Raw genomic sequence first — 44,266 nt, forward strand, 5'->3', positions numbered from 1 at the left:
TTTTTATATTCGTCCATATCGACGCTGATGATGATTTCCAGGTACCGGATTGGCACGTAGGCCAGTGCCAATCCGGTCGGTGGTCAGGGGGTAATAAAATTAATTACTCAGCATGTAATTGGTACAAATCATCCGTAGCAATGAATCACTTTATCGGCGGTAAGAGTGGTGGTTCGATCTATTACAAGCCGATTCAATGTCCGACTGGATACATTATGACTGGAACACGCATGTACGGTATTGGTGATGGTGTTGATGAGGAACATGTCGATGCCTACTGTTGCCCCTTTAATTAAGCTCCAGCACCAGGAAGATTGAGGCATGTGACTGATATGGTCCCACCAGACTCATAATTTCCCCAAGCATAATTACTCACATACCAAACGTTGTTTTGGTCGGAATATACCTGTTGAAAACCACCAAAGGGTGAGCCATTCAGGTAAGTCCATGAGCAATATGCATGGACCCCGAGCCTTAAATTACGAGTGTTTTTAGCTATGTTGTAGGTCTGCGTTGTGAATTGAATTTTAGGAGCGCCCCAGGTACCGGATTGGCACGTAGGCCAGCAGCGCCAGCAATTTAATCTCAGTTCTGACACGCGACGACATAACTACATTTTCCGGTTAAATCAGCTCTAAATGTCCCTTTATGGAAATTGTATTCATCATAAAAACCACATTTAACAATTCGATTTGCATCATAAGTTGCAACTGATCCCGCAAAGTAATTCGGCTTCCAGCCTTGAGGGTTTTCTGCATTGCTCACACTCCATGAGCACTGACTGGCAGAAAATCCTGTTGGCAGCGGTATTTGCTGACCATTTGCTATACGACCAGTTATCACCGTACTACCAGAATTGCTTTTACGCCAAGTACCGGATTGGCACGCTTGCAGAGAATGATTGTTGGCATTATTTTTTGCCTCTTTTGAGGTTAGCATGCCGTCTCCACGCATCCGTAAAATGTCCCTGTCACGCGCACTGGATAAGTACCTGAAAACAGTTTCTGTTCACAAGAAAGGGCATCAACAGGAGTTTTACCGGAGCAATGTTATCAAGCGATATCCCATTGCCCTTCGGAATATGGACGAAATAACAACCGTTGATATTGCTACATACAGAGACGTTCGTTTAGCAGAAATCAACCCCCGAACGGGTAAAGCTATTACAGGTAATACTGTACGTCTTGAACTCGCCCTTCTGTCATCTCTGTTCAATATTGCTCGTGTTGAATGGGGAACCTGTCGTACTAACCCGGTTGAACTGGTTCGCAAGCCGAAAGTATCCTCCGGACGAGATCGCCGGCTAACGTCTTCAGAAGAACGTCGCCTTTCTCGCTATTTCCGCGAAAAAAATCTGATGTTGTATGTCATTTTCCATCTTGCCCTTGAAACAGCCATGCGGCAGGGCGAAATACTGGCCTTACGTTGGGAGCACATTGATTTGCGCCATGGTGTGGCTCATTTACCTGAAACCAAAAACGGTCACTCACGGGATGTTCCTCTGTCCAGACGTGCCCGTAACTTTCTTCAGATGATGCCCGTTAATCTCCACGGCAATGTTTTTGATTACACCGCATCCGGCTTTAAAAATGCCTGGAGAATAGCCACACAACGACTTCGCATCGAGGACCTGCATTTTCACGATCTACGGCATGAAGCAATAAGCCGCTTCTTCGAACTGGGTAGCCTGAATGTAATGGAGATTGCTGCAATATCAGGACATCGTTCCATGAATATGCTGAAACGGTATACTCATCTTCGTGCATGGCAACTGGTCAGTAAGCTTGATGCCCGCCGGCGGCAGACACAAAAAGTGGCAGCATGGTTTGTGCCGTATCCTGCCCATATCACGACCATCGATGAAGAAAATGGGCAGAAAGCGCATCGTATTGAGATCGGTGATTTTGATAACCTTCACGTCACTGCCACAACGAAAGAGGAAGCAGTTCACCGCGCCAGTGAGGTTTTGTTGCGTACACTGGCCATTGCAGCACAGAAAGGCGAACGTGTCCCATCTCCCGGAGCGTTACCTGTTAACGACCCTGACTACATTATGATTTGCCCTCTGAACCCGGGCAGCACCCCGCTGTAAACATCATTCAAAACACATACAGAAAGGCGAGTTGCAACAACTCGCCAAACACATTCGATCTGCATGATCGAAATTATTCGTTTCACCAGAAAAAACACCGAAGATACAATAACCACATGAGCTGAAAAGACTTTTTCAGTCGGAGGAACAATGAGACTGAATACGACCGGTATTGCGGCCCGAATGATGCTCTCGCTGGACAAAAAAGCAATCGGCGAAAAACTCATCAACGGTCGTCAGATAAACCCGACACCTCTGCAGGTCCGTTACCCACAAGGGGTAAGAGAAGTTCTGGGGATAATGAGCGAACAATTAGCCATATCCACCGCTGATTTAACCCGAATCCTGCTTGAGGATGCTCTTCATAATATGTTTATGCCTGCGGATAACACCACAGGAAACATAATAAGCAGAATTGAATACATCATGCTGTCGCATGATATAAATGCGCCATTACTGGCAACATTGCTGTCGCCATGGAATATCCGCTCCACGGTTATACAGGACCCGGCCAGACTTGCAGACTATCTTTCAGCTGACGCTCTCGAACATCTTGCTGAATGTTTTAATCTCAATCCGGACTGGCTGAATGGCCATGAAAACTATCCGATAGCGTTGTCCGGTGAATGGCCAGATACTGCTGATAATTTCAGAATGCTTATTAATGATAGCAGCAACACTGAAGTTATTTTCTGGCATAGTTTCCCCTTCGCAGGAAACACGAAAAGAGAATATTGCGGGGTAATATTGAGACAGGAAAAAGAAATCAATGGCTCTGTAATATATCCGGCCCTATCATTATCACCAACACTTCTGAACGATGAAAAAAGAAAATGGTTAACTGAATATACAACCAGGCGGAATACAACAATGTCTTTGCGACGCGTCACGTTGAGACCTGGCCTTGCCGAGAACCTTATTACAGGGCAAATACTACCTGTTAGCTTATTTAATACGTCTTTATTACCCTGGTAAATACCAGATAGTACCAAAGTAAAAAATTACGGCACATCCGTGTCATAGCGTTGTTTTGTCTAAATTCTGATAAACAGGAAATTAAATGATGAAGAAAAATCATATTACCCGCACCATCATTGCATCTGCTGTATTATTTTCCTTTAACGCTGCAGCAGCGACGTCATATTTTGAAGCGCGTAACGATGCAATGGGTGGCACCGGGGTAGCATCTTCCCATTATGGTGTGGCACCTCTGGCAAACCCGGCTTTACTGACAAAGCACAACAGCAATGATGATTTCAGCCTTCTTCTGCCGTCTGTTGGGGCACAAGTTGCTGATCCTGATGATGTATCAAATAAAGCTGATGATGTTAAAGATGACTGGGATTTGTTTGACAGTGCTGTAGATAACCAGCATGGCGTACAACAGGCAGCGGCAAATCTTAAACATCGTCTGCAGGAATTCCGCAATATCAATGCAGATGCTCAGGTAGGTGTATCAGCTGTAGCAGCCATGGCAAATGACACTCTGCCGTTTGCCCTTATGGTCAAGTCTTACGGAACTGTCAGCGTAAACGGAAAAGTAAACGATGCAGACCTGGATTATCTGGACAAAGTTGCCAATGGAACAATTACCGACGTCGATAAGAATGCCCTGACCTCACGCGCATTCGGGCGTGCAGCTGTAATTACCGACGTCGGAATTTCATTTGCCAAAGAACTGGAAACGGCCGGACAAAAATGGTCTCTTGGCGTCACACCAAAATATCAGCGTGTGGACCTGTTTAACTACAACGTAACGGTTCGTGATTACGACAAAGACGATTTTGACGGTGACAAGTATCACAACACGAAAAACGGATTCAACGCCGATATTGGTGCTTATACAGACCTGAATGACAACTGGACTGTCGGTCTTGTTGCCCAGAACATCATTCCACGCAGTATTGATACTAAAGTCGTCAATGGCTTTAAAGAAACCTTCAAAGTTCGTCCACAGGCAACCGCCGGTGTATCCTGGCATAATGACCTGTTTACCACTGCTCTTGACGTTGATCTGACTCCTGCCAGTGGCTTCACTTCTGACAGCAAACGTCAGTTTGCAAGTGTTGGTGCTGAATTTAACGCATGGAAATGGGCGCAATTGCGTGCCGGTTATCGTCAGAACATGGCATCAAACTCCGGAAGCGCCTTCACCGCTGGCGTTGGTATCTCTCCATTTGACGTCGTACATATCGATGTTTCCGGCCTGGTAGGAACTGACCACGATTACGGTGCAATGGCACAACTTCAGTTCACTTTCTGATTACTGTCCCCGCCCCCGGCACTAAACCCGGGGGTATTTTTATATTCATTTTAAATAACATGATGAAACCACGTTCTTCTTATTCAAAGACAGCATTCATTCTTTTATTTTCTGTTTTCCTGGTAGCTGCAGTGACAAAAGCAAAAAGCTCGCTTCCCGATATCACCCTGGAACAGGCAAAAGAAATGAATGCTGATAACACCGTTATTTTCCTTTTCCGCCATGGAGAACGTTGCGACCGTTCAGATATGCCCTGTTATTCGGATAAGAGCGGAATCACTATTACCGGTACAGAGAAAGCACAGCAGGAAGGTATTAAGTTCGCAACAATCTTCAGTGAATATGATATTTACTCCAGCAATGCGGTAAGAACCATACAAACTGCAAAATTCTTCTCCGGTAAAGAACCCGTCGTTATGGACAGTTTATCAGACTGCAATAATGATCTTTATAAGACGCTTGAATCAATCGCAAGAGAATCTCATAAAAGGAACATAGTAATAATGACACATAATCATTGTTTATCATTTCTGGCCAGAGATAGGCTCGGCAAGAAATTCAAACCGGCGTACCTTGATGCCCTGATCATGCATTACGATGGTACCCGGCTCATACTTGACGGAAAATACAACAAAGAGGCATAGAGGATATTTGAATTTACATAAATTCTGATATACTCAGTAAGATACAAGAGTGTACGGGCACATGTGCCTGTCTGAATTGCAGGTTATCCGGACGAGGGCCGGGAACTGTTTCAGGGACAAGCGCCGGTACGTTCGATTCATAAATCGTCGAGTCATCCATCATGGATCGATTCGGCGCGGAGCGTTAAAGATTACGCTCATATTCGTTTTATGTCTGACGACACATCAACCAGCCAGTATCAGGAATAATCACCTTCAGTAAACTATGAGGCTATTTACCTGGCCACACTGGCATTTATTTCCGGTAACGCAAGTATAGCCGGAAACAAACATCATCCTGTCTGTACCGGAGCACCGGTATATCCCATTCTGATTTAACTGCTCAGGAATTATTATGAACCGTATTATACCTGCGGGGTGTCTTGCCGCCCTTTTTCTGGCTGGCTGCAACTCCCCTTCTCAGCATACTCCTGTTCCGCGTAACTACGGTGCTGCCTCTGATGTGGCGGTTACCCGACACACTCAGTACACATTATGGGACAAAGGTGTGTTTTCCGGCCAACTTCCGGTTTCAACGGGGTCTCATCTTCTGACAGCTAACAGCGATCGCCTTTCCTTTGACTGGGAAGGTGATGCGATTGAATTACTGAACGAACTGGCCAGAGTCAGGGGGATGCAGTTTAACTACAATGGTGTCCGCCTGCCGTTACCAGTCAACCTTCACGTCCGGGATATGACGTTTTCCAATACGTTGAGACTTATTGAAGCCCAGACAGCCTGGAGAGCAACAATCCATCAATATCCGGGCCTGTTACAGGTCAGCTTCATGCAGCCGGAGAACCGGAAAAAATGAAAGTACTCACCTCTCTCATTTTGCCAGTAATACTGCTTACTGGTTGTTCTTCTTCCCCCACCATCTCGCCAGGTGGTGTCAATACGCCACCACCTGACATTAATGCATGGCTTAAACCACGAAGTGAAAAGCCGGATAGTCTGTCAGAAACCCGCTGGAAAATGCTGACCGACGCAGGTAAAACGCTTGGATTTCGTGGTGGCAAGGCTCAGCGTTCATGGGAGCTGATTCAGGCACTCAACGCCCGGGAAAGCACACTTAATGCCTTATACGATTTCCGGCCACTGATTAGCCCGGAAGGCTGGCTACCACCGGTTATTGATGAAGCACAGGACGTTGCTCATATCACGCCAGATCAAATCCGGACCTCTTCCCGGGTCTGGACCATCATTCGCCCTGAACGCTTTGTCAGCAATCCACCGGGCTGGCGTGACTGGCTTCTCCGGGGGCTTTCAACGACAGCCACTCCGGGTACAGAAGGCAGCGTCGTTCCAGAAGACAGCGTGCAACGAAAAGTGTGGGAAACCGCATTACGGCAGGGATGGCAGGAAGGAAGACAAAACGCCGACCTGACGCTTGAAGCCAACCAGAAAACCCTCACCCGTGATTACCGGGGCATGATGCTGTACTCACTTCTCTGGCGTCAGGGCATGATCACCCGTCCGGATGTTTCTGATCAAATGCAAACCGTTACAGGTGACGGGAAAAAACTGGTCACTGGAGATCGTGTTCGTCGCCTTAAAAATCATGCGGAATTCAATCTTCAGAAATCTCACTGGCGTCCGCTTATAGGCACTGAAGGAGGCTCCCGATGAATATTCCTGATGAGTTTGGTCTTTTTCCGTTTCAGCGTTTCACTGCAGATGAACTACGGCATTTCTTTGTCTGGTGTGCCGCACATAAAGTCAGTGATGTGGATCTGACCGGTGGGTCACCTGTATCTGTCAGTCGCTTTGGCCGACGGGTGCGTTGTTCCAGTGCAACGTTACCAACCACACTCATGTCCTCCCTGATTGATGAATTGTTCGGTCGGGAAGTCATTCCCCGCGTTCTGGCAGGCAATCCGGTTGACAGGACGATACAGATTAACGGGGATGCATCCGGTCGCTATGGTCTTAAACGCGGAGAACGCATCCGGTTACGCTCTCACCTCATTCAGGGCACATCTGGTGCGGAGGAGAAAGCAGTCTCAATAACAATGCGTGTCATCCCGACAGAAATACCGGACATTCTCTCCATGAACATTGAACCAGATCTGCTTGAAGCAATGGTCTGCAAAAGCGGTCTGGGATTTGTATGTGGTGAAACCGGGTCAGGGAAATCAACGCTGTGTTCAGCACTGTACCGTTACATTATGGACAATTTCCCCGACGCCAAAATCGTGACATATGAAGACCCGGTGGAATATATCCTGGGAAATGAAAACGATCTGCTCCCACCGCATCAGGCAGAAATCGGGCGTGATGTGGTCAGTTTTGCTGCCGGACTGCGTTCTGCTGTACGACGTAATCCCGAAATTATCGGTGTTGGTGAGATCAGGGATAACGAAACCGCCGACGCAGCGGTACAGGCAGGCAACACCGGGCATTACTGCCTGAGCACCATGCATACGAAATCTCCTGGTGAAACGCTGGCACGTCTTCTTGGGCTGTTTCCCCCTGTCATCAGGGATTCGATGGCCTGGGCTGTCCTGTCACTGTTGCAGTTCATTCTGGTTCAGGTTCTGGTCAGAACAAATGACGGTGGTCGTAAAGCCGTCCGGGAATATATCGTCATTAACGATGAGCTTCGCGACAATCTTTCCGGAATGCCGCATGCAGAGTGGGGGCATCACATTGATGCCATAATCCGGCAGGAGAAGCGCCGTATCCGGGACCAGATTCTGGAAATGTATATCCGGAATGAAGTTGACCGAAGAGAAGCGATTCTTTTTATCCCGCCAGGGGAGTTACGGTCATGAAAAGAGAAGGTTTCTGGCGATATGCAACACCGCCAGTCAACATCCAGGGCGTACCTCTGCCGTTCACCATGATTTATCTGTTTATGTGCCCCTTTCCCTCCAAAACAACCTTCTGGATTTGCACCGGCATCATTTTATTTTTCGTTATTCTCGACCGTTCAGGCTGGACTGTCAGGACGATCTGTACTCGCATTTACAGCATTCTGAGAGGGGCCATCGCCTCCGGTCGTCCATGGTGGTATCGCCACCATACGGAATCACCACGAGACTGGACTGGCCTCGATTAAATTCTGGAGTCTTTATGTCAGGTAAAAAAACTATCGTTACTCTGCTCCGGGTATCGCTACTGGCATGCCCGTTACTGTTCACGACACCATCGTTTGCAATGATCGACACGCCATCCGTGAAGGTCGGCTTTTCTCCTGAAGGAAGCGCATCCGCTCTGGTGCTTGACACAATCAACAGTGCGGAAAGCTCCATCAGGATGATGGCATATTCCTTCACCGACCCGGATGTAATGCATGCGCTGGCAAAAGCGAAAAAACGCGGAGTGGACGTCCGTATTGTTGTTGATGACAAGGGGAATACGAACCGGGCAAGTCAGGAAGCGATGAAATATATCAACCTGCTGGACATTCCTCTCCGGACTGTAGATGCCTTCCCCATCCATCACGACAAAGTCATCATTGTTGACGGAAACACGGTTGAAACTGGCTCCTATAACTTCTCTCGTGCTGCTGCACGCAAGAATTCAGAGAATGTCGTTGTGCTCAAGAATATGCCGGATGTAGCCGCACAATATCTTGAACACTGGCAGGATCGCTGGAATAAGGGTACAGACTGGAGACCCTGACAAACATTTCTCCCCCGATTTTCTATCCCCCCAGCCACCCCCGGCTTCCGGCGGTGGTTTTTTTCCGTCTTTTTTCAGGAGAAGCACTCATGCCGTCTGTATCCCGCTACCGCACCTGGCTTGCCGTGCCTGCAGATGAAATAGAAGATCTCAAAAAAGCACATCCCCCGATGAACGGGCACACGCCCGTCATCTGGGACAAGGAGCACAAACTCTGGTTCGCCCGCCCGGGGGCGGACCTGTCCAGGCTGGACCGCTGGCTGCCCCGGCCACAGGACGTCTCCATGAACGGCAGTGATCCGGTCACCGAGTTTGCCCAGGTTCTGGAGAATGCCGGACTGGTTCTGAAAGAACTGCCGGTCATGGACGGGAAAATCCACCGTGTCCCGACCGCCGATGACAAAAAAGGACAAAAAAGTGGCGCATATCGCGGATTCCTGGACGGCAGACCTGCCGGTTGGTACAGGGATTATCGCAGCGCGGATAATTCGCCGATCACCTGGACCTTCTCCGGCGGAGAACAGACAGATCCCCGCGCAAGACTCCACCTGAAAGCGCATTCAATGCAACGCAGGGAGGACGCGGAGCGGGAACTGAAAGCACAGTACAACCGACAGGCCGCGTATGCCCGCCGCTATATCAACAAATGGCCGCAGGCCACAGCACATGAATACCTGACCCGGAAAGGCATTCAGGCTGCACCGGGGGTGCGGGTAAACAACAAAAATGAACTGGTTATTCCCTTCAGTAACCGTAACGGCGCGATACGCTCTTACCAGCGTATTCCGGTCACCGGGGGGAAAGATGCCCGCATCCTGATAGATTCGGAGAAAACCGGTAACTGGTTTGCGCTGGGCACACCGCGCAACGGTCAGCCGGTACTGTTTGCCGAGGGCTATGCCACTGCGGCCTCCCTGCACGAAGCCACGGGCCTTCCGGTACTGATGACGGTGGATGGAGGCAACATGATTGCCGTTGCCGAAAATGCCCGGCAAAAGTGGACGCAAAGCCCCTTTATCTTCTGTGCCGACAACGATCATGCAATCCGGGTTAACAAAGGTATCGTCAGTGCAACAAAAGCCGCAGAACTGACAGGAGGATCGGTCATCTTTCCTGCGTTCACCGATGCCGAAAAAGCGCAGGGGCTGACCGATTTCAATGACCTGGACGCAAGCCGGGGACGGGCCGCTTTTCAGCATGTCATCAACGCCCAGTTAGAACACATCGGGGTTTCCACCCCCAACAGTAACACCCCGGAAATGCGCGAGGCACTGGTGATAGGCAACCTCGTTTTTACACCGGTCCACACTGAGGAAAAAACCATGACTCCGACAGAATATCCTGAAACATCACCCGATACAGGGCACAGCCATGACCAGGGACCTTCTCTGCCGTCCGCCACGCAGCAGGAACAACCAGCTGCTTCCAGCAGTAACATTGCTGATGAAACACAGTCATTTACCAGTCACGCCACTGAAAATAACGGCAAAGATGAGCGGCACGCTGATAACGTTCAGGCGCAAACGGAAAGCTCTGTAGTTCAGGACTCCCCTGCAGAATCACCGGCGTCCCCGGAAAGTACAACGGCGTCTGCCCCTGATGAACCCGCTCATCCGGCGGAACCTCCGGAAAAAGTTGTCTCGGTGGCCACAGATAAAGACTGGCGTGAATTTGAAGCCGAACTGTCACAACCGGAAAAAAACGAGTCACAACAGGAATCCGGCACTTCACCTGAAATACCGGCCCCTGCTGCCACCCCCGCATCCCCTGAAGACAGTCCCTCATCTGAAACCATGAATGAATCAGCCGAGCCATCACCTTCCCCTGATGCAGTCAAAGAGGAAATGACCGTGATGACGGAGCCTGATGACAAACAAAGCACCGGAATATCCCCGGATACTCCCCGGGAAGAGGCGGTCAACCATGTAACTGAAGACATTCCCCTTCAGCCAGAGCCGTTCCTTCCTGAGTCAGATGGCCCCGAAGAATACGAAAACTACAGCGCATATCAGGAGCTGATGAACAATGAAAATCCTGAGCATCTGCAGGAAAACAGTGATATGCCGTCGCAACCGGACACAGGCCACGTTCAGGCTGATGAGTCAGAACTTCAGGCCACAACAGATACAGTAGAACCGGCTGTCCGGGATGACCCCACTCCACAGCAACCTGTTCAGAGCACATCATCTTCTGATAATACTTCATCGTTTCTCGACAAAGCGCGTGGCTTTTTTACGCGTAAAAAAACGGATTCACAGGCGCATGAGAACAGTGATCCCACACCCTCACCGGAAACCACGACGACCACACCGGCACCTGACAGTATTGTCTACGCCCCGGAACGCCCTGATGCACCGATATCGCTCAATCTGGACGAAATCATTAAATCGCTGGAAGGTGAAGAACGAGCAGACAGAACCGTCCTGTACAAACTGGATGGCAAACCTGCCTTCATTGACCGGGTAAACCGGCTGGAAATGGTCAACGGTGCCAGCAATGACGATCGCAGTGTTCTGGCTGCACTTGCTGTGGCCACTGATTTCTATGGTGGTGTCATTGAGCTGACGGGCAGTGATGCCTTTAAGCAAAAAGCGATGCAGTTGATCATCGAGCACAACATCAAAGTGCGCATGAAATTCCCGGATCAGCGAGCGGCGCTCGAAAAATTACGCAAGGAAATGGCTGTCGGTAAGGATACTGTTGTCACCCATAAGCCAACACCGGAACTTAACCGGAATACCCCTGAACAACCAGCAGTCCCAGACCCTGTTCAGGAAAAAGAAGCCACACAATCCCCGGCGTCCCCAGTAGCCCCTGAAGCATCAACCGTCAGCACCGTCCCTGCATCATCACCGGCTGAACCTGGCAAAACGGCAGATGCGGCACAAGGTGAAGAACCACCAGGAAAACTTCGCCCGGGAGAGAGCGTGACTGCCGTACTGCACAATTTTGGTCGTGCTGAATATGCACCCGGCAAAGGAGAGAGTTTCTTTGTTGAGCTTAAAAACCGCAGTGGCAGCAAACTCTACTGGGGGGAACAACTGGAAAGTCTGGTCAAAAACCATCAGAAAGGTGACGTGGTGACACTGACACTTCAGAACCGCGAACAATTCATCCTCCCGGGAGAGCAAAAAGCACGTTTCCGGAATAAGTGGTCCATGGAGTCAGTTACCAACGGGATCTCGGTATCACATGATAATCCGGATAAAGGTCAGCGTATTCAGGCGATTCCGGTCGAAACCTTTATGAAAGTGGCTGCGCAAATCAGCCAGGGGTGGCCCGAAGAGATGAAAGCGTTACGTATGCCAGAAAACGTCGGCTCACATCTGTTTATCGGTGAAGACCGACATCCGGTCTCCGCACCACAGAACGCAAATCAGGTAACAGAAATAACCAGCGCAGCCCCTGACAAGCTGACACCTGTTCTGGGATCAGTGGATAAGGATACGCGTGAACTCAACCTGCTACTTGTCCAGAGTGCCGATGAACATCTGCAGGGTGTGGTCCGGCTGAACGGCACATTGTATCCGGCACTGGCCACCCCATCAGCCGACAACAGTCAGCTGGTTATCAATGCGCTGACCGACAAAGGTTTACGCTTTGCAGGTTATGGTGAAGCGGTAAACCACGATGCTGACAGCACGAATCGCCCTGCACCGGAGCTTATGCAGTTTCATCTGAAAACCCGGGAAGAACCGCTTTTTGCTGCTGTCTACACGCCGGAAAAACAACCTGATGCGTTGTACCGGAACCTGGGCTTCGAGCAGTCATGGCAGCAGTGGTCCAACAGCCAAAAGCCGGAGGACAGGCAGGAAAAAACTCTGCATCAGGATCTCTCCCACAGCCCCGGCCGATGAGCCGGTAAGGAAGCCATATGAACATGCATAAGTCTCTGGTTGCCGTGCTCGGCCTTATCCTGATTTCATCCACGGCAAGTGCTGCAACCTGTCGTGCGGGTAGCGCGGCACAGGCCGGTAGTAATACAGGATATGAGCGAGCACGTGCAGCTGCGGATGCATGGTCACAACGTGAAAACGATGTTTCCTCATCCCTGCAGTCCTGTCTGTCACGAATCAAAAAAATCAGCATAAACCTCCCCCAGTTCCCCAGCCTTGACGACATTCTGTCGCAGCTGGAAAACCAGGTCTGCGACGCGGTCGTGGACAAGGTGAATGAAAAGCTGCCGGGGAATATTGATCCCTGGAAGGACTACAACCTATGACCGAAAATACCGAGCCATCCTCGCCATCACATCCGGCACCTGACCCGGAAATACTGAAGAGCACAATCAGGGCTATGAAGCAGTCAGAACAGCGGGCAAATAATGTCCCTGCGCTGATAAAAGCGCTTTTATGTACGGGCACATGTCTTCTTATCAGTATTACTGGTAACGCCATTCAGTACTGGCACTCAACGAATGTGGAGCGCGAATATTTCGCTACAGACAATGGTCGTCTGGTCAGGCTGGCACCAACAAGTCAGCCAGCATGGAGTCAGAATGATGCAATGGCCTTTGGCAGCCAGGCACTGGCGACCGCATTCAACCTGGATTTTGTGCACTATCGTTCACAGATCTCCTCCCTGTCTCCGCGTTTTTCTGACGAAGGTTTTGTCGGATATGTGAATGCATTACAGGCATCTAACATTCTGGAGACGATCAAGAAAGAGAAGATGAATCTGACCGCCACGACAGGTGCTGGCGTTCTGGTACGACAGGGACAAATGTCCGACGGCGTATGGTTCTGGACATTCCAGTATCCTGTCCGTATGCGTCTGGTCGGCCAGACAACCAGCAAGCCAGAACAGTCTTTTGTTTTCGAAATCACCATCCAGCGTGTTGACCCCAGACTGAAACCATCCGGTATGGAAATCCGGCAGATGATCTCCCGTAACGCCGGACCGAACTCCTGAGATAAGTAATATGCAATCACGTTATTTACTGAGCACACTGCTCCTGGTGTGCAGCGCCGCCACGTCTGCAGATAACGCAGGATGGCAGAACGCACGCACACCACAAACGACAAATTCTGCCAGCGATCACGTTCAGAACGCCTCCCAAAACACCGGAGGTGTTCCGGCAACACTGGTAAAAGGTGAGCTGCCTGCCCCCGGGCAGGCCAGCCCGCTGGTACAGGATGCGGCAAGGCTTGATTCTGAGCTCTCCGCCGATGAGATTCGCTCACTACGCAGTCTCATGGCGGATAACGAGCGGGCCATCAATGCGCCCATCACCAGTGTTGTACCCCGTATCAGCTCTCTGACAGTTAATCTGTCCCCCGGTGCCAGCCTTCCTCTTGTTCGCACAGCCATGAACAACCTGAGCGTGGTGACATTTATCGATATCAACGGTTCACCATGGCCACAATCCGATCCTCCTTATAACGCGGCACCAAAACTCTTTGATGTGCAGTACAACGAGAACATGGTGACAATCACACCATTGCGGCCATGGGCATCCGGAAATATTTCTGTCTACCTGAAAGGTCTGTCGGTACCGGTCATCCTGAACGTAACCAGTGGCGAAACAGATACGCCGTCATCCAGTCAGGAAATGGACAGTCGTCTGGATCTGCGAATACCACGGCAGGGACCAACCAGCCCGGTTGTCTCCATCCCGACGGATAAGATCGCCCTGCATGATGCAACATTACAGGCATTTCTGGATGGTATTCCTCCCCGGGACCCTTCAGTTAAGAGGCTGAAATTCACAGGTAATGTCCCGGATACAACGATCTGGCAACACGGCGATGACCTTCTGGTTCGTTCCCGGGCGATGTTGCGCGATGAATTTGAACAGACCTTGTCCTCTGCCGACGGAACTCATCTCTGGAAACTTCCCGTCACCCCACTACTGACTTTCTCTGTGAATGGCCAGTCCGTTCACGTGACACCAGAACTGGAGTAATCATGAGTGCTGAACAGGATGCCGGTAAATCCGGAAAGAAACTGGCTGCCCTGCTTGGACTGGGCAGCATCATCTTATTTGGCGGCGGCTATATCGCGTTTTCCAAACTATCAGGGAGTAACAGCGATATGCAGTCAGCCGTGAACATTAACAGTGCAGCAAGCGGCGGAACGCGCAGCGTTACCGAAACGCCTCACTATCGTGAACTGTTAAGAGCGGATAATGAACGAGGGGCCGCAGCTGCAGCCCGCAATAATCAGACGTTCATTGCCAGTCTTCCACAGGGGCTTGATATTCCGGACACTCCGGAAAAGCAACAACAGCCTGCAGCAAAACCGGAAAACTATGCTCATCGCCAGGCTTCCGGCACACCACAGGAGGATCGAGCAGCCAGTGAAAAACGTATGGAGCGGCTGCAAAAGCTGATTGTAAGAATAAAAGATCAGCATCCTGCCGGTAGTACACCAACCATAGCAACGACTATGTGGAATAAATCTCCGGCAGAAACAACAGGGCAGAATGGTACGCAGCAATTCGCATTACAGAATGCCAGCCTGTCCACGCCTGTAGCAGAAAAAGGGATACAACTGATACCTGCTCTGACCCGTATACCGGCATATATTGATACTGCAGTGGATTCTGATAACCCATCATCCAAGGTTATCGCAACCATTCCCGCTGGCCCCTGGGCAGGGGCAACGCTGTTCAGTCCGGGAGTCAAACTGGTGGGTAACGGCGTGGAGATCCATTTCGACCGGATGAGCTGGAACGGCATGGACCTTAAGGTCAATGCATATGCTCAACGGGAAGACAACCTGATGTCATCCGTGGCCAGCAATGTGAATACACGCTGGTTTAAACATATCATTCTGCCGTCAGTGTTAGGAGGTGTGGGCAGTATTGGCACACTTTATAAAGATGCCAACACGCAGGTTATTCAGGGTAACTATGGCACGGTTACCGGACGCGTGGGAATGCCCAGTGGTGAAGCTGTTGCGGGCGTTATTGCCGGTGGTATGGCGGAAAGAGGAGGTCAGATATTAACCCGCCAGGCAGAAAGTGAGCCCTATAAACAGGTAGAAGTGTATCAGCATGAAGTCGTATCAATTCTGTTTGTTGACCCGGTAATGACAAACGACGCCAGGTCATCTTCCCTTTCCAGTGGCATTTCCCCTTCAGTTAATCGTACATCACAGGCGGAACAACGCTCGCAGGCACGAATGCAGACAGCCATGGAGCAAAGAAAAGCTGTGATGCAACGTCGGTATGATGAACAACCGGAGACACCATAATGAAACCTGAAACAGAAATAGATGAAACCGGCAGCTTCGGTGAACCCGAAGAGAAACCCGCCCCCTTCTGGAAACGTTCCGTCTGGGGGATATCTGTAGCAACATGGGGGCTATGTGCAGTCGTGTTGCTCGCAGCCATATGGTATCTGTTCCTGAGAGCGCCATCGGAAACAGGCATGCCTCCGTTTAATGATGCGGATGCTGGCGTACAGACCTGGCAAACCACACAAGAATCATCACCTTCCGTTCAGTCCACTGAGACTATGACTGTCCGGACAGGAGAAGATATGAGCCAGCTTGCCCGGGATGTAAAAACAGAGCTGGATAACCGCGATGAAAAAATTCAGGCAACACTGAATATGCTTCACGACAGCATTAACAAGCTGGGCGAAGCTATAAAAAAGGATGAAGAATACGCACAGGAAACACGCCGTCAGCTGGATGATATCCGGAGCCGCCTGAACGGAATAATGACACAGAAAAGCGTCACTGAATCCTCTTCCACACCGCATCCAGCAAAGAAAAAAACGTCGTCTGTACTTAACGGAATGAAAATCATGTCGATGGAAACTGGTATGGCCTGGATTCGCTGGCAGGGTAGTACCTGGGCTGTCAGAGAAGGTCAGACGCTGGGCAATGTGGTGATCCAGCGGATTGATCCGACTACCCGGACCATCATCACCAGTGCAGGGACGTTACGCTGATGAACATGGATGCCCTGACCGCCATTGAGAACTTTGCCAGCAGTATTTTCAGTGCCGGAATGGATTTCCTGTTTACCTGGGGAGAATTCATCGGGGTGATCAGCATGATTACCCTGTTTGCCCGCGCCCGTTCAGCCGGTCCGGTAAAAATGTCTCCCGGAAAATTTATTGCGGGGATGTTAACCAGCTGCATGCTCGTATCACTCCCGGCAATGATTAACGCCGGAGGCGTACAAATGGGATTCAGGGCTGACTCATTTGGCCCGATTGCATATGTACAACCTCAGACGTTTGGCGCTGCTGCTGGCGCAGCAAATGCAGTTCTGTCGCTGGCCAAGCTGGCCGGTGTTGGATTTGTAATGAACGGGATATCCATCTGGCGCAAGGCCGGACTCGATGGACATACCGCACTGAGTGCCAGTGAATCCGTCAGTAAGGGAAACGTCAAATTTATTGCCGGCGTCCTGCTGGTCTTTATCGATCGTGTCCTCAATGCCCTGCTGACAAGCATTGGAATCGTCTTCTGATTTTTTTCACCTTCATATAAACCACTGATATATCCATTTAAGGAGAAACTATGTCACGTATTCGTGTCGTAGCGGCCCGTCTGTACGCCGCATTTATCCACGCACAACTGTTTGTAATGTCATGCCGGAGCAAACTGACTAAGTTCCTGCTGCTCATTCCCATGATGTTGCTGCCCAAAGCCGTTCTTGCCGATGGAGATCTTGCCGATATGGTTCGCAATGTCGAACAAGGTGCCAAAACAGCACAGTCATCATCACTGACTATTGCGCAGTTCATCGGCGTAATTCTGTTTCTCGGGGGCCTGATTGGCCTGAAAAAAGTTGGGAAACAAGGGGGGATGGGACTGGCTAGTTGCATTGTATCTATCGTCATTGGGGCGGTACTTGTCGCCGGACCTGAAATGATGAGTCGCAGCCAGAAACAGTTGGGGATTTCCTCAATTTCCATTGGCTAATCTTGTCCAGGGCACTGGCATTTATCCGGTGCCCTTCCTGTTCGGCAATACAAGGAGGCACATATGTCTGCCTGGAGCCCGGAGCACATAACGTTACGACGAACAGAAAACGGCAATGTGATTGCCCACGACAGTCGGGACGATCAGGAATTCATTTTTGCAGAATGCTGTTCCGATGAAATCGCAAACATCATTCTGGAAGCCGTGAAACGTTACACCAGTACGGAGCCTGCTCATGCAACACAGCATTAAAGACTTGTGGTTGTATCCCTTTCCAGAAATTGATGTGGTTCATACACAGGAGCCACTGTTACCGGAACCGGAATTAACAACGCCCGGTCGATGTATCTGCTGCCGGCAAAACGTCAGGCACCGTTTCAGACTGGATGACTCATGGCCACTCAGACAGCTTACCGACACAATCAGTGACACACGAGTTCGTCTTAATAAGGCCACAGAACATCTGGATAAGTTAAAAAAGCGTGGTGAACCAGTCGCAACCGGCGAAAAGGAAAAGTACAACACGGCAGTAAAAGCCGCTGAACGGGCGCTTGAGCAGGCCCGTCTGTCTGCCAGACGTCTTTCACTCCGCCATGTACAGAAAGCTGAAATCACCAGTACAGAGTCGTTGTCAGAGAAAGAGCAGGAACTGTTTCATGAAGACGGCCCGCCTTACAGCTTATGTGCTTTCTGCCACGCCTGGCATTCACTGAATGGTTATGCCGCAGCACAGGGCGTTATGGTGTGGCTACCCGACCTTCATCCTTCCACGGTCGTGGCCCTTAACCGTCGTTCATTACAGGAAGTTTTCAGTAATGATAAGTTCCGGGTCCGGCGGGGACGGGAAGCGCTCTCTGCACTGATGCAAAACAGACTGGCGGTTGAGGATAAATTCCGCAGTTTCCGCCCGGCCGATTTCGCTGACGTTTTTCGTCGCTATCCACCTTCCGGTCGTTCGCCCCTGCGTGAAAAAATGAACGGGATTGCCCTGATTCTGACACCAGATTCATTCATCAAAAAAGAATACGTTGATTGATTTTTCTTCATGCCACTCCAGCGCGGGGTGGCATTAAAAAAATCAAACTGCACAAACCTCCCTCCTGTAAGTCCGGAGTTCCCTCACCTATGAACATAAACCGTTTAATCTTCACTATCGAAGACTGTCTGAACACGCTATCCCGTTTCTCTGTCGCAAGCAGTTTTGTTGAGTATTGCGATTTACGTACTGTAATTGGTCTGGACAGACAGGATCGTGAACGTCGCCCATGGCTGAATTCGCCCTATATTGCAGCCACAAAGCGTGGAGAATATCTCTCTGTCTTTGAAGTCAGCGGTGCTTTCAGGGAAATGGATGAAGCATCCGACCAGACTGGCCCAGGTTCACTGGAATCGCTGATCACCAGCATGAGTGACAGCCTGAATACGGCATATAAAAACAGCGGTCATAAAATCAGCTGCGTTTTCGAGCGTGACCCTGAAATGGGGAAAGAAGAAATCGAAGACATGGTCGCCCCACAAAAGCGCTCACTGGCTAATACAGGTATCCAGTTACAGGATGTGGTCGATGAGAAAGTCACAACACTGTCCCCATGGCTGGTCCGGGAGCGTTGCTGGCTGGCGATCTGGAGTGGACCCGACCTTATCAGCAACAGCGATCGCACCGCCCATGATGAGCTTGTCAGAAGACTGGCTGAACGGGTACCGAAAGCACGCTTTGCCCAGTCCCCCTGGCAGTGGACCTTATCTGCACTGAAAATCCGCCACGAAGCTTTTCTTGATAATGTGGAACAGGCACTGAGACATTCATCTGATGGCCTGATTCTCCGGCTACTGGATATACACGAGGTCGGGCGTGAAATACGTCGTCAGACAGAACGGCACAGCACACCGCGTAACTGGCAACCCCACCTGCCTGAAGATGCCCAGCCAGCGGGATATCGCTGGACTGACGATGAATCCGTACTACATGCTCCTTCATTGCATTTGCAGTTATTCAACACGCAGGTGACCACACAGGGCAACCTGGTTCAGGCGGGCGGACTCTGGCACGGAATGGTATCGATTACTTTACCTCCGCAAAATCTGCAGACGTTTAACGAACTGGTCCGTGCCGTCCCCCGCGCAGTCCCCTGGCGCATCAGAATGGATCTGATGCCCGGCGGGATGAAGGCTCTTAATCTGAAGAAAACGCTTCTGACTTACAGCAGCTTCATTTCTGCCGTTCGTCCAATGTATGAATCCGTTATGACCCTGGCGGCAACGGATGAAAAAGAACCTGTCTGCATAATGACCATCATGGCCTCCACGTGGGGAAAAACACGTGAAATATGCACACGAAACCAGGCCATTCTGAAATCGGCCATTGAAGGCTGGGGCGTATGTGGCACCACAACAACATTTGGCGATCCCCGACGCGCCTGGGTGAATACCATTCTCGCGGCATCCGGAGGCTCCGGCCCGGTTCCCCTGTATCCCCCGTTGTCACATGCCATCTCGCTTTTCCCGCTTAACAGGGCAGGCTCTGTCTGGCGAGGTAAAGGGAATCTTATGTTACATACAGAAGACGGTTCCGCATTTGAGGTTGGTCTGGCGTCATCCCAACAAAATAAACATACAGAACTGGCACCAGGCGATCCGGGACTGGGTAAATCAGTTCTGATTAATACGTTGTCGGAAATACAGATATCATCTGCTCAGAAAAACCTGCCCTTCATTGCCTATATCGATAAGGGATACAGTGCTCAGGGACTGGTTCAGCTTATTCGCGACAGTCTTCCTCCAGAAAGAAAAGACGAAGCTGTCGGTATTATTCTGAGCAATGATCCGGAATACACCCGTAACCTTTTTGACGTGATGTACGGCGCTAAAAAGCCTATTACGCCGGAAAAGAATTTCATGTCATCGGTGCTGTGTGCTCTCTGTGTCGATACCGGTACCGGTCAACCCTGTAACCCCGGAGACACCCGACAAATTATCAACCAGCTTATCGAGCTGGCTTTTAAAGAGTACGGTGAAAATAATCCGCGACTTTATCGCGCCTCAACGGAAGAACTGGTGGATTCAGCACTGCAGGACTCGGGACTGTATGAAAAACATGATGCAACCTGGTGGGCCAGATCAACCTGGTTCGAAGTCCGGGATATGCTCCACAATGCCGGGTATATCATGGCGGCTCAGCGGGCACATTATCAGGCAATGCCCCAGCTTCCCGAAGTGTCCTCGATGCTGGGCCATACCAGTCTCAGGGATGTTTTCGGTACTGTTCAGCGTGATGGTTCAAACGAACTTCTGCTGGACTACATCCGCCGCGCGCTCGAGCAGGGACATAACGACTACCCCATGATATCCGGGTATACCCGGTTTATGATCAACCCGGAAACCCGGGTCATCGCTGTCGATCTGAATAATGTTGCCGGTGACAAAACGCCTGCAGGCAGGCTTAAAACCGGCATCATGTACCTGCTTGCAGGTCAGATCGCCGGTGGTGACTTCACCCTGCCACAATACAGGGATGAAGTGTTAAAGCAGCTTCCACGGGAATACCATGAAATCGCTCTTAAACGTATTAACCAACTTGATCAGGAGGTTAAGACAAAAGTTTATGATGAACTGCATAACGCCCGGGGCATTGACTTCATCTGGGAAAATCTGGATACCCAGGAGCGTGAGCAACGCAAGTTTGCTATCCGCACGGTTCTGAGTACGCAGTATCTGAGGGACTACCCGGAAAGCGTTCTTAAGTCAGCAAATACTCTCTGGTTACTGCGCTACAAACCCGAAGATATCCCCGTACTGAGGGATAACTTCAACGTTCCTGAATTTATGCTGAAACGCTTCCTGAAAATGCCGGAAGGCCCGGCACCAGATGGTAGTGGTGTTCCTGTTCTGGGAGTATTCAGGGTAAAAAGTGGCACGCTTGCGAGAATACTCAAATTTACCGTCGGTCCACTGGAGCTATGGGCGCTGAACTCATCGCCAAAAGACAGTGCCCTGCGTAAAACACTGACAAATAAGTTAGGTTCAGTTCGGGCACGTAAGATTCTGGCCGAAAACTTCCCCAGAGGTTCTGCAACGTCATTAATTGAGCACCGGGCGGGCCAACATAACAGTGACAATGTTATTGAAGAACTGGCCTCGGAGCTCATCCGAAAACAGGGATACAATCTCTGATGTGTACAATTCATATCACCCCACGCTGCCGGAGACCTGCCAGAGGGCAGGTATTTCTTAAAAAACTTGAGGTAAAAGGTGACAGTTTCTCATTCACTCTGCCGTCACGTGTCTTCAGGTTACATCCGGCCCCCAATCCCAGAGTGATATACGCCTCAGATGCCAGAACACAGGGAAAGGTTACAGGCATGCGGCTGTTGTTGCCGTCCAGCACAGATGAGCTGATAACAACGGCAATATGGCAGGTTTCTGTCCCGGATGAAGCACCATTCGACGTTCAGCATGTCATCCAGTGGATACTCCCTTCACCGCTGGCTTCGCTGATGTCCGATGATACCTGGTTATGGCCATCCGTTCCCGGAACGCCGGCACTGAGTGCCGGTGACTGGCCTGTCATGGATACTGACCCGTCCACCTTACGGCGCGTCAGACGTCGTTCTTTCAGCATCATCGATAACCGGAACAGGAAAGGTTATATCACCAGGCGATATCAGTGTTTCCCACTGGCCCCACTACCTGAAGACAGAAAATACGACAGCCTTCCTGACCTTGTGCTCCACCCCGAGCAGGAGACAATAAAATGCAAAGAAAAACATTACTCGCAGCCCTTATAGCCATCCTGAGTGGAACGGCATGCCAGGCTCATGCTTATTCAGTCACCGTCGTCGCCAGCCGCCCCGTTGAACAGCAGGTCGTCCCCAGAATGGAGGCCATCAAAGGTGTGCTGAGTGACATACTGAGTACCCAGACAGCCACGGGTACCGCTATCAATCAGAACTCTGAAAAGCTGGCAAGTGTCATTGCCCAGAACGGACAGGCGACACGTCAGCAGATGATTTTCAGTAATGAAACTCAGCGCCTCGAGGAGGCACGGAAAAGCTTCACCGTGCCAGACTCCATCTGCAGTGAATCCGCATCAGGGATTGCAACAGAAAGCAAAAGTGCCTCAGCATCAGCAGCCTCAAAACTCAGTAAAGGTGGCGGTGTGAGCAACCGTAGCATCCGCGACCGTCTGGCCAGCGCAGCAAACTCTCCCGTGCGGGAAGCTTATGATGGCGCGGCCATACACGCCAGTTACTGTACAGAAGCAGAATATGCACGTTTTGGAGGAACCGCCGTTTGTCCTTCTGTGGGCGAAATACCAGGTGGAGACAGTCAGGTACGCTCGATTTACCACGGCGCAGGTACAGCGGACACACCTGCGGCACTGACATGGGATCAGAAGCAAATAGATGCAGCGACGGCTTACATGAAAAACACTTCCCGCCCCTCTGCCGGTCGTGCTCTGGGTAAAGGAGAAGTGAATACCCAGAGTGGACGAACCTACGTCGGACTCCAGAACGAATACAACGGCATCATTGATTCTGCGTCGAATCCCCAACTGACGCTGATTGCTGACAGCACGCCTGATGAAACCACACGTAAAGCACTGGCTGAAACACTGCAGTCAGACTCAGCGGCCGCTTACTTCGACCAGGTGGCTTCACCAGAAGCAAAAGCACGGGGATATATGAGTACCCGTGAGTTTGAAGCTTTTGAGGCTGGCCGGCGCTACGCCAACACAGCATACCTGGTGGATTTACAGGAAATGCAGGGAGATAACCTGCTCCGTGAACTGGTAAGAATCACTGCGCAAATGAACTGGCAGCTGAACGACCTGAAAGAACAGATCCGCCAGGGTAATGTCATCTCTGGACAGCAACTGGCTCTGACCGCCCGCCAGTATTATGAAAAACAACTCGGTAGCCTTGAGAAAACAATCAATCAGGCAAACGCACGTTGAAAGCTGACGTCAGAACAGGACTGAAGAAATGAATAAGTTACCGGAAAATTCAGACCAGACGAAAAACGTCAAAAAATCACCATCCATAACCCGCATAGCCACCCGGAGGATTATTAACATTTTTGTTCCGCTGATGGAGACTCGCCTGATAACGAATTCTGTACAGCATATGCTAAAGCAACAAAAAAGCAGGCTGGAAAAATTCCGTCAGGTAAATAATAAAAAGGCGCAACTCTGCCTCTCGTGGGAAGAAGCTCTGCAGGCCAGCCATATGTCAGTAGACGATCTGGATCGCCGTTTCCGTCGGCGCAGAACAGCATGGCGGTTATGCTGCTGGAGTCTGCTGGCCATCGCTTTATTCCTCAGCGGTATGCTCTTTGCCGCCTCCTCATTACCTTTGATGACACAGGTACGCGCCATCAGCACTCTTATGTTGATACTGTCAGGCGTCGCTCTTTGTGCTTCCAGAGCACTGATTGTTACATACCGCCTCTGGCAGTTGCATGAACGAAAAGTCAGCGAACCCGAGCAGGGGACTTTCCGTGATTTTCTGAACGACCGCAATGGCTGGCGCAATGCCACATTAATTGCCGTAACCAGTAAACAATACTGATCACGTCCAGATGCCAGTACCACTGGCATGTCGCCATCCCCCTTAATTAAATCCTGTGTGGCCTTTGCCCATACGCAATTCTATTCCGGAGTTACTGTGAAAATTTTACTTCGCGCACTCTGTGCAGGCCTTGCTATATCCTCACTGCCGGCAATGGCTTCAGTGACCTATCAGGATATTGTGTCTGCCGCCACCAATCCTGACGATCTGTCCCGCCAGGCGCTGGTCACGATATTCGGTGATGTGGTCACCAATCCACTGTCAACCAGCGACCCCACCCTGATCGGAAGCATGTTCTGGGTGTTCAACAATATCATTGCCGTACTTGCTATCGTCTGGTGTATCTTCATTAGTATCCGCCATGTTGTGCGTTCGGGGCATCAGGGACAGGTATTCAGCGTCGGGCGCGATATTGTCGGCATACTGAGTTTCGTCGCAGGTTTTCTGATGATCGTTCCTACCGGAAATGGCTGGAGTCTCGCTCAGCTCATTATGTTATGGGGCGCATCGATAATGGGGGTTGGGTCCGCCAATGTGATGGTGCAAGTTGCCGCTGATAATATCGCAAATGGTTATTCAATGACTGTACAGCCAGTTCAGGCATCCACACGAACAGCAGCGCGTGGCATTTTTGAAATGGAACTGTGTAAGTATGCGGTTAACGCAGGGCTAAATGATTTTAATCAGACGGCCAAATCCTCGACTTCACTGATGACAGAATCAGCTAAAACCGCCAGTGGTAATTACACTGTCACAGTATCCAATGGCAGCGGTATCTGTGGTACTGCCAGCCTGTCAGTAGAAGGGAACGGAACAACAGATCAGTCGACGATTGGAAAATTCTTTAATCCCTTCAGTAAAAACGAATACAGCGGTGTTATCTCAGCACAACGTGCAGCCATGGATAATATGATTAGCGACATGGACAACGCTGCCAGTGAGTTTGTGACAACATTTCTGGAAAAAAGAAATTCTGGCAACGGAACACTGCCGGATATCGAGACACGAATTCAGAAAGCAGCCGACGAATACGAACGTGCTGTGCAAAAATCGCTACCCACTGATAACGGAGAGCAATCCAGAAAAGAGGCTCTTAAATCTTATCTCACAACCTACGGGTGGGTAACGCTTGGCGCGTGGTATCAGACCTTTGCGACAGCTAACCAACGTCTGGCAGAGCTGGCTGACAGAGCTCCAGCTGTAACCTCAATGTCATCACTGGGAGAAGTTGGTGATACTGACTTATTCAGTGCAGTCATGAGTGCCTACAAGACTCAATTACAGAACACCACCTATACACCACCTCTGGGCACTGTTACATCAGCCAATGAGCAACGAATGGCCAATGCGCAAGATCCTAAGTCTGCCTTATCTGAAATGATGAGCTTCTTTGTCTATCGAACCAACTGGATAGCAACAGAGATAAGTGGCACAGGAACAACAAGCGATCAGGTCAATCCATTGATAAAGATGAAAAATATTGGTGATTATACATTAGGAACAACAGAGATTCTCTGGAGTGGATATACAACAGTTAGAGTTCTCGCGACAGTAGGTGATAACTCTATTTTCGGAAAGGTTGCCAATTTATTCTCTGGATTACCTAAAGGATTAGTTGCTCTGCTGGATGCTGCAGCTCCCCCAATATATTTCTTGTTGTTCCTGTTGTTTTGTGCGGGTTTTTCCTTATCAATTTACCTACCATTTATACCATTCATTTTCTGGATGACAGGCATTGGGAACTGGATAGTCAGTGTATTAATAGGATGTACCGCCGGACCTCTGTGGGCTGCAACACATCTTGGAACATCAGAAGACAGAGGAAGTCGGGCAGCCTACGGTTATATATACTTAATTGATAGTATGATAAGGCCGCCCATCATGGTCTTTGGTTTTTTCTTTGCTTCTGTTGCCATCATCGCCGTAGGCACAATACTAAATGCATTATTTGGCGCTGCCCTGGTTAACGTACAGTTCAATTCGCTGACCGGTATTTTCAGTCTTGCTGGTTTCTTGCTGATATACGCCAGAATTTGTACAACCACTGTAGCTGCCATATTTGCCCTTCAGGCCTACCTACCTGATCATGTTATTAATTTCCTTGGTGGGCGTGAGGGAGCCAACACTCTTGGCAGCATGGCAAATTCTGTTAAAGAAATATTTATTGGAGGAAGTCGCAATATCCGACATACTCCTGGAATGAAAACAGATCGTCTTAAAGATAATACAAATGGAAGTGACGACAAGGACGGAATAAAAGGATAATATAAATATTGCACAACCTCCCCATCGGCATTAAAATAATAGATAGTACGAGGGGAGGCATTGTATGAAGGCTAAAAAAGAGACACCTGACAGATTTCCAACTTGGTGGTTGTTATATTATGTATTAAGGAAGGCTTACTTCTTTTTAGGAATACCTTTCTTTTTATTTTGCGCACTGACATCTACACTGATGTTATTTAGTTCTCGTTATTATGGTGACAACATTGAAGATTATGTTGTCACTTTTGGTAGTTGGTTCTTATTACTTGCGCCAGGTATATGGATGTATTCACGTGCAAAAACAAGGAGAGAAAAGATAAGAAAAGTTGTACAAACAATAAAAGAGTCAGGCTTCTACTCTCCAGAGAAGGGGTATGAAGGATTATCTTTAACTCAGGGAGCTTATTTCGGTATTGACCTTAAAAATGGCACAATGTTGTATGTCCGTATCTATCCAGGCAACATTATGGATGTTATCGGTTTTGACATTCATAATTTCACTCGTACTGTAACAGACGACAAAACACTGGAAATTCATACGAAATACATCAACCTGCCAATGGTTCCTATTCCATCATGGTGTACTCATCCAGAAACCGCATCAAACACCATGCACGCTATGGCAAGTCGAGGATATGATTATCCTGTCGACTTTCCTCGTCTGATTCAGGAAAAGCGTAAGGAGTGGGAGCAGATTGCAGGCGTGCCTGTAGCTGAAGTATTTTAAGATAAGCAGCCTCCATAACTGCCGGTTCAGATGAGCCGGCTTTTGTTTGCAACAACACATAGCTTATGCCGTATTAAATAAACCCAAGGACCTATTTATGGCAAAAACAAAACAGGAATGGTTATATCAGTTACGTCGCTGTTCCAGCTTAAAGACACTTGAGAAAATTATTGCTAAAAACCAGGGCACTTTAGCCTCGGATAAAATAGAAGCATTCAACTCTGCAATTGATCATCGCCTTGCGGAACTGACAATGAACAAATTGTACGACAAAGTACCGGCTTCTGTCTGGAAGTATGTAAAATAACCCCAACAAAAAGAGCAGGAAATCCCACACCTGCTCTTATTCATGAATAAACATATCCAATATATTCCAATGCGAAGAAATAATCTCCGTAGAATCCCCCATGAGAAAAATATCATATAGGAGAAAATCGCAATTATCACAGCCAGTGCATTCATTATTTTCGCTGTGTTCTGGCATTAATTATTTTCAACACAAAAAGGAAAAAACAATGAATCTGGTAGACGCCTTTGTCAAAAAAGTAATATCCGGTCCATATGAAGAATATGGAAAATGGTGGATAGATGTCGAATACATTTCATGGGGTGTTCCCGGGAAAACAAGACTGATGTTTGACTCAAAGGAGCAGGCACTGGAAGTTAAAGAAGGGTACAAATTTTTAACGTGAGATCTCTTTTTGTTAAAGGGCAGGAAGCGGTCACCTCCTGCCCTTAGTTACGTTTCCAGGCTTATCAGTCGATAAGTTCCCGGATCAGTTCCAGAACAGCAATCAGCGCGTTTGCAACGGCAACTACTGCCCTGAGAACGATGATTAACAGATTAATCATCCGCTTCTCCATCACTGGAGGAAATCACCGTTGCTTACTCTTACATTGCCTGTCACAACGGCACTTTCAGTGTTAGTTGAAAAGAGACTTCCTCCTGCCAGAGCACTGAACACAGCACCACCTGTTTGTTCAGCCAGGACTTAAAATCTTGCATCCATAGTCCCGATGGATATCACGGCAGAAGTGTCGCCAGACAGAGCTAACCTGCGGATTATAAGGATGGTTGCTATCAAATGAACAGCTCGCTATTATAAGAACGTTAGTTGAAAAGAGATTACCTCCGGTCAGGGCCACCAACTCTGTAACGGAACAGTAAAAAAACCGACCTCACCAGTCGGTTTTTTTACATCTGTTGTTTCTCAAAATCCGCCCGACATGCCCGTCACACCGGGGAAACTCATGCTCTGAATCAGAACCAACCATCTCAACTTTGCCGTCTCCTGAAAAAACTGGCACATTCAGTTCGATAACTACCCATAAATACAGAGAGAAAATCCGATGTCAGAAAAGTGGAGTAAAGAATTCGACTCTTGCTTTCAGGCGGGGAGCATAGAAGAAATTGCCGATGCTCTCGAGAAACGCAGCGGAAGCGAGGAAAATGCGTTAGCCATGCTGGCAATGACAGCCTTCACACTCATGACCCGACGTGGTATCTGCGAAATGCAGAACGTGGCCCCCGATGGCAAAGGCATTCGGCTGGAGCTAATGGGCTTCAGGGAAAATGAAACAATACCGGATACGCTTCATTGAAGAAGAAAGGGCGCAATGAGGTCAGCCTTCGCAACAAAGCGGCGGCAGAAAACCTGCCGCCGTGTTGCCCGTTAACGTTTAACTTCGTAGGCTAACGTTGCCACAAGCACTGTGTTTCCCTGCTGGAGCCGGAGCCCGCAAAGCGAATCCCTCACCATCCAGACAAAACACAAAATCGTCACACAGACGACGATCAACATCATTAAAAATGTTCGCTGTGGCATCATAGCCCCTCCATTGCCTTACGGCGGTTATCGGGCTACTATAATGTTGTTGAGGCATTACAGTAGAGCCCTTGGTTGGTTGATAAAAAAATCTCCAGGGGCTTTCTGCTGTATACCGTCCACAAAACGCTTTCGGCATACAGCCTCAAGCGCCCGCAGCTATTCTAACGACTTTCGTATCTGTAACAATCCTTTTAACCAGCCCCACACATCTCTCGGACATGGTGAGTACAAAAGGCTGCGCTCTCGAACATTTGACATTGAAAATGATTCAGGTGACAGCCTGAATGTAGCAGGAGTCCCCGTCCTTCTGGCATAGAAGATGTCAACGGGCTACTATAATGTTGTCGAAGCATTACAGTAGAGCCCTTGGTTGATTGACAAAAATCTCCAGGGGCTTTCTGCTGTATATGGTTTAGTTAACAAAGAGAGCCAGTGTTCCACTGAGCAAAACCAGTAGCTATTCATGCTTACAATTATCTTCTCCATATCTGAAATAACTCAAACAGCCAAACAGAAACATATGGTTACATCTTGCGTATTGAAAAGAGGTCTTTGAGAAATCAATATGATATCACCGTATATTGATAGGATAATATATATGAAGAAACTATTGATTCGATTAATACCTGATGCAATATATGAGGCTCTGGAAAAGACAGCTCTGCATTCTGAACGCTCCCTGGAAGCACAGGCCAGATATATCCTTAGTTGCTCCGTAGATAATGAAAAACAATTAACTGGTGGTGAACGCTATCAAAGAGAAATAACCGCGCGTCTTAATCAAGCGTTATCAGAAGCTAATAAGGTCATAACAGCCATTAATCTTGTTCCCGCAAGAATTGCAGAACAATTAGGCCATCATGACGCCATAGAATCCGAAAATTGGTTCACCGGAAATGCTGTTCCTAGCTTTACAGAGCTTGACGAATTAAGCGATATCTTTGGATGCTCTCCAGATTGGTTAAAGTTTGGCGAAAATGTACCTTATCCAAAGAGTTCTAAAGGAAGGATAAACTGGAATCGTGGCGGAGAAAAAGATATCGATGCACTTTTAGAGCCTGACAACAAAGGTCGTAAAGTCTCATCTATTCATATTTTCAGGGTAAATGAATCTGGCAATATACTAATACTGAGAGAATTTGAAAACAGCATAACTACAGATTTTTTCTCAACAAACCTTTACTTATCAGACAAAGAAAAAATAGGACAGGGCGGATTCCACGACCTGGTCGATTTCCTTGTAATTTTACAATCCCTTTATTTAAAATATATAAATAGCAATCTGTTAGTGAAAAGCTATAACATTAGCCAATATGCACTGGATTCCTGTTATAAGAGCGGAGAAAAGCACCCCATAACTATATGTAGTGCAGGTGAGACAAGTACCTGGTGGGAAGACATATGGCATGAAGACATGATAGCTCAATCGAGGAATAATGAGTCCTACTTCTGGGATGGTGACAAACCTCTTATTGATAGCCTTCATAAAGAACTTCAAAAAAATAACAGGTTAAAGCCAAACAGTGAGTTAGATATGCCACTAATTGGTTAAACACCAATTAAAGATTATCTAGCTAAAACAACATCGTACACGCATACTGCAAAGCCCTTGGTGAGTTAATAGAAAAATTACTAAGGGCTTATAAAAAATATATACCCCCACATTAGTGACACATTAAAATATTTTTTATTGATGTGTTACCAGCCTGACCCAAAAACAATTTTTAATCTTTCCGTTTGATTTAAATTCCAGAAATGGAGACTTTGTCATGTCTTACAATCGACAGCCTGTCGCAGAAGATCCTATGCAGATATGGGGCGCTGTTGGTGTCCTTCTTATCCTGCTGCTATTCGTCATATGGTTATTCTTGCCGGAAGTGGTTTACGCCAGCTGCCTGATTCTTCATACCTTATGGGGACTGGTCGACTGGGGACCATTTCATAACTATGCAGCACCACGATACAACCTGCTTGCCATGACCGGTAACAACGCCGCCAACATAAGCTATAGCCAGTGGATTAACGTCATGGAGCAGACCATAGGTATTCTGTGGATGTATCTTTTACCTGTGACACTCTGGTGTTTATGGGAATGGTATCAACACCCGGGACAAAGCCGTTTCACCCGCAGACCTGTAGATATTACCCGACTGCCACACATCTTTGCCTCGTTGTCCCCTGCTATCGCCCCAGTACTGGCAGATGGTGATCCGGAAAAACTCTTTCATGGTGGCAAACGGCCTGAGCGGCGGGTTGCTCTCACCCCGGAAGCATTTGTCGAGCAGCATGCACTCATCACCAATATGCAGCTCGATGTTGCAGCTGCAAGACGATGTTTCATGGCCCAGTTGGGTAAACCTTTAACGTCCTGGAAAGACATGGCACCACATGAAAAAGCACTCTTTGCCATATTTGGCCTTCAGTATTTCCTGGATGATCGTAAGGCAGCATTAAAGCTCATGGATACACTGAACCTCTCATGCAGAATTAAAAGCAAACGGGACAGCGGGAAATTCTGTACCCCTGTTTATTCACTGGCCAAATCAGCTTTCCAGAGAGTGATTAAAAGCAACGGAGCACAGCAATGGCTGAAACAACATCGCTACGTCCGCAGTGGGCTGGTCTGGCTGTATGCACATGACCTGCGGCTTACGCCACCCAACTGGATTTGGCTGAAAGGCGTGGACAGAACGCTGTTTTATGCATTACACCGCGCCAATACCACGAAAGGATTTATTGAAGGCGCTGGCGTGGTGGCCGTTGCACGTGCAGAGGCCGAAGCCATGCGTTTTGGCCTTCCCTGCCCTGAACCCTGTGTTGATGAAGCGGTGGAAGGCTTACGGCGGGATATGCTCAGTCTCGGTCTTATCTGGGATGAACCACAACCAGATCGCGACCGGAAACGCCGCATCCTGACCAACTGGTCCCTCACCGACGACATCCTGCCCCGTACACCTGCTACAGACAACGAATTCTGATTATCCGGAGAACTGAAAATGACAATCGAGTACTTTGCAACACGCATTGCAAAACATATTTCCGTGCAGGCAATCTGGCCGGATGGCAAGACAGAAATTATTGCCGTCCTTCCACGGGATGCCCTGTCAGGGCTGGTAACACGAAATAATCAACTGATTCATATAGCCTTTGACGCCATGGGCACCCGTAACAGAGAAACCGTCCTGATTGATAAACAGGAGCATAACGCTGACCAGATACTTACAGCTATTGATTCCTGCCTGCGCCTTGAATACCTGATGGAACGCCGCTTCAGCAGAACACCTTTGTTCCGTGGCATAATCGCCAGCGTTGTGCTGTTCGTAATGGCAACGATTGGCTTCTCTCTGTTCCGCTATGTTGATCGTGTATTCTGGGACGATACAACGCCTGAAGCAGTACAGACAGCAGGTGAGCCACGACTGCTTCCCCCTCACCTGAATCACACTGTGCCATTAAATGAAGGCATTCAACTCCCGGTTCCCCCGAAAAAAGACGTCCAGGTACCGGAGAAAACAATCACAAGCAAAAATCCGGAAGCCGCAGCTGCGCGACATAATCTGGCTACTGTTCTGAAGCGGAACGCCGATCGGGGCATGTTTACCATCAACCTGTCATCCGGTCATGAACGAACCCTGTACGCATTTCTCGATCCTGCCTGTCCTAACTGCAGACTTCTGGAGCCGGCCTTAAAACGCCTGGCCAGCGACTTCAATGTCGTTATCTACCCGGTTTCAGTTATTGGTGGAGAGGAATCCACCGACCGTGTGGCACCACTGCTGTGTGAAAAAGATGCTCAGAAACGTGCTGCCGGCTGGCACCGACTGTATTCCGCAGATAACGGAATGATGACGCCATCAGAAGAAACAACGCCTGCAGATGAAACATGTCTGAGAGCAGCCAGAGCTGCGATTGATGTTAACAATGTCGCCTTCCGTAAGTTCGGATTTGCCGGTACCCCATGGGTGCTGTCCGACACGGGCTGGCATCTGCCTACTGGAATTCTGCAGGAAACTGGCACGCTTAATTTATTCCTGAAAACCACCGACAGCGAGTCTGGCCATGAGTGAACATCGCGTTAACCCCGAGCTTTTACACCGTACAGCCTGGGGAAATCCTGTCTGGAATGCACTCCAGAGTCTCAATATCTATGGCTTTTGCCTGGTGGCAAGTCTTGTGGCCAGTTTTATCTGGCCACTTGCATTACCGGCATGTCTGTTGTTCACACTGATAACGATGCTGGTATTTAGTCTGCAGCGATGGCGCTGCCCTCTTCGTATGCCCATGACGCTGGAATGTGCTGACCCGTCACAGGACAGAATGATTAAAAGAAGCCTTTTCAGCTTCTGGCCAACTCTGTTTCAGTATGAGGTCATCCTGGAGTCACCGGCCAGCGGCATATTTTATGTTGGTTATCAACGCGTCAGGGATATAGGTCGGGAGTTGTGGCTGAGTATGGACGATCTGACCCGCCATATAATGTTTTTCGCCACCACCGGTGGGGGTAAAACGGAAACCATCTTTGCCTGGGCGATTAACCCGCTTTGCTGGGCAAGAGGATTCACCCTTGTCGATGGCAAGGCACAGAATGATACGGCAAGAACGATCTGGTATCTGGCCAGACGCTTTGGCCGTGAAGACGATGTGGAAGTCATCAACTTCATGAACGGAGGAAAATCCCGCAGTGAAATCATTCTGAGTGGTGAAAAAACGCGTCCTCAGTCAAATACCTGGAATCCCTTCTGTTACAGCACTGAGGCATTCACAGCGGAGACAATGCAGTCAATGCTGCCCCAGAACGTCCAGGGGGGCGAGTGGCAGTCCCGGGCCATAGCCATGAACAAGGCTCTGGTATTTGGTACTAAATTCTGGTGTGTGCGCGAAGGCAAAACAATGTCACTGCAGATGCTCCGAGAACATATGACTCTCGAAGGGATGGCCAAACTTTACTGTCGTGGCCTCGATGATCAGTGGCCGGAAGAAGCTATCGCACCATTACGTAACTACCTTCAGGACGTTCCCGGTTTCGACCTGTCGCTGGTCAGGACGCCATCAGCCTGGACGGAAGAACCCAGAAAACAACATGCTTATCTCTCCGGGCAGTTTTCTGAAACTTTCAGCACATTCACGGAAGCATTCGGGGATATTTTTGCTGAAGATTCCGGTGATATCGATATTCGTGACAGCATTCACAGCGACAGGATTCTGATGGTAATGATCCCCGCTCTGGATACATCAGCGCATACAACGTCCGCTCTGGGACGAATGTTTATCACCCAGAAAAGTATGATTCTCGCCCGAGATCTGGGCTACCGCCTCGAAGGAACTGATTCCGATGCACTGGAAGTCAAAAAATATAAGGGGCGTTTCCCTTATCTGTGTTTCCTTGATGAAGTGGGGGCATACTATACGGACCGTATTGCTGTGGAAGCCACTCAGGTGCGTTCACTGGATTTTGCTCTGATTTTGATGGCACAGGACCAGGAACGTATAGAAGGACAGACAACAGCCACGAATACTGCAACACTGATGCAGAACACGGGGACAAAATTTGCCGGCAGGATTGTCAGCGAGGGCAGTACGGCCAGAACGCTGAAAAGCGCCGCCGGTGAAGAAGCCAGGGCGAGGATGAATAACCTGCAGCGTCAGGACGGCATATTTGGTGAGTCATGGATTGACAGCCCACAAATCAGCATCCTGATGGAAAGTAAGATAAATGTTCAGGAGTTGATTGAACTTCATCCTGGCGAGTTCTTTTCTATTTTCCGGGGAGAAACCGTACCATCAGCATCATTCTTCATCCCTGACAATGAGAAAAGCTGCAGCAGCGATCCCGTTGTTATAAACAGGTATATCAGCGTGGATGCACCTCGCCTGGACCGTCTCCGCCGTCTGGTTCCCCGTACAGCTCAACGTCGAATCCCGTCACCGGAAAATGTCAGTGCCATCATTGGCGTCCTGACTGCAAAACCCTCCAGAAAAAGACGAAAAATTCGCACAGAGCCGCACATGATCGTGGATACATTCCAGCAACGCATTGCAGGACGTCAGGCAGCTATGGCAATGCTGGAAGAGTACGACACGGATATCAACGCACGTGAAAGTGCCTTGTGGGAAACAGCGGTGAATACGCTTAAAACGACCACACGGGAAGAGCGACGAATTCGCTATATCACGCTGAACAGACCAGAACTACCTGAAACAAAAGAGGAAAATCAGATATCAGTGAAAGCAGAAAGAGCAGGTATAAACCTGTTAACGTTTCCACAGGACAATAACCACCCGACAGAGCGTCCTGTAAACGGGTTTCATCATAAAAAAACCAACCGTCCGGACTGGGACGGAATGTACTGAACTGTGACCATACTTCGGTCTTCCCGCAAAAAAACTATTTAAAAATGCTGGTACTAGATACCAGCATTCAGATTACAGATTAACCGCATCATTGTAGGTACATATGGAACGTCTGATTTTTATGTCCTTTAACCCTAGATCATCTAATTTTGACCGAAACTGTTCATCAGATTGTTCAAATAAAGGTCCCAACACAATCTCTCTAATTGCCGTATAGGTAAATTTCACCTTATGATAATACGCAATGCCAAAATTAGTATTACGTTTTTCAATACTGTATGGTGGGTATGCATGTTTATTTACTTCAATAAGTCCTCGGACTTCATTTTCACTTTTAAAGTTTTCTCTCTTATATAATGAGCATAGTCTGATAAGACTTACATGAAGTAAGTTATGCCTAAATTCGATGGCGAGATTGGAGCGATTAATATAAGCAAGCAATTCCTTTCTTACATATTCTCGAAACAGTTCTTCTGAATAGATAACAGGACGAAAAACAACGCTACCACTAATAGGTTGAAAATGTTCTTCATACCGGGCAAAAACATGACATTGGGTTATAATCTTCTCATCATAACCAATAGCAACGCCTTTGCCATTATCACCATACTCGCTCCACATGTTGGAACGATCTCCATCAGAACAGAAACAACAAATTAATATCTTACAATTTTCGTCTATCTTATTAGGTGATACTTCTTCTAATAGTCTAATGCAATCCGGAAATTCCTCATTTATTATTCCCTTGACTATTTCATAGCCAGCCGAGTATTCTTCCGGATCATTCATATTCCGAAGATCGGTAAACCATAATTCTTGGTTTTCAATCATTTTAAAAAAAGTTTCAACACTTGCATAACGAAAAGCAAGATTAGTGCTCATAAAACATGATTCCGTCAATAGAGTTACTTAACATTGCCTGACATATTTATTTTTACCACCACATCCATATTTAATATTGGTGATTTTTTCATTCTATAACGAAACTAATAAAGCTTCATCTGTCATCTCATCGGAGAAGGCGGTTCCCAGAGTTTATCCTGCTCCGGCGGAGGCAGTGACGCATCATCATTGCTGTTCGCCGCGATATAATCGCGGTAGTAGCGTTCACTTCCTTCACGGTGATGATCCACGTCCGGTCGCGTAATCCTGTAGTCTTCGTGACCGGTACGGCCTGTCACATTATGCCAGGCAACCATTTCAGCAAAGACCTGGTTAAATTGTTTGTCGTTTCCTTCTGGTTCAAAACCCATGCGTGGATCACGCCCGAATAATACCGGTGCAATCAAATCCAGTTTATCTGCCAGCGCATTGCGGTCATGGTGATTACGGAAAACAACCCTGTCACCATAATCCGTACAGACAAACTCTCCCGTCCGACGGTCACGAAAACGAACACTCCCGTTCTTCTGCAAACGGGCCTCGAGATCACCGGTATTACCGTATACCGGCGTTCCGCCCGGTTCACAAAGCACGACACAGCGGTCTGTTGTCGTTGTGCGTGACTTGTCTTTACGGCGATCGCGATAATCCCAACCTCTCAGCTGCGATACAGCAGCCCTGTCTCCCTGAGCAGCCTGAATTTCGACCCACTGACGGTAAGAGGGTGGATACCACTTCCCGTCAGCAATAAGTTTCTGCCGCTCATCCCTGATGTCTTCTTTCAGCCTGATCAATGCCTGCATTCGCTGAACTTCTGCAATGTGATAATGCAGCTTACGTAATGCCGGATCATCGTACTGCGCACGAATGTGTGACTTCCGCAGACGGCATGCCTGATGAATTTCCCGACAACGTTCCCCATAACGCAGATCCGGTTTACGCCATTGTTCACGCCATGCCAGATAGCGGGCACGCAGGTCAGCACGGGCCTCAGCCCTGGCTTCACGTCGCTGCCGGCGCAGCATTGGATCACGTTTACTGCTGACCCCGTACCTGTCACTGACAGCCAGCTCCGGGTTATAGCGATTTTCAGGTTGCACCCTGTCAAACAAATCTGCTGGGGCACTCACAAAAGGTCCGGCCTGTGGCTCTGCACGCCCCAGTGTCAGATCAGGATGAATGCTGCTGGCCTTCACCGGCGTTTGCTCATGATTAAAGGCATCAACGACAACAAGCCCGTGATGTTGTTTCTGTAGCATCAGTCCCTGTTGTGCAAACAGCTCATGACAACGCTGCCAGGTAAACTCACCCTGTGTGATCATTTCTTCAATCTGAGGGCTACAATGGCTGATGCTGTATCCCCACAGACTTTCTTTGTCAGAAAACAGTTCGCGTTTGATAGCCCCCTGCGGCCCCGTGCCTGTACGCATACGGTGCCATTCTTTATCGGTCGCAGGACAGCTCTCCATACGACGACCACGGAAGCGTTCTGTTGGCGTAACCTGGCGGAAAATATCTGTTGGTACAGGCTGCCAGCCACCATCGAGTTGATTCACATTGTCGAGCGTCAGCAGCGACCATACGCTGTCAGCACGAACGGGAGTCTGGTTATGATCATAACCGTCACAGATAACCAGGTGACCATGCTGAACACGCATCCATAATCCCGCTTCAGCCAGTGTGCGGTGAATAGCCTGGCAGTTTTCCAGCCGTCCTTCCCGTGCCATTTCCGGCAGACGTTCTCCAAGATGACGACAGGCATACTGCTGCAGACTTTCTGTTTCAGCGATTTTTTCCGGGCGAACATCAGCGGCAATGAAGTCCGGATTATAGCGTCCTGGTGCTTCCACCTGGCTGAAAATGTCTTTTGGTACTGGCGTGTAGTCACCCATTTTTTTCATGAGTTTTTCTGCACACCAGGAGGGACCAAACGAGTCAAGCTGTACACCTTCCCTGTTGCGATCCCAGCCATCCATCACCAGAAATTTTCCGTCCATCTGAGACAGGTACAGACCATCTTCCGCAAGACGACGATGCAGGGATAACCAATCATTTACAGGTTCACTGCGTAAACCAGCGACCGCTGTCTGCGCGACATACTCGCGAAAAGTTTGTTTTTTCCCGCGTGTCCACGCGTTCTGGCGATCACGTTCAACGGCGGTTTTGCGAACGATACGATTTCCCGGTGCATGGACCCAGCAACCGTTATCCGGAGCAAAACCATGCTTCAGTTCAAGCTCACGGCAGGCACGACTGAGTTTTTCCTGACTCCAGGATAACCGGTTCAGATAACCCGTTTCAGGGTGTACCCGGTTAACAGCCACATGGACGTGCAGATTATCTGTATCAGTATGCACGGCAGAGACATACTGATGGTCGGCAAGGCCGAGTGATTTCAGCGTATGACGTACACTGTCATAAATCTGTTCCGGACGCGGGCTTTCATGTGACTGCCAGGAAAGGATGTAGTGAAAAACAGGATCAGTGTCATCTTTTGCATAGTGTGCCTGCCGGGCAATGTACTCCATATCTGCAGCGGCAGTTTCAAGAGAAGTACAGTTATGAAAGCAGGTGACACCATAAAAGTTGACCCATTCGCAGCCGTCCTTCATGACATCAACCAGCGCCACGAATGACTCATTTCGAAGACGTGTCGCATAATCAACAAGGCGACTGAAACGGCTTCGGTGCGGTTGTTCAGCCTGCGAAGAAGAAGATAAATCCAGTTCCTCATCGGTCATGTCATCCCGGACAGAGACGTAGGATACCAGGTCTTCGAACGAAGACTTGCCGTCCCTTCTCTTTTTCGGAATGACTGCATTCACCGGAGAATCCTCAACCTTCCATTAACTGTTTACGCAATGTATTTGTAAGTTCGGTTATGGCAACAAGCACTTCTGCGTATTCCTTGTCACCGGTTCTTTTTCCCTGAACAAACAGATGCTTCTGCATCCTTCCCAGTCTCATTAACTCCTTCAGAAAAGCATCATCTGTACGGGAGTTAATTCGCTTATTCAGTGCTGCATTTCGGATGTAAGCAGATACAGTAAGTCCGGAATCTTCAGCTTTTTTCCTGATGGTTTCATCCTCAACAGGAGAGAATCTGAGTGTCCTGACAACTGTCTTTTGCCGTACCTCACTTTTCTTTCTTACCGCACTATCACTCACTTCAGGCTCCTTACGGGGTGTCGGGGCGAAGCCCTGACCAGATGGCAATTGTAATAGCGTCGCGTGTGGCGGTATTACAATTGCACATCCTGTCCCGTTTTTCAGGCCATTATAGCCTGTTATTTTTGTGCATCATAGTCTTATGCAGACGGCAGAGGCAGGGCGCAGCCCTGCCAGGAGTCAGTTTTTGATGATAAAATCAGACTTCAAAATGAAACGGAGAGAAAGTGCCAATGGCTTCTAAAAAATTTTACTCAGATGATGACATCCAGCTGGCAAAAGCTGCTTTATCAGAATTGCCGGACCTCACCGCTCAACGGAAAACATTGCGTGATTTTCTTGATGCCATTCGTGATGACATTATTGTCCTGGTAAGGACAAAGGGTTATACACTGGCAGATGTTCGTGACACGCTCAAAAATGCAGGGTATGAAGTAGGAGAGAAGGCACTTCGTGACATTATTCGGGAAGCAGAATCGAAAAAACCATCCCGCCGTTCTTCCTCTAAAACAGCACCTAAAAAGACAGATTCAGGCAGGAAAGATGGCATCGATATGAACAACAATTAATGTGACAATGTCACATTGTGTTCTGAGATTATGATGGTTACAGAAAAAAAAGCCCCGGCATAAATACCAGGGCTTTTCTGTTTAATCAGACTCGTGGCGGCAATGCACCAGGATAATGCCGTGCAATAATATCATTCAGTTTTTCAACAAGGTCAGAACGCTTAAAGACAATGTGTACGGTCCCTTTCTGGTAGCCACGCACCGTAAAATATTCCCCTTCTAACAGCTTACCGACATTGTCACCGTTCCCGAGAAATTCACCATACTGCGCCCCGATGCTGCTCCGGAAGTCAGGAACGTTGCGCCCCTCCAGCAGATAAAAAGGACGTACCAGGTCATCCAGTGCCTCCCGCCCGCTGCAGTCCAGCGTCACACGTCCGTTACTCCAGCGGTACAGCAGGTTTTCAATAATGATTCTCTTGCCCAGACGGCAGGGATTATTGGTTCTGTAATCCCATGACAATTTCCGGTAGACATCAATCAGTCCCTGTTCAAATGTCTGCATCTTACTGGCATTCAGATGGCGAAAAGTTGCCAGTACATTGTCCAGGGTGATTTCAGGACAGGTGTCGCTCATCAACTGGCTGTTCCACTCATCGCGCTGACATGAACTCATGAAGGTGTACATCCCCGTATCCGTCATCAGGCGGTCCCAGATTTTACGGTCGGCAAGACGGGTGATATTCTTTTTCGCTTCTTCCGGTTTATCCATGCACCGAACGGAATCAGTCACGCAGTCTTCAAACCCGTAAAGAAAAATATCACCTGACGCATCGAGCAGAATCTTGCGCGCTGTCGCCAGGCATTCCATCGCCTGCATGAACAGTGCAATACCTTCGTTACGCTGCGCGATGATGCGGTCGATAGCCACAGACGGAATAACATCTGTCGTGCCGGCAGTATTCAGGTCAGCAGTGGGTAAAGTCTGATTCATCACATTGTCTCCTCATCGTCACGACTGCCGGGTCAGCCAGGTCATTTCCCGGAGGAGCGAAGCTCCTTCTGCCGTCCGGGTCTTCGGGGATTTCCCCGCAGTGGACCTTTCCGACGGGGGACGCTCACCACGTCACGGGGCAGTTGTCCGGGGGCAGACGCAAAAGTTTTTGACGCCTGCGGCAAAAAGTTTTGTGGCTGGTACATCTCTCCCCTGGACGACTGAAACGGGATGTGGTCATGTATGTACCCCCGGAAAGTCCGTCTGCGGAGAACAGGCCGCAGTGCGGCGGCAGACAGGCAGAGACAGCTGCGCCATCAGGCGCAGTGGCCTTACACACCGTAAGGTGTGCAGGGAGCGCCGCATACGGCGCGACTGAAGAAAAACGACGGCACAACAATGGCATGTGGTGGTCACTGGCACACCACTCCCGCACAGGTGAAAACAGAGAAAACCGCACGACATTTACAAGCAAAAAAAGTGAAATTTCTTCACTTTTTTACACTTATTTATCGCGCTGATTTGGCAATTGTGATGATAAAATAAAGTGAAGTTTTTTCACTTTTTCAAAGGTGTTTTATGACCGGCTGGGAACTGCGAATCTGGCGAAAAAGCATGCTCTGGTCACGCGAAAAAGCGGCCAGAGAATTTGGCGTGACGCAGAGAACATGGCACGCCTGGGAAAATGCGGAACAGGTGGACGTCACCGTCTGGAGGACCACCCAGGCACTTTCAGTCCGTGACCTGCTGCCTCACATGCAGGGGATGCGCAAGGCAGATATCATCAGGCGTCTGGAAAATGAACTAGGGGAAACGGCAGAGGATGTGTGAGCGTGATTCACAGCCTGGCAGAATGCCAGGCTACTGCTCATCAGGAAACAGCTTTTTCAGTTCTTCACCGGAAAGTCCGGTTGCCTCCTGAATCCGTTCCGGCGTCCAGCCCATATCCCGCAGCCGGCAGGCTGCTTCCCGCGCCACTTCAAGCGCACCTTTCTTAAAACCTTCTTTAAAACCTTCGTCGAAACCTTCGTCGAAACCTTTCTGTATAAGACGTTCTGCAATCGTCATACTGTTTTCTCTGCTCCTGCTGGCAAAAGGCCCGGTATTTTGCCGGGCCTTTTGGTTCTCATCAGTGAGTGATGTTCTTCAGTTCAGCTTCAGAAAGTCCGGTCAGCTGACAGATTTGTGCTGTCGGCATTCCCGCGTTCCGGAGCTCCCGGGCGATTTCCCGTGCTTTTTGAAGCGCCCCCTGCTGAACTCCCTGCTGGATACCCTGCTGGATACCCTGCTGGATACCTTGCTGGATACCTTCCTGCTTAAGACGTTCTGCCAGTGTCATAATGCTGTCCTCGTGCTGCGGCAGTCGCTGCGCCAGCGTCTGCAAAAATTCAACCGTTACATGTTCGCTGCCATTAAGCAGATAGTTGAAAAGAACTGTAATCTGCTCTTCATCCTGGATGTCCTGCAGTGCTCTGACCAGGTTGTCCAGACACATCAGCATATCCCGCTGACGGATATGCTTCATCAGCAGCGTCAGTGCGGCCATCCGGCGATGGTTCATGATTTCATTGTCATCAACGACAGTGATATCAACCAGCGGAAACGGCTTTGTGTATATTTTAGCCGCAAGTGCCGGATTCTCAAAACAGTCCAGCCAGTTCATGCTGTACGGGTACGGGCTGCGCTCACCATGATAGAACAGTACAGGAATCACCAGTGGCAACGTTTTGTGCTGCTCCAGATGTCTCTGCATCGCCGCCACACTGTAACGTAACATGCGGAAAGGCATGTACAGATTTTCGGTGCTCTGGTGCTCGATGAGCGTATAAACATAGCCATCTTCACCCCCGGTGGTTTTCACGCTCCAGAGGATATCGCTGGCGTACTGATGCAGGTCCGGCTCAACAAAGGTGGCGGGTTCCAGCTTCAGCGAGGACAGGTCGCACAACTGCCGGTACTCCGCCGGAAGATGCAGTTCCAGAAAATCTCTGGCGACGTCGGGATTCGCCAGGAACGACCGGAACGCGGCATCATGCGGCGTGGGCGTTGTGGTGTTTTTCTTCTTACTCACGGTTCCTCCTGGTGAGATGTCTGAACGTATCCTGCCGCCTGCACAGGCAGACGGCAAGGGTTAATCAGTGGCAGACCCGCTCAATTTCAAGCGCGCGGAGCAGGTGGCCCCATTCGCTGACTTTCATAGCGGGGATACGCACCCGCTTCTGCTCACTGCAGCGTCTGGCGATATGGCCGCTCATCGCCAGGACGTCCGGGTTAATCTCATCCTGTGCCAGCTCCTGACGTCTGAAGCGGGTATGGCGGTGCAGGGGTTTATTCTCCCGCAGGCACTCTTCACGCAGACGCTTTACATACTCGGCGGTTGCGAAGATAATTGATGGTCTCATGGCATAATCTCCATAGATAGTGATTGAGATGCCGGACTTCCTGGCGGGGAAGCGCCGGCGGAGAGAGGCAGGGTTTATCGCCCTGCCTTTTTTCATTTCGGACAGCGACGCAGTGCCAGCGCGAGCGCTTTCATCTTCCAGCCTTCCGGCGTGCGGTACATCACCTTCCAGTAGCCGTCGATGAACACATAATGGAAGCGCACCTCTTCAGTGCTTTCAGTGGCAATAGCCTCCCTGAAAGAACGGTACTCACGCGCCTCACTGTCCATCCGGAAACCACTGTCACGTCCGTAATAAGCCGTCACACCGTCCACCGGGTTCTGAAGCGTATGCCCGGCGGGTTTGTCGCAACGGGGACCGAGGCAACGGATATCACCGTGTTCAACCAGGGCTTCGGCCTGCTGACCGGTGGCATAGTGGGTATGCAGGATGCGACCGTTCCAGGTCGGCTCACCGTGCAGGTGGCAGTAAACGGTACGGAACACCCCGTCGCGGCAAAAAACGGAAATCGTGCTGCTGACAGTCATGAAAACGTCTCCTTCTGCTGAATCAGGTCGCCGGGCCGACCGGTTGCTCCCCGGAGGGGCGAAAGCCCCTTCTGCCGTCCACTTCTTCGGGGTTTCTCCCCGCAGTGGACCTTTCCGATGGGGCGTCCGTCACCACGTCACGGGGCAGCTGTCCGGGGGCGGACGCAAAATTTTTTGCCGGGTTTATGGCTAAAAATTTTGTGGACGGTATATCTTCCCCTGGACTGCTGAAACGGGATGTGGTTACTCCAGCCCCCGGAAAGTCCACAGCGGGAAACAGGCCGCAGGGGTGGCGGCGGAAGGGTTGACTGCGCCATCAGGCGCAGTGGCCTTACACACCGTCAGGTGTGCAGGGAGCGCCGTTTCCGGCGCGACAGGGGCGGCGCGACCGGAACGGTCGCTGCAAGCCTGGTTTTTCAGACATCGGACCGTAGCGGCAGCCCGAAACCGCGCCAGCGGGTTCGGCGGAGACTGGCGGGTGCGCCAGCAGCTGCCTGT

General features: G+C 49.4%; 46 protein-coding genes and 2 pseudogenes. 36 read left to right on the forward strand and 12 right to left on the reverse strand.

From position 1 onward, the window contains the following. Positions 1–296: pseudogene (locus FC814_RS23230) on the forward strand (hypothetical protein); the annotation flags it as partial. A gap of 289 nt (positions 297–585) precedes the next feature. Here FC814_RS23230 and FC814_RS23235 read toward each other — a convergent pair. After that, positions 586–939, reverse strand: coding sequence for a hypothetical protein (locus FC814_RS23235; RefSeq protein ID WP_001393368.1), 354 nt, complete (start codon positions 937–939; stop codon positions 586–588). On the opposite strand from FC814_RS23235, the gene FC814_RS15640 reads away from it, so the two are divergent. The 27 genes from FC814_RS15640 to FC814_RS22870 all read left to right on the forward strand — a co-directional run bounded on the left by FC814_RS15640 (position 938) and on the right by FC814_RS22870 (position 27,798). Next, on the forward strand, positions 938–2,092 hold the full coding sequence (locus tag FC814_RS15640) for a tyrosine-type recombinase/integrase (RefSeq protein ID WP_001139955.1): 1,155 nt from the start codon (positions 938–940) through the stop codon (positions 2,090–2,092). The genes FC814_RS23235 and FC814_RS15640 overlap by 2 nt on opposite strands. A gap of 150 nt (positions 2,093–2,242) precedes the next feature. Continuing rightward, complete coding sequence (gene traE, locus FC814_RS15645; protein WP_001690630.1) at positions 2,243–3,067, forward strand: conjugal transfer protein TraE; 825 nt, start codon at positions 2,243–2,245, stop codon at positions 3,065–3,067. 85 nt (positions 3,068–3,152) lie between these two features. Continuing rightward, complete coding sequence (locus tag FC814_RS15650) at positions 3,153–4,355, forward strand: conjugal transfer protein TraF (RefSeq protein ID WP_000976353.1); 1,203 nt, start codon at positions 3,153–3,155, stop codon at positions 4,353–4,355. A gap of 59 nt (positions 4,356–4,414) precedes the next feature. Beyond that, on the forward strand, positions 4,415–4,999 hold the full coding sequence (locus FC814_RS15655; protein WP_000977525.1) for a histidine phosphatase family protein: 585 nt from the start codon (positions 4,415–4,417) through the stop codon (positions 4,997–4,999). Positions 5,000–5,393: 394 nt separating this feature from the next. Then, on the forward strand, positions 5,394–5,852 hold the full coding sequence (traH, locus tag FC814_RS15660; protein ID WP_001079808.1) for an IncI1-type conjugal transfer lipoprotein TraH: 459 nt from the start codon (positions 5,394–5,396) through the stop codon (positions 5,850–5,852). After that, positions 5,849–6,667, forward strand: coding sequence for an IncI1-type conjugal transfer lipoprotein TraI (gene traI / locus FC814_RS15665; protein WP_000866663.1), 819 nt, complete (start codon positions 5,849–5,851; stop codon positions 6,665–6,667). The genes traH and traI overlap by 4 nt, the downstream gene beginning before the upstream one ends. Next, positions 6,664–7,812 (forward strand): plasmid transfer ATPase TraJ, encoded by a 1,149-nt coding sequence (gene traJ / locus FC814_RS15670; RefSeq protein WP_001024975.1) that lies wholly within the window; start codon positions 6,664–6,666, stop codon positions 7,810–7,812. The genes traI and traJ overlap by 4 nt, the downstream gene beginning before the upstream one ends. Next, positions 7,809–8,099 (forward strand): hypothetical protein, encoded by a 291-nt coding sequence (locus FC814_RS15675; RefSeq protein WP_001330823.1) that lies wholly within the window; start codon positions 7,809–7,811, stop codon positions 8,097–8,099. Before traJ ends, FC814_RS15675 begins: the two co-directional genes overlap by 4 nt. A 14-nt stretch (positions 8,100–8,113) precedes the next feature. Beyond that, a complete protein-coding gene (locus tag FC814_RS15680) occupies positions 8,114–8,665 on the forward strand; it encodes a phospholipase D family protein (protein ID WP_000014584.1) in 552 nt (183 codons plus the stop codon). 89 nt (positions 8,666–8,754) lie between these two features. Beyond that, the gene (locus tag FC814_RS15685; protein ID WP_001141534.1) at positions 8,755–12,522 is read left to right on the forward strand and encodes an LPD7 domain-containing protein; all 3,768 of its coding nucleotides are present in this window, start codon (positions 8,755–8,757) and stop codon (positions 12,520–12,522) included. Positions 12,523–12,539: 17 nt separating this feature from the next. Next, positions 12,540–12,887: a conjugal transfer protein gene (locus FC814_RS15690; protein ID WP_001055900.1), complete on the forward strand. Its 348-nt coding sequence runs from the start codon at positions 12,540–12,542 to the stop codon at positions 12,885–12,887. Next, positions 12,884–13,576: a DotI/IcmL family type IV secretion protein gene (locus FC814_RS15695; RefSeq protein ID WP_000138552.1), complete on the forward strand. Its 693-nt coding sequence runs from the start codon at positions 12,884–12,886 to the stop codon at positions 13,574–13,576. The genes FC814_RS15690 and FC814_RS15695 overlap by 4 nt, the downstream gene beginning before the upstream one ends. Before the next feature lie 10 nt (positions 13,577–13,586). Beyond that, positions 13,587–14,570 (forward strand): IncI1-type conjugal transfer protein TraN, encoded by a 984-nt coding sequence (gene traN / locus FC814_RS15700; RefSeq protein ID WP_137326165.1) that lies wholly within the window; start codon positions 13,587–13,589, stop codon positions 14,568–14,570. 2 nt (positions 14,571–14,572) lie between these two features. Next, the gene (gene traO, locus FC814_RS15705; protein WP_137326166.1) at positions 14,573–15,862 is read left to right on the forward strand and encodes a conjugal transfer protein TraO; all 1,290 of its coding nucleotides are present in this window, start codon (positions 14,573–14,575) and stop codon (positions 15,860–15,862) included. Then, positions 15,862–16,566: an IncI1-type conjugal transfer protein TraP gene (gene traP, locus FC814_RS15710; RefSeq protein ID WP_000801920.1), complete on the forward strand. Its 705-nt coding sequence runs from the start codon at positions 15,862–15,864 to the stop codon at positions 16,564–16,566. Before traO ends, traP begins: the two co-directional genes overlap by 1 nt. After that, positions 16,566–17,093: a conjugal transfer protein TraQ gene (gene traQ / locus FC814_RS15715; protein WP_001690624.1), complete on the forward strand. Its 528-nt coding sequence runs from the start codon at positions 16,566–16,568 to the stop codon at positions 17,091–17,093. Before traP ends, traQ begins: the two co-directional genes overlap by 1 nt. Positions 17,094–17,143: 50 nt before the next feature. Then, the gene (gene traR, locus FC814_RS15720) at positions 17,144–17,548 is read left to right on the forward strand and encodes an IncI1-type conjugal transfer protein TraR (protein ID WP_000086960.1); all 405 of its coding nucleotides are present in this window, start codon (positions 17,144–17,146) and stop codon (positions 17,546–17,548) included. 63 nt (positions 17,549–17,611) lie between these two features. Next, positions 17,612–17,800, forward strand: a complete 189-nt coding sequence (traS, locus tag FC814_RS15725) for a putative conjugal transfer protein TraS (RefSeq protein ID WP_001277255.1) — start codon at positions 17,612–17,614, stop codon at positions 17,798–17,800. Then, positions 17,784–18,584, forward strand: coding sequence for an IncI1-type conjugal transfer protein TraT (traT, locus tag FC814_RS15730; RefSeq protein ID WP_001164788.1), 801 nt, complete (start codon positions 17,784–17,786; stop codon positions 18,582–18,584). The genes traS and traT overlap by 17 nt, the downstream gene beginning before the upstream one ends. A gap of 89 nt (positions 18,585–18,673) precedes the next feature. After that, complete coding sequence (traU, locus tag FC814_RS15735) at positions 18,674–21,718, forward strand: IncI1-type conjugal transfer protein TraU (RefSeq protein WP_077123251.1); 3,045 nt, start codon at positions 18,674–18,676, stop codon at positions 21,716–21,718. Continuing rightward, positions 21,718–22,332: an IncI1-type conjugal transfer protein TraV gene (gene traV / locus FC814_RS15740; RefSeq protein ID WP_000337399.1), complete on the forward strand. Its 615-nt coding sequence runs from the start codon at positions 21,718–21,720 to the stop codon at positions 22,330–22,332. Before traU ends, traV begins: the two co-directional genes overlap by 1 nt. After that, positions 22,299–23,501 (forward strand): IncI1-type conjugal transfer protein TraW, encoded by a 1,203-nt coding sequence (gene traW / locus FC814_RS15745; protein ID WP_089438581.1) that lies wholly within the window; start codon positions 22,299–22,301, stop codon positions 23,499–23,501. Before traV ends, traW begins: the two co-directional genes overlap by 34 nt. Before the next feature lie 28 nt (positions 23,502–23,529). Next, the gene (gene traX / locus FC814_RS15750; RefSeq protein ID WP_096923676.1) at positions 23,530–24,114 is read left to right on the forward strand and encodes a conjugal transfer protein TraX; all 585 of its coding nucleotides are present in this window, start codon (positions 23,530–23,532) and stop codon (positions 24,112–24,114) included. Between the two features lie 96 nt (positions 24,115–24,210). Then, positions 24,211–26,379 (forward strand): DotA/TraY family protein, encoded by a 2,169-nt coding sequence (locus FC814_RS15755; protein ID WP_137326167.1) that lies wholly within the window; start codon positions 24,211–24,213, stop codon positions 26,377–26,379. A gap of 64 nt (positions 26,380–26,443) precedes the next feature. Further along, on the forward strand, positions 26,444–27,106 hold the full coding sequence (gene excA, locus FC814_RS15760; protein WP_000644792.1) for a plasmid IncI1-type surface exclusion protein ExcA: 663 nt from the start codon (positions 26,444–26,446) through the stop codon (positions 27,104–27,106). 97 nt (positions 27,107–27,203) lie between these two features. Beyond that, complete coding sequence (gene hha, locus FC814_RS15765; RefSeq protein ID WP_137326168.1) at positions 27,204–27,413, forward strand: hemolysin expression modulator Hha; 210 nt, start codon at positions 27,204–27,206, stop codon at positions 27,411–27,413. A 208-nt stretch (positions 27,414–27,621) separates the two neighbouring features. After that, positions 27,622–27,798: a hypothetical protein gene (locus FC814_RS22870; RefSeq protein WP_001054898.1), complete on the forward strand. Its 177-nt coding sequence runs from the start codon at positions 27,622–27,624 to the stop codon at positions 27,796–27,798. A 64-nt stretch (positions 27,799–27,862) separates the two neighbouring features. Here FC814_RS22870 and dqlB read toward each other — a convergent pair whose 3' ends face one another. Then, the gene (dqlB, locus tag FC814_RS23240) at positions 27,863–27,958 is read right to left on the reverse strand and encodes a DinQ-like type I toxin DqlB (RefSeq protein ID WP_000609148.1); all 96 of its coding nucleotides are present in this window, start codon (positions 27,956–27,958) and stop codon (positions 27,863–27,865) included. A gap of 498 nt (positions 27,959–28,456) precedes the next feature. On the opposite strand from dqlB, the gene FC814_RS15775 reads away from it, so the two are divergent. Then, a complete protein-coding gene (locus FC814_RS15775; RefSeq protein WP_023225283.1) occupies positions 28,457–28,708 on the forward strand; it encodes a hypothetical protein in 252 nt (83 codons plus the stop codon). 71 nt (positions 28,709–28,779) lie between these two features. Here FC814_RS15775 and FC814_RS15780 read toward each other — a convergent pair whose 3' ends face one another. Beyond that, positions 28,780–28,932, reverse strand: coding sequence for a Hok/Gef family protein (locus FC814_RS15780; RefSeq protein ID WP_001387489.1), 153 nt, complete (start codon positions 28,930–28,932; stop codon positions 28,780–28,782). Positions 28,933–29,500: 568 nt separating this feature from the next. Here FC814_RS15780 and FC814_RS15785 point away from each other — a divergent pair. The 4 genes from FC814_RS15785 (at position 29,501) to trbC (ending at position 35,286) form a co-directional block, all read left to right on the forward strand. Then, a complete protein-coding gene (locus tag FC814_RS15785; protein WP_077123266.1) occupies positions 29,501–30,487 on the forward strand; it encodes a hypothetical protein in 987 nt (328 codons plus the stop codon). Positions 30,488–30,704: 217 nt separating this feature from the next. After that, entirely contained in the window at positions 30,705–31,913 is a 1,209-nt protein-coding gene (gene trbA, locus FC814_RS15790) for an IncI1-type conjugal transfer protein TrbA (RefSeq protein WP_000121263.1), read from the forward strand. A gap of 18 nt (positions 31,914–31,931) precedes the next feature. Further along, positions 31,932–33,002 (forward strand): IncI1-type conjugal transfer protein TrbB, encoded by a 1,071-nt coding sequence (gene trbB, locus FC814_RS15795; protein WP_077123259.1) that lies wholly within the window; start codon positions 31,932–31,934, stop codon positions 33,000–33,002. After that, positions 32,995–35,286 carry an F-type conjugative transfer protein TrbC gene (trbC, locus tag FC814_RS15800; RefSeq protein WP_077136967.1) on the forward strand — a complete coding sequence of 764 codons (2,292 nt, stop codon included), beginning with the start codon at positions 32,995–32,997 and terminating at the stop codon, positions 35,284–35,286. Before trbB ends, trbC begins: the two co-directional genes overlap by 8 nt. Positions 35,287–35,358: 72 nt before the next feature. Here trbC and FC814_RS15805 read toward each other — a convergent pair whose 3' ends face one another. The 3 genes from FC814_RS15805 to nikA all read right to left on the reverse strand — a co-directional run bounded on the left by FC814_RS15805 (position 35,359) and on the right by nikA (position 39,336). After that, positions 35,359–36,168, reverse strand: a complete 810-nt coding sequence (locus FC814_RS15805) for a DUF2971 domain-containing protein (protein WP_077123257.1) — start codon at positions 36,166–36,168, stop codon at positions 35,359–35,361. Positions 36,169–36,290: 122 nt separating this feature from the next. Continuing rightward, complete coding sequence (gene nikB, locus FC814_RS15810) at positions 36,291–38,993, reverse strand: IncI1-type relaxase NikB (RefSeq protein WP_077136968.1); 2,703 nt, start codon at positions 38,991–38,993, stop codon at positions 36,291–36,293. Positions 38,994–39,003: 10 nt separating this feature from the next. Next, the gene (gene nikA / locus FC814_RS15815) at positions 39,004–39,336 is read right to left on the reverse strand and encodes an IncI1-type relaxosome accessory protein NikA (RefSeq protein WP_001283947.1); all 333 of its coding nucleotides are present in this window, start codon (positions 39,334–39,336) and stop codon (positions 39,004–39,006) included. A gap of 233 nt (positions 39,337–39,569) precedes the next feature. Between nikA and FC814_RS15820 the strand changes: the two genes are divergently transcribed. Then, complete coding sequence (locus FC814_RS15820; RefSeq protein ID WP_000157095.1) at positions 39,570–39,905, forward strand: molybdopterin-guanine dinucleotide biosynthesis protein MobC; 336 nt, start codon at positions 39,570–39,572, stop codon at positions 39,903–39,905. Positions 39,906–39,990: 85 nt separating this feature from the next. Here FC814_RS15820 and FC814_RS15825 read toward each other — a convergent pair whose 3' ends face one another. After that, positions 39,991–40,839 (reverse strand): DUF4942 domain-containing protein, encoded by an 849-nt coding sequence (locus tag FC814_RS15825; RefSeq protein WP_137326169.1) that lies wholly within the window; start codon positions 40,837–40,839, stop codon positions 39,991–39,993. A 348-nt stretch (positions 40,840–41,187) separates the two neighbouring features. On the opposite strand from FC814_RS15825, the gene FC814_RS23565 reads away from it, so the two are divergent. Together FC814_RS23565 and FC814_RS15840 are read left to right on the forward strand one after the other, a co-directional pair. Beyond that, positions 41,188–41,385 carry a hypothetical protein gene (locus tag FC814_RS23565; protein ID WP_001161115.1) on the forward strand — a complete coding sequence of 66 codons (198 nt, stop codon included), beginning with the start codon at positions 41,188–41,190 and terminating at the stop codon, positions 41,383–41,385. Between the two features lie 33 nt (positions 41,386–41,418). Then, positions 41,419–41,670 carry a helix-turn-helix transcriptional regulator gene (locus FC814_RS15840; protein ID WP_000148285.1) on the forward strand — a complete coding sequence of 84 codons (252 nt, stop codon included), beginning with the start codon at positions 41,419–41,421 and terminating at the stop codon, positions 41,668–41,670. Positions 41,671–41,700: 30 nt separating this feature from the next. On the opposite strand, the gene FC814_RS15845 is transcribed toward FC814_RS15840, so the two are convergent. The 5 genes and pseudogenes from FC814_RS15845 to FC814_RS15870 form a co-directional block, all read right to left on the reverse strand. Continuing rightward, positions 41,701–41,907 carry a hypothetical protein gene (locus tag FC814_RS15845; RefSeq protein ID WP_021545175.1) on the reverse strand — a complete coding sequence of 69 codons (207 nt, stop codon included), beginning with the start codon at positions 41,905–41,907 and terminating at the stop codon, positions 41,701–41,703. Positions 41,908–41,968: 61 nt separating this feature from the next. Next, positions 41,969–42,910, reverse strand: coding sequence for an Rpn family recombination-promoting nuclease/putative transposase (locus tag FC814_RS15850; RefSeq protein WP_137326170.1), 942 nt, complete (start codon positions 42,908–42,910; stop codon positions 41,969–41,971). Positions 42,911–42,974: 64 nt separating this feature from the next. Further along, a complete protein-coding gene (locus FC814_RS15855) occupies positions 42,975–43,241 on the reverse strand; it encodes a hypothetical protein (protein ID WP_001247862.1) in 267 nt (88 codons plus the stop codon). Between the two features lie 92 nt (positions 43,242–43,333). Then, positions 43,334–43,768, reverse strand: coding sequence for a hypothetical protein (locus FC814_RS15860; protein ID WP_000218863.1), 435 nt, complete (start codon positions 43,766–43,768; stop codon positions 43,334–43,336). Positions 43,769–44,011: 243 nt separating this feature from the next. After that, positions 44,012–44,266, reverse strand: a pseudogene (locus FC814_RS15870) (hypothetical protein); the annotation flags it as partial.

Origin of the sequence: Escherichia sp. MR (genome assembly GCF_005280595.1) — a bacterium.
Classification (GTDB): Bacteria; Pseudomonadota; Gammaproteobacteria; order Enterobacterales; family Enterobacteriaceae; genus Escherichia; species Escherichia ruysiae.

Bases quoted from the DNA above. Each gene is read 5' to 3' on its own strand.
- traT (WP_001164788.1), top strand. From the start codon at position 17,784: ATGCAACACAGCATTAAAGACTTGTGGTTGTATCCCTTTCCAGAAATT.
- traX (WP_096923676.1), top strand. From the start codon at position 23,530: ATGAATAAGTTACCGGAAAATTCAGACCAGACGAAAAACGTCAAAAAA.
- FC814_RS22870 (WP_001054898.1), top strand. From the start codon at position 27,622: ATGAATCTGGTAGACGCCTTTGTCAAAAAAGTAATATCCGGTCCATAT.
- FC814_RS15675 (WP_001330823.1), top strand. From the start codon at position 7,809: ATGAAAAGAGAAGGTTTCTGGCGATATGCAACACCGCCAGTCAACATC.
- FC814_RS15845 (WP_021545175.1), bottom strand. From the start codon at position 41,907: ATGACGATTGCAGAACGTCTTATACAGAAAGGTTTCGACGAAGGTTTC.
- traN (WP_137326165.1), top strand. From the start codon at position 13,587: ATGCAATCACGTTATTTACTGAGCACACTGCTCCTGGTGTGCAGCGCC.
- traR (WP_000086960.1), top strand. From the start codon at position 17,144: ATGTCACGTATTCGTGTCGTAGCGGCCCGTCTGTACGCCGCATTTATC.
- traQ (WP_001690624.1), top strand. From the start codon at position 16,566: ATGAACATGGATGCCCTGACCGCCATTGAGAACTTTGCCAGCAGTATT.
- traO (WP_137326166.1), top strand. From the start codon at position 14,573: ATGAGTGCTGAACAGGATGCCGGTAAATCCGGAAAGAAACTGGCTGCC.
- FC814_RS15640 (WP_001139955.1), top strand. From the start codon at position 938: ATGCCGTCTCCACGCATCCGTAAAATGTCCCTGTCACGCGCACTGGAT.
- FC814_RS15785 (WP_077123266.1), top strand. From the start codon at position 29,501: ATGATATCACCGTATATTGATAGGATAATATATATGAAGAAACTATTG.
- traI (WP_000866663.1), top strand. From the start codon at position 5,849: ATGAAAGTACTCACCTCTCTCATTTTGCCAGTAATACTGCTTACTGGT.
- traW (WP_089438581.1), top strand. From the start codon at position 22,299: ATGCAAAGAAAAACATTACTCGCAGCCCTTATAGCCATCCTGAGTGGA.
- FC814_RS15780 (WP_001387489.1), bottom strand. From the start codon at position 28,932: ATGCCACAGCGAACATTTTTAATGATGTTGATCGTCGTCTGTGTGACG.
- trbA (WP_000121263.1), top strand. From the start codon at position 30,705: ATGTCTTACAATCGACAGCCTGTCGCAGAAGATCCTATGCAGATATGG.
- FC814_RS23235 (WP_001393368.1), bottom strand. From the start codon at position 939: ATGCTAACCTCAAAAGAGGCAAAAAATAATGCCAACAATCATTCTCTG.
- FC814_RS15655 (WP_000977525.1), top strand. From the start codon at position 4,415: ATGATGAAACCACGTTCTTCTTATTCAAAGACAGCATTCATTCTTTTA.
- FC814_RS15775 (WP_023225283.1), top strand. From the start codon at position 28,457: ATGTCAGAAAAGTGGAGTAAAGAATTCGACTCTTGCTTTCAGGCGGGG.
- traH (WP_001079808.1), top strand. From the start codon at position 5,394: ATGAACCGTATTATACCTGCGGGGTGTCTTGCCGCCCTTTTTCTGGCT.
- FC814_RS15825 (WP_137326169.1), bottom strand. From the start codon at position 40,839: ATGAATCAGACTTTACCCACTGCTGACCTGAATACTGCCGGCACGACA.
- FC814_RS15840 (WP_000148285.1), top strand. From the start codon at position 41,419: ATGACCGGCTGGGAACTGCGAATCTGGCGAAAAAGCATGCTCTGGTCA.
- traP (WP_000801920.1), top strand. From the start codon at position 15,862: ATGAAACCTGAAACAGAAATAGATGAAACCGGCAGCTTCGGTGAACCC.
- traS (WP_001277255.1), top strand. From the start codon at position 17,612: ATGTCTGCCTGGAGCCCGGAGCACATAACGTTACGACGAACAGAAAAC.
- trbB (WP_077123259.1), top strand. From the start codon at position 31,932: ATGACAATCGAGTACTTTGCAACACGCATTGCAAAACATATTTCCGTG.
- FC814_RS15820 (WP_000157095.1), top strand. From the start codon at position 39,570: ATGGCTTCTAAAAAATTTTACTCAGATGATGACATCCAGCTGGCAAAA.
- traU (WP_077123251.1), top strand. From the start codon at position 18,674: ATGAACATAAACCGTTTAATCTTCACTATCGAAGACTGTCTGAACACG.
- traJ (WP_001024975.1), top strand. From the start codon at position 6,664: ATGAATATTCCTGATGAGTTTGGTCTTTTTCCGTTTCAGCGTTTCACT.
- FC814_RS15855 (WP_001247862.1), bottom strand. From the start codon at position 43,241: ATGAGACCATCAATTATCTTCGCAACCGCCGAGTATGTAAAGCGTCTG.
- traV (WP_000337399.1), top strand. From the start codon at position 21,718: ATGTGTACAATTCATATCACCCCACGCTGCCGGAGACCTGCCAGAGGG.
- excA (WP_000644792.1), top strand. From the start codon at position 26,444: ATGAAGGCTAAAAAAGAGACACCTGACAGATTTCCAACTTGGTGGTTG.
- FC814_RS15690 (WP_001055900.1), top strand. From the start codon at position 12,540: ATGAACATGCATAAGTCTCTGGTTGCCGTGCTCGGCCTTATCCTGATT.
- FC814_RS15695 (WP_000138552.1), top strand. From the start codon at position 12,884: ATGACCGAAAATACCGAGCCATCCTCGCCATCACATCCGGCACCTGAC.
- FC814_RS15680 (WP_000014584.1), top strand. From the start codon at position 8,114: ATGTCAGGTAAAAAAACTATCGTTACTCTGCTCCGGGTATCGCTACTG.
- traE (WP_001690630.1), top strand. From the start codon at position 2,243: ATGAGACTGAATACGACCGGTATTGCGGCCCGAATGATGCTCTCGCTG.
- dqlB (WP_000609148.1), bottom strand. From the start codon at position 27,958: ATGATTAATCTGTTAATCATCGTTCTCAGGGCAGTAGTTGCCGTTGCA.
- FC814_RS15860 (WP_000218863.1), bottom strand. From the start codon at position 43,768: ATGACTGTCAGCAGCACGATTTCCGTTTTTTGCCGCGACGGGGTGTTC.
- FC814_RS15650 (WP_000976353.1), top strand. From the start codon at position 3,153: ATGATGAAGAAAAATCATATTACCCGCACCATCATTGCATCTGCTGTA.
- FC814_RS15685 (WP_001141534.1), top strand. From the start codon at position 8,755: ATGCCGTCTGTATCCCGCTACCGCACCTGGCTTGCCGTGCCTGCAGAT.
- FC814_RS15805 (WP_077123257.1), bottom strand. From the start codon at position 36,168: ATGAGCACTAATCTTGCTTTTCGTTATGCAAGTGTTGAAACTTTTTTT.
- hha (WP_137326168.1), top strand. From the start codon at position 27,204: ATGGCAAAAACAAAACAGGAATGGTTATATCAGTTACGTCGCTGTTCC.
- trbC (WP_077136967.1), top strand. From the start codon at position 32,995: ATGAGTGAACATCGCGTTAACCCCGAGCTTTTACACCGTACAGCCTGG.